Origin of the sequence: uncultured Fluviicola sp., assembly GCF_902168135.1 — a bacterium.
Taxonomy (GTDB): Bacteria; Bacteroidota; Bacteroidia; order Flavobacteriales_D; family Crocinitomicaceae; genus Fluviicola.
Genome location: NZ_CABHOL010000006.1, coordinates 1 through 57396, shown reverse-complemented (window position 1 = coordinate 57396; position 57396 = coordinate 1). Strand labels below are relative to the sequence as shown.

At 41.5% G+C, this 57396-nt stretch carries 60 protein-coding genes (1 of these 60 only partly in view); 24 read left to right on the top strand and 36 right to left on the bottom strand.

Annotated features, from left to right (window positions below):
* Positions 1-303, top strand: the 3' portion of a protein-coding gene (dnaK, locus tag QZT69_RS00775) for a molecular chaperone DnaK (protein WP_294669592.1). 1602 nt of this gene lie to the left of the window's left edge; 303 of the gene's 1905 nt are visible here — the last part of the coding sequence; its start codon lies off the left edge, out of view; the stop codon is at positions 301-303.
* 164 nt (positions 304-467) lie between these two features.
* Positions 468-914 carry a hypothetical protein gene (locus QZT69_RS00770; RefSeq protein ID WP_294669589.1) on the top strand — a complete coding sequence of 149 codons (447 nt, stop codon included), beginning with the start codon at positions 468-470 and terminating at the stop codon, positions 912-914.
* 174 nt (positions 915-1088) lie between these two features.
* Here the strand turns inward: QZT69_RS00770 and QZT69_RS00765 are convergent, their stop codons facing one another.
* Together QZT69_RS00765 and menA are read right to left on the bottom strand one after the other, a co-directional pair.
* Positions 1089-2123, bottom strand: a complete 1035-nt coding sequence (locus tag QZT69_RS00765) for an o-succinylbenzoate synthase (protein WP_294669586.1) — start codon at positions 2121-2123, stop codon at positions 1089-1091.
* Positions 2111-3025: a 1,4-dihydroxy-2-naphthoate octaprenyltransferase gene (menA, locus tag QZT69_RS00760; RefSeq protein ID WP_294669583.1), complete on the bottom strand. Its 915-nt coding sequence runs from the start codon at positions 3023-3025 to the stop codon at positions 2111-2113. Before menA ends, QZT69_RS00765 begins: the two co-directional genes overlap by 13 nt.
* A 101-nt stretch (positions 3026-3126) precedes the next feature.
* Between menA and QZT69_RS00755 the strand changes: the two genes are divergently transcribed.
* The 9 genes from QZT69_RS00755 (at position 3127) to QZT69_RS00715 (ending at position 8729) form a co-directional block, all read left to right on the top strand.
* Positions 3127-3807: a hypothetical protein gene (locus QZT69_RS00755; protein WP_294669581.1), complete on the top strand. Its 681-nt coding sequence runs from the start codon at positions 3127-3129 to the stop codon at positions 3805-3807.
* Positions 3808-3986: 179 nt separating this feature from the next.
* Positions 3987-4934, top strand: coding sequence for a nitronate monooxygenase family protein (locus QZT69_RS00750; RefSeq protein WP_294669578.1), 948 nt, complete (start codon positions 3987-3989; stop codon positions 4932-4934).
* Entirely contained in the window at positions 4931-5398 is a 468-nt protein-coding gene (locus tag QZT69_RS00745; protein WP_294669576.1) for a DUF4442 domain-containing protein, read from the top strand. The genes QZT69_RS00750 and QZT69_RS00745 overlap by 4 nt, the downstream gene beginning before the upstream one ends.
* A gap of 126 nt (positions 5399-5524) precedes the next feature.
* Positions 5525-5839, top strand: coding sequence for a rhodanese-like domain-containing protein (locus QZT69_RS00740; protein WP_294669574.1), 315 nt, complete (start codon positions 5525-5527; stop codon positions 5837-5839).
* A gap of 2 nt (positions 5840-5841) precedes the next feature.
* Positions 5842-6480, top strand: coding sequence for a VTT domain-containing protein (locus QZT69_RS00735; RefSeq protein ID WP_294669571.1), 639 nt, complete (start codon positions 5842-5844; stop codon positions 6478-6480).
* Positions 6473-7204, top strand: coding sequence for a shikimate dehydrogenase (locus tag QZT69_RS00730; protein ID WP_294669569.1), 732 nt, complete (start codon positions 6473-6475; stop codon positions 7202-7204). The genes QZT69_RS00735 and QZT69_RS00730 overlap by 8 nt, the downstream gene beginning before the upstream one ends.
* Positions 7205-7283: 79 nt before the next feature.
* Positions 7284-7916 carry an RNA-binding domain-containing protein gene (locus tag QZT69_RS00725; RefSeq protein WP_294669566.1) on the top strand — a complete coding sequence of 211 codons (633 nt, stop codon included), beginning with the start codon at positions 7284-7286 and terminating at the stop codon, positions 7914-7916.
* A 76-nt stretch (positions 7917-7992) separates the two neighbouring features.
* Positions 7993-8469: a hypothetical protein gene (locus QZT69_RS00720; protein WP_294669564.1), complete on the top strand. Its 477-nt coding sequence runs from the start codon at positions 7993-7995 to the stop codon at positions 8467-8469.
* Between the two features lie 65 nt (positions 8470-8534).
* Positions 8535-8729 (top strand): hypothetical protein, encoded by a 195-nt coding sequence (locus tag QZT69_RS00715; protein ID WP_124745017.1) that lies wholly within the window; start codon positions 8535-8537, stop codon positions 8727-8729.
* Positions 8730-8860: 131 nt separating this feature from the next.
* Here the strand turns inward: QZT69_RS00715 and QZT69_RS00710 are convergent, their stop codons facing one another.
* The 5 genes from QZT69_RS00710 to mutY form a co-directional block, all read right to left on the bottom strand.
* Positions 8861-11224 carry a M14 family zinc carboxypeptidase gene (locus QZT69_RS00710; RefSeq protein ID WP_294669563.1) on the bottom strand — a complete coding sequence of 788 codons (2364 nt, stop codon included), beginning with the start codon at positions 11222-11224 and terminating at the stop codon, positions 8861-8863.
* 95 nt (positions 11225-11319) lie between these two features.
* Entirely contained in the window at positions 11320-11907 is a 588-nt protein-coding gene (locus QZT69_RS00705; protein WP_294669560.1) for a hypothetical protein, read from the bottom strand.
* Positions 11900-13234 carry a gliding motility-associated protein GldE gene (gldE, locus tag QZT69_RS00700; RefSeq protein ID WP_294669558.1) on the bottom strand — a complete coding sequence of 445 codons (1335 nt, stop codon included), beginning with the start codon at positions 13232-13234 and terminating at the stop codon, positions 11900-11902. The genes QZT69_RS00705 and gldE overlap by 8 nt, the downstream gene beginning before the upstream one ends.
* A gap of 2 nt (positions 13235-13236) precedes the next feature.
* Positions 13237-13689: a single-stranded DNA-binding protein gene (locus tag QZT69_RS00695; protein WP_294669556.1), complete on the bottom strand. Its 453-nt coding sequence runs from the start codon at positions 13687-13689 to the stop codon at positions 13237-13239.
* 99 nt (positions 13690-13788) lie between these two features.
* The gene (gene mutY / locus QZT69_RS00690; protein WP_294669554.1) at positions 13789-14790 is read right to left on the bottom strand and encodes an A/G-specific adenine glycosylase; all 1002 of its coding nucleotides are present in this window, start codon (positions 14788-14790) and stop codon (positions 13789-13791) included.
* A 108-nt stretch (positions 14791-14898) separates the two neighbouring features.
* On the opposite strand from mutY, the gene QZT69_RS00685 reads away from it, so the two are divergent.
* From QZT69_RS00685 to QZT69_RS00675, 3 genes are all read left to right on the top strand, one after another.
* Positions 14899-15189, top strand: a complete 291-nt coding sequence (locus QZT69_RS00685; RefSeq protein ID WP_124745023.1) for an HU family DNA-binding protein — start codon at positions 14899-14901, stop codon at positions 15187-15189.
* 318 nt (positions 15190-15507) lie between these two features.
* A complete protein-coding gene (locus QZT69_RS00680; RefSeq protein WP_294669550.1) occupies positions 15508-17055 on the top strand; it encodes an Rne/Rng family ribonuclease in 1548 nt (515 codons plus the stop codon).
* Positions 17039-17602, top strand: coding sequence for a regulatory protein RecX (locus QZT69_RS00675; RefSeq protein ID WP_294669549.1), 564 nt, complete (start codon positions 17039-17041; stop codon positions 17600-17602). Before QZT69_RS00680 ends, QZT69_RS00675 begins: the two co-directional genes overlap by 17 nt.
* On the opposite strand, the gene QZT69_RS00670 is transcribed toward QZT69_RS00675, so the two are convergent.
* Together QZT69_RS00670 and QZT69_RS00665 are read right to left on the bottom strand one after the other, a co-directional pair.
* Positions 17603-18223, bottom strand: coding sequence for a hypothetical protein (locus tag QZT69_RS00670; RefSeq protein ID WP_294669548.1), 621 nt, complete (start codon positions 18221-18223; stop codon positions 17603-17605).
* Between the two features lie 21 nt (positions 18224-18244).
* Positions 18245-19555, bottom strand: coding sequence for a choice-of-anchor B family protein (locus tag QZT69_RS00665; protein ID WP_294669546.1), 1311 nt, complete (start codon positions 19553-19555; stop codon positions 18245-18247).
* 310 nt (positions 19556-19865) lie between these two features.
* On the opposite strand from QZT69_RS00665, the gene QZT69_RS00660 reads away from it, so the two are divergent.
* The 3 genes from QZT69_RS00660 to QZT69_RS00650 are packed head-to-tail and all read left to right on the top strand — an operon-like array spanning position 19866 to position 22263.
* On the top strand, positions 19866-20579 hold the full coding sequence (locus tag QZT69_RS00660; protein WP_294669543.1) for a polyprenol monophosphomannose synthase: 714 nt from the start codon (positions 19866-19868) through the stop codon (positions 20577-20579).
* Complete coding sequence (locus QZT69_RS00655) at positions 20579-21916, top strand: dihydroorotase (RefSeq protein WP_294669540.1); 1338 nt, start codon at positions 20579-20581, stop codon at positions 21914-21916. The genes QZT69_RS00660 and QZT69_RS00655 overlap by 1 nt, the downstream gene beginning before the upstream one ends.
* The gene (locus QZT69_RS00650; protein WP_294669537.1) at positions 21913-22263 is read left to right on the top strand and encodes a DUF4296 domain-containing protein; all 351 of its coding nucleotides are present in this window, start codon (positions 21913-21915) and stop codon (positions 22261-22263) included. Before QZT69_RS00655 ends, QZT69_RS00650 begins: the two co-directional genes overlap by 4 nt.
* Before the next feature lie 3 nt (positions 22264-22266).
* On the opposite strand, the gene QZT69_RS00645 is transcribed toward QZT69_RS00650, so the two are convergent.
* Both QZT69_RS00645 and ruvC read right to left on the bottom strand, forming a co-directional pair.
* The gene (locus tag QZT69_RS00645) at positions 22267-22977 is read right to left on the bottom strand and encodes a hypothetical protein (protein WP_294669535.1); all 711 of its coding nucleotides are present in this window, start codon (positions 22975-22977) and stop codon (positions 22267-22269) included.
* Positions 22974-23531, bottom strand: a complete 558-nt coding sequence (gene ruvC / locus QZT69_RS00640) for a crossover junction endodeoxyribonuclease RuvC (protein ID WP_294669532.1) — start codon at positions 23529-23531, stop codon at positions 22974-22976. Before ruvC ends, QZT69_RS00645 begins: the two co-directional genes overlap by 4 nt.
* On the opposite strand from ruvC, the gene QZT69_RS00635 reads away from it, so the two are divergent.
* The 3 genes from QZT69_RS00635 to QZT69_RS00625 all read left to right on the top strand — a co-directional run bounded on the left by QZT69_RS00635 (position 23530) and on the right by QZT69_RS00625 (position 28101).
* Entirely contained in the window at positions 23530-24453 is a 924-nt protein-coding gene (locus QZT69_RS00635) for a hypothetical protein (RefSeq protein WP_294669529.1), read from the top strand. The genes ruvC and QZT69_RS00635 overlap by 2 nt on opposite strands.
* A gap of 3 nt (positions 24454-24456) precedes the next feature.
* Entirely contained in the window at positions 24457-25530 is a 1074-nt protein-coding gene (locus QZT69_RS00630) for a glycosyltransferase (RefSeq protein WP_294669527.1), read from the top strand.
* 120 nt (positions 25531-25650) lie between these two features.
* Positions 25651-28101 carry a hybrid sensor histidine kinase/response regulator gene (locus QZT69_RS00625; RefSeq protein ID WP_294669526.1) on the top strand — a complete coding sequence of 817 codons (2451 nt, stop codon included), beginning with the start codon at positions 25651-25653 and terminating at the stop codon, positions 28099-28101.
* 205 nt (positions 28102-28306) lie between these two features.
* Here the strand turns inward: QZT69_RS00625 and QZT69_RS00620 are convergent, their stop codons facing one another.
* From QZT69_RS00620 to QZT69_RS00555, 14 genes are all read right to left on the bottom strand, one after another.
* On the bottom strand, positions 28307-29635 hold the full coding sequence (locus QZT69_RS00620) for a sigma-54 dependent transcriptional regulator (protein ID WP_294669523.1): 1329 nt from the start codon (positions 29633-29635) through the stop codon (positions 28307-28309).
* Positions 29636-29717: 82 nt separating this feature from the next.
* Positions 29718-30044, bottom strand: coding sequence for a hypothetical protein (locus tag QZT69_RS00615; RefSeq protein WP_294669521.1), 327 nt, complete (start codon positions 30042-30044; stop codon positions 29718-29720).
* A 220-nt stretch (positions 30045-30264) separates the two neighbouring features.
* The gene (locus tag QZT69_RS00610; RefSeq protein WP_294669519.1) at positions 30265-30726 is read right to left on the bottom strand and encodes a hypothetical protein; all 462 of its coding nucleotides are present in this window, start codon (positions 30724-30726) and stop codon (positions 30265-30267) included.
* Positions 30727-30793: 67 nt separating this feature from the next.
* The gene (locus tag QZT69_RS00605; protein WP_294669517.1) at positions 30794-31189 is read right to left on the bottom strand and encodes a DUF3127 domain-containing protein; all 396 of its coding nucleotides are present in this window, start codon (positions 31187-31189) and stop codon (positions 30794-30796) included.
* A gap of 22 nt (positions 31190-31211) precedes the next feature.
* Positions 31212-32105: a flavin reductase family protein gene (locus tag QZT69_RS00600; protein WP_294669514.1), complete on the bottom strand. Its 894-nt coding sequence runs from the start codon at positions 32103-32105 to the stop codon at positions 31212-31214.
* Between the two features lie 105 nt (positions 32106-32210).
* On the bottom strand, positions 32211-33236 hold the full coding sequence (locus tag QZT69_RS00595; protein ID WP_294669510.1) for a choice-of-anchor L domain-containing protein: 1026 nt from the start codon (positions 33234-33236) through the stop codon (positions 32211-32213).
* Between the two features lie 27 nt (positions 33237-33263).
* Positions 33264-34265, bottom strand: a complete 1002-nt coding sequence (locus tag QZT69_RS00590) for a choice-of-anchor L domain-containing protein (RefSeq protein WP_294669508.1) — start codon at positions 34263-34265, stop codon at positions 33264-33266.
* Positions 34266-34306: 41 nt separating this feature from the next.
* Entirely contained in the window at positions 34307-35926 is a 1620-nt protein-coding gene (locus QZT69_RS00585; protein ID WP_294669506.1) for a M1 family metallopeptidase, read from the bottom strand.
* Positions 35927-36089: 163 nt separating this feature from the next.
* Positions 36090-36461, bottom strand: coding sequence for a DUF1801 domain-containing protein (locus tag QZT69_RS00580; RefSeq protein ID WP_294669503.1), 372 nt, complete (start codon positions 36459-36461; stop codon positions 36090-36092).
* Positions 36462-36564: 103 nt separating this feature from the next.
* The gene (locus QZT69_RS00575) at positions 36565-36852 is read right to left on the bottom strand and encodes an RNA polymerase alpha subunit C-terminal domain-containing protein (protein ID WP_294669500.1); all 288 of its coding nucleotides are present in this window, start codon (positions 36850-36852) and stop codon (positions 36565-36567) included.
* Entirely contained in the window at positions 36824-37447 is a 624-nt protein-coding gene (locus QZT69_RS00570) for an HPP family protein (protein WP_294669498.1), read from the bottom strand. Before QZT69_RS00570 ends, QZT69_RS00575 begins: the two co-directional genes overlap by 29 nt.
* Complete coding sequence (locus QZT69_RS00565; RefSeq protein ID WP_294669496.1) at positions 37447-37680, bottom strand: DUF1272 domain-containing protein; 234 nt, start codon at positions 37678-37680, stop codon at positions 37447-37449. The genes QZT69_RS00570 and QZT69_RS00565 overlap by 1 nt, the downstream gene beginning before the upstream one ends.
* The gene (locus tag QZT69_RS00560; protein ID WP_294669493.1) at positions 37673-38143 is read right to left on the bottom strand and encodes an OsmC family protein; all 471 of its coding nucleotides are present in this window, start codon (positions 38141-38143) and stop codon (positions 37673-37675) included. The genes QZT69_RS00565 and QZT69_RS00560 overlap by 8 nt, the downstream gene beginning before the upstream one ends.
* A gap of 41 nt (positions 38144-38184) precedes the next feature.
* The gene (locus tag QZT69_RS00555) at positions 38185-38871 is read right to left on the bottom strand and encodes a class I SAM-dependent methyltransferase (RefSeq protein WP_294669488.1); all 687 of its coding nucleotides are present in this window, start codon (positions 38869-38871) and stop codon (positions 38185-38187) included.
* 134 nt (positions 38872-39005) lie between these two features.
* Between QZT69_RS00555 and QZT69_RS00550 the strand changes: the two genes are divergently transcribed.
* Positions 39006-39632 (top strand): MarC family NAAT transporter, encoded by a 627-nt coding sequence (locus QZT69_RS00550; RefSeq protein WP_294669485.1) that lies wholly within the window; start codon positions 39006-39008, stop codon positions 39630-39632.
* A gap of 65 nt (positions 39633-39697) precedes the next feature.
* Here QZT69_RS00550 and QZT69_RS00545 read toward each other — a convergent pair whose 3' ends face one another.
* The 3 genes from QZT69_RS00545 to QZT69_RS00535 all read right to left on the bottom strand — a co-directional run bounded on the left by QZT69_RS00545 (position 39698) and on the right by QZT69_RS00535 (position 43160).
* Complete coding sequence (locus QZT69_RS00545; RefSeq protein ID WP_294669482.1) at positions 39698-40936, bottom strand: histidine kinase dimerization/phosphoacceptor domain -containing protein; 1239 nt, start codon at positions 40934-40936, stop codon at positions 39698-39700.
* A 237-nt stretch (positions 40937-41173) separates the two neighbouring features.
* Positions 41174-42442 (bottom strand): aminotransferase class I/II-fold pyridoxal phosphate-dependent enzyme, encoded by a 1269-nt coding sequence (locus QZT69_RS00540; protein ID WP_294669479.1) that lies wholly within the window; start codon positions 42440-42442, stop codon positions 41174-41176.
* Between the two features lie 175 nt (positions 42443-42617).
* Positions 42618-43160 carry a DinB family protein gene (locus tag QZT69_RS00535; protein ID WP_294669477.1) on the bottom strand — a complete coding sequence of 181 codons (543 nt, stop codon included), beginning with the start codon at positions 43158-43160 and terminating at the stop codon, positions 42618-42620.
* A gap of 95 nt (positions 43161-43255) precedes the next feature.
* On the opposite strand from QZT69_RS00535, the gene QZT69_RS00530 reads away from it, so the two are divergent.
* Complete coding sequence (locus tag QZT69_RS00530) at positions 43256-44821, top strand: hypothetical protein (protein WP_294669474.1); 1566 nt, start codon at positions 43256-43258, stop codon at positions 44819-44821.
* On the opposite strand, the gene QZT69_RS00525 is transcribed toward QZT69_RS00530, so the two are convergent.
* On the bottom strand, positions 44822-46195 hold the full coding sequence (locus QZT69_RS00525; RefSeq protein WP_294669471.1) for a M20/M25/M40 family metallo-hydrolase: 1374 nt from the start codon (positions 46193-46195) through the stop codon (positions 44822-44824).
* A 225-nt stretch (positions 46196-46420) separates the two neighbouring features.
* Positions 46421-47206 carry a hypothetical protein gene (locus QZT69_RS00520; protein WP_294669468.1) on the bottom strand — a complete coding sequence of 262 codons (786 nt, stop codon included), beginning with the start codon at positions 47204-47206 and terminating at the stop codon, positions 46421-46423.
* A gap of 519 nt (positions 47207-47725) precedes the next feature.
* Here QZT69_RS00520 and QZT69_RS00515 point away from each other — a divergent pair.
* Both QZT69_RS00515 and ychF read left to right on the top strand, forming a co-directional pair.
* On the top strand, positions 47726-48373 hold the full coding sequence (locus QZT69_RS00515; protein WP_294669465.1) for a T9SS type A sorting domain-containing protein: 648 nt from the start codon (positions 47726-47728) through the stop codon (positions 48371-48373).
* A 76-nt stretch (positions 48374-48449) separates the two neighbouring features.
* The gene (gene ychF / locus QZT69_RS00510; RefSeq protein WP_294669650.1) at positions 48450-49541 is read left to right on the top strand and encodes a redox-regulated ATPase YchF; all 1092 of its coding nucleotides are present in this window, start codon (positions 48450-48452) and stop codon (positions 49539-49541) included.
* A gap of 150 nt (positions 49542-49691) precedes the next feature.
* Here ychF and QZT69_RS00505 read toward each other — a convergent pair whose 3' ends face one another.
* From QZT69_RS00505 to QZT69_RS00480, 6 genes are all read right to left on the bottom strand, one after another.
* Positions 49692-51134 (bottom strand): TolC family protein, encoded by a 1443-nt coding sequence (locus QZT69_RS00505; protein ID WP_294669462.1) that lies wholly within the window; start codon positions 51132-51134, stop codon positions 49692-49694.
* Positions 51124-54333 carry an efflux RND transporter permease subunit gene (locus QZT69_RS00500; protein ID WP_294669460.1) on the bottom strand — a complete coding sequence of 1070 codons (3210 nt, stop codon included), beginning with the start codon at positions 54331-54333 and terminating at the stop codon, positions 51124-51126. The genes QZT69_RS00505 and QZT69_RS00500 overlap by 11 nt, the downstream gene beginning before the upstream one ends.
* Positions 54334-54357: 24 nt before the next feature.
* The gene (locus QZT69_RS00495; RefSeq protein ID WP_294669457.1) at positions 54358-55440 is read right to left on the bottom strand and encodes an efflux RND transporter periplasmic adaptor subunit; all 1083 of its coding nucleotides are present in this window, start codon (positions 55438-55440) and stop codon (positions 54358-54360) included.
* A gap of 166 nt (positions 55441-55606) precedes the next feature.
* A complete protein-coding gene (locus tag QZT69_RS00490; RefSeq protein ID WP_294669455.1) occupies positions 55607-56023 on the bottom strand; it encodes a hypothetical protein in 417 nt (138 codons plus the stop codon).
* A 145-nt stretch (positions 56024-56168) separates the two neighbouring features.
* A complete protein-coding gene (locus QZT69_RS00485; RefSeq protein WP_124745056.1) occupies positions 56169-56390 on the bottom strand; it encodes a DUF2795 domain-containing protein in 222 nt (73 codons plus the stop codon).
* A 113-nt stretch (positions 56391-56503) separates the two neighbouring features.
* Positions 56504-57055 (bottom strand): cob(I)yrinic acid a,c-diamide adenosyltransferase, encoded by a 552-nt coding sequence (locus QZT69_RS00480; RefSeq protein ID WP_294669450.1) that lies wholly within the window; start codon positions 57053-57055, stop codon positions 56504-56506.
* Positions 57056-57396 lie beyond the last annotated feature (341 nt).

The following is a 57396-nucleotide window of genomic DNA, read 5'->3' as shown; positions in this document are numbered from 1 at the left end:
TCATTGATCTTCCAAACTGAGCGTCAGTTGAAAGAGTACGGAGATAAGATCCCTGCAGATAAAAAACAACCTATAGAAGATGCTTTAGCGGCATTGAAGACTGAGTTTGAAGCGAAGAACATGGCAAACCTTGATGCGGCAATGGAGCGTTTGAATACAGCTTTCCAGGCAGCTTCTCAGGAAATGTATAACGCAGCAAATGCTGGTGGTGCAGATCAGGGAGCTCAAGGCGGAAATGCCGGAGGAAACTCAGGTGATGAAGTAACTGATGTTGACTTCGAAGAAGTGAACGATAAGAAGTAACAAATAAATAGATTACAAAAAGAGGGCTTTTGCAGATGCAGAGGCCCTCTTTTTTTGGCCCGCGGATTCCGCGGATTTATTAAAAAATAGCAGGTATGCAATTATCGCGTTTCTGCTTTGTAATCTGTATTTTTAGACAGTAAAAAAACAACAATTGGAAAAATATGTTGACATTGGAAACGCTTATGAGTGATTATTCACTCGTAGGACCAGAAAACTCGAAGTCTTATATTAAGACACAAATGTTTGATGGATTGGGTGGGGAATGCGATGTCTATTTCGGTTCTGAAAAGGGAAAGGTGAAAGAGGAGCAAATTGCTACTTATAACTTTTTTAAGGATGGATATAAAAAATATATCACTGAAATCGATTTGTATATCCAGAGTTCATTCGACAAATCTGAACAAAAAAGAGCTGCAAAAATTAATGATACAGCATTAAGGTTTGATGTTATTGATATTCCTTTTGAAAATGAAAAATATGACTTGCTTTTGTTGTGTGGTAAGAGCTATAATGGCTTCCTCGGATTGAGAAACGAAATTTCGGTAAGAATAGAAATTAAATCAGGAAACATCACTTTAATTCAACGTGAGAAACAGAGATTGTTTTAAAGGATAACCACCATATAAAATCAGCGTTCCTCTGTGTTATCTTCGGGAATAATGACCTGACTGAGCTAGCGAAGTCCCTATACTATGCAGAATAAAAATCTGCGAGATCAGCGAGATCTGTGCGCAAATTAAAACAGCTTCGCTCGCGAAGAATTTGTGCCCTTGTTTTGAAAGTTATTTTAGATAAATCAAATTCCCTTCTGCAATCGTTAACGGAGCTTCAAAATTCGTTTCATACAATCCGCCTGTTCCCAGTCCCTGCGGTAAAACCGGGTTGTAATCCGCTGTAAACTGCGCTATCGCATTCAACCCGATATTGCTTTCCAAAGCTGAGGTAATCCACCACGGAATGTTGCGTTCGTCTGCCAGCTCAATCCATTCTTTTGACCCGCTGAATCCGCCGTGTAAACTTGGTTTTAGAATAATGTATTGAGGGTTGATCGTTTCAAGAAGTTCAATCTTTTTGTTTGTTTCATTAACTCCGATCAGCTCTTCGTCCAAAGCAATCGCCAGCGGTGTTTCTTCACAAAGCTTCTTCATGTTGTTCCAGGATCCGGCTTTGATCGGCTGTTCAATACTGTGGAGGTCCAATTGAGCTAACTCTTTTAGTTTCCAGGTTGAATCCTCCATGCTGAAAGCCCCGTTGGCATCTACACGCAATACAATTTTAGACGCGTCAAATCTGGCGCGGATTCCTTCTAAAAGTTTCAATTCTTGTTTGAAATCGATTGCTCCGACCTTCAGTTTGATGCAGTTGAATCCTGCATCCAGCTTTTCTTCGATCTGATCGCGCATGTAACCGGGATTCCCCATCCAGATCAACCCGTTAATCGGAATGCTGAACCCGGAACTTCTTTTTGCTGATTCGAAATAAACCCGTTTTCCACCGTTCAACAAATCGAAATAAGCGCTTTCTAAACCGAATAGGATAGAAGGGTAATCAATCAGAAGTGTTTTGTTTTTAGCAAACAGGAATGGATTTGAACAAACTTCAGTCAGTTTTTGCTCGTAGGCTTCATCAGTAGTGTAATCCGGCGATAATCCCGGAATGATGGAACATTCTCCCAATCCGGTAGTGCCTTCAGGATCCGTTAATAGCAGTTTCCAGCCTTTCTTTTGGGTCAGAACTCCGCGACTTGTCCCGCTCGGACGTTTGAAATCAAGTGTAAACGCCTCAAAGGTTGCCTTTGCTTGCTTTAGAGGATCCATTGGTTGATCGAAACACTGATTACGTAGAGCAGACTGATAAAAAAGGTGCCCAAAGCAACGATCTTTAATTGAGAGTCCAATTCTTTAGGGACTGTGTTCTTCGCTACAAATACCAAATGCTTCACAAATAATAATGCTGGAAGAAAGGAGATAAATCCGAGCCAGTTCTTAGTCAGTACCAGGAAAATTCCCCAGCTTACAAAAGCGCTGATAATTAGGAAGAAATGGTATTTTTTTGCATTTGAAGCTCCCAATTTTACAACCAAGGTCCGTTTTCCGACTTTTGAATCGTTTTCACGGTCACGCATGTTATTCAGGTTCAATACAGCTGTACTTAAAAAACCGATCGTGACAGCCGGAAAGACAAGTATCCAGGATAAGGTGTCCGAAAATAACGGGTAGACACCGATAACACTTACCAGGCCAAAAAAGATGAATACGAACAAATCACCCAAACCATTATAGCCATAAGCCTTTTTTCCAATGGTGTAAGTAATAGCAGCAAAAACCGATGCAACGGCCAAAGCAATGTAAATGTAAACACTTGTTGCAGAAAGGTTCTTTGTTCCGAAGTAAATCAACAGCCCTGCACTTAAAAAAGACAACAGGGAAGTAAGGATTACTGCATTTTTCATTGCCTTTTTCGAGATAGAACCGGATTGAACGGCACGCATCGGGCCCACCCTTTCCGAATTGTCGGCGCCTTTTAGAGAATCCCCCAAATCGTTTGCCAGGTTCGACAAGATTTGAAAAAGAAGGGTTGTAGACAAGGCTAAAGAGAAAATAACGGGGTTCCAGTAACCCTGGAAAACCGCAACAAAAGAACCAACGAGTATTCCCGAAATGGATAAAGGAAGTGTTCTTAACCGAAGAGCACTAATCCAGTCTGATGAATTTGCCATGCCCAAATTTCGGTATTTTATCTCTTCATTGTTCCAATTGGAATTTAAACTTTCCATTTGATTGAAAAAAAGGTTAATTTGGTAAGACTAAATCAAGGTATATGAAAAAATTACTTGGATGTATCATTCTATCAACTATTTCACTGGCAACCTGGTCACAAGACGAGGCAGAAGAAGACCGCTTTGGAAAGAATTTCGTCCTGAAATTTGCTCCCACACAGTTGGTTGCAGGAGAATTTAACTTCAGTTACGAGCAGCGGGTGGCACGTATTTTCAGCCTGGAGCTGGAAGTCGGTCCTACCATTTCTCAATTCGGACTGAACTTTGGAAACCAGCGTTTGTGGCGCAGCGATATTTGGGAATTTGATCCGATAAATATGGATGCTGATGCTAATATTGGATTTCATGCATCACTTGCTCCAAGATTTTACCCGCTTTCCGAAGATAATGAATTGAAGGGACTTTACCTTTCTCCGGTCTTTAAGTATCGAAGATACAATTATTTGATCCAGGATATAAGTGGAGTGCTCGATGACACAAAAGCTAGCTTAAGCCAATTGATATTCCGATTTAATATGGGATTCCAGTTTTGGCCGGGTGACGGAAATTTCAGCATCGACATGTATTTCGGAGTTGGACTGGGAACGTTCGATATTAATAACAAGTACATGGATAATTACGTAGACGACCAGGGCAATGTTCAGTCTCGCTGGGTTGGTACAAGCAATACGGGAGTCAGACTGAATGCGGCAACCGGAATCAAGTTCGGTTTCGGAATGTAAAAAGCCTTTAAAACATATTGAGAGCCTTTCTGAGAAATCGGGAGGGCTTTTTTAATGATCAATTATCAAGAATTCAAATTATCAAGTTCTGAACATTCTTGATAATTCCCGAAATTCATAATTGATAATTAATATATGCATGCATAATTATTTGTATATTTGGATGTAATCAATTGAAAATGGAAAAATTGGCTTTAAGCAACTTATTGAATATTGAGCATCCGATTATTATGGCGCCTATGTTTTTGGTTTCGAATGAAGAAATGATCATTGCGGGTACTGAAAATGGGATTGCGGCGGCTATTCCGGCTTTGAATTACCGTTCTACCGAACTATTGAGAGAAGGTCTGAGACGTATGAAAGCAAAAGCGAAAGGTCCGATCGGGATTAACCTGATCGTAAATGCTTCTAATATTTACATGGAAGAGCAATTAAAGATCTGTGTGGAAGAGGGCGTCGATTTTTTCATAACCTCTTTAGGATCTCCTAAAAAAGTCATTGATGCGGCTCATGGAAAGAATATAAAAGTTTTTTGTGATGTTACGGATGTTTCTTATGCGCAGAAAGTAGAAACCTTGGGAGCTGATGCTGTAATTGCCGTCAACAACAGGGCAGGTGGTCATGCAGGCCAAATAGATGCTCCGACACTGATCAAGAGCATTAAGAAAGCTATTTCAATTCCGGTTATTTCTGCCGGAGGTGTAGGAACAAAAAAAGAAATGGACGAATTGATCGAGGCAGGAGCTGACGGATTTTCTATCGGTTCGGTTTTCATTGCATCTGATGAAGCAGGCGTTTCGCAGGAATATAAGCAGGCATGTGTAGATTACGGTGCAAAGGATATTGTAATGACCTCCAAACTTTCAGGAACACCTTGTACAGTTATAAACACACCATATGTAAAGGAAATTGGAACTGAACAATCCTGGTTGGAACGCATTTTGAATAAAAACAAGCGTTTGAAGAAATGGGTAAAAGCACTGACATTTTATCGGGGGATGAAATCCCTGGAGAAAGCAGCTTTCAGCGCAACTTATAAAACCGTTTGGTGTGCGGGACCAAGTATTGAGCATGTGAAATCGATCCGACCGGTAAAAGAGATCATCGAAACCCTTACAAAGCCATGAGTAATCCGAATTTGAAGAAATATGGGATGATGCTTCGTCTAATGGGTATTTTTAAAATACCGATGATCGGGTATGTGCGTCCCAGGCTGGTTGAAATCAATGATACCGATGTTGTTGTAAAGATTCGATTGAGAAGAAGAACAAAGAATCATCTGAAAAGCATGTATTTCGGAGTATTGGCCGTAGGAGCTGATGTTACGGCAGGATTGCACGCATTTTATTTTTGTGATGAATTGAATGTTCGTCCTTCATTCGCTTTTAAAGCGATGAAATCGGAGTTCATAAAACGTGCTGAAACAGATGTTCTGTTTACCTGTAATGAAGGTGCTGCTGTGAGGGAGCAGGTACTAAAGGCAATTCAAACAAACGAAAGACAAAATCACTGGGTGAAGGTCACAGCTAAAGATCTGAACGGAGAGGTGGTTGCACTTTTCGAAATGGAGATATCTGTCAAAATCAAATAAATTATCAATTATGAATGACTGAACTATCAAGATATTTCAATACTTGATAATTTATAGAATTGATAATTGATAATTCTCTTTCACTTCTCAATTTCCAAATAAGTCTATCTTTGCCTCAAAAAAAGCATGAATCGTATTACCTCCGAAGCCTGTAAGCAGCTAATCCAGAATAATGAGGCAGAATTGATCGATATCCGCGAGCCGTGGGAAGTTGAAATTTGTTCCATTGGAGGGACACGAATTCCGATGCACAAAATTCCTGAAGTAGCAGAATCTATGGATAAGTCTAAGCATTATGTTATTGTATGCAAGACGGGAAGAAGGGCTGAATCGGTAGCAAACCTGATGGAATGTGCTCATGGATTTAAGCATGTGGCGATTTTGGAAGGAGGAATTACGAATTGGTTTGAAACATTCGAACCGAATTACGAAATGTACTAAGCATGATAGAGTTATTCAAACATTTATTCCACCTGGATTTTAACTGGGTGTTCGATCATTACCGCGATTCCATTTATGTGGTCCTTTTTGTAGTGATTTTCATTGAAACAGGGTTGATCATCATGCCTTTTCTTCCGGGAGATTCCTTGCTGTTTATGGCTGGAATGTTTGCTGCTAATGGTAAGCTGGATTTGGCTTTTATTCTTGGATCCCTTGCTTTTGCTGCTATTTTGGGAGATAATGTGAATTACTGGATCGGTCGTAAACTTGGATTAGGAGTTTTTGAATGGAAAATCAGAGGCCGTCAGTTGGTGAAACAATCTTACCTTACAAAAACAGAACAATTCTTTGAAAAAAGAGGTGTTGCGGCAATCATTATGGCACGCTTCGTTCCGATCGTCAGAACATTTACTCCGTTTGCAGCCGGGATCGGGAAAATGAAATACCGTACATTTTTGATTTACGATATCATCGGGGGAATTTTATGGATTACTTCCATGACACTTGCCGGATATTTCCTCGGAGAAATCGAATGGGTTCGTGAGAACAACGAAAAAGTAGTATTACTCATCATTTTGGTATCCGTTCTTCCGATGTTGATCAGTTTCCTGAAGTCAAAATTCAGTAAGAAAGATGCCTAAGTTCGGATTGGTCGGTAAGAGGTTGGGACATTCTTTTTCGAAGAGTTATTTCGAAGAGAAATTTCAAAGAGAAGGCCTCGATCATACATTTGAAAACTTTGAATTGCCCGCCATTGAAGACGTTAGGAAAGTTTTTAGTATTCCTGACCTAAAAGGTTTTTCAGTTACAATTCCCTACAAAGAACAAATTATACCCTTCCTGGATTCGATGAGTGAAGAAGCGGGTGAAATAGGCGCTGTGAATTGTGTGCGAATATCAGCGGATGGTCAAAAAACAGGTTATAATACGGATGCATTTGGTTTTCATCAGATGATCAAACCTTTTTTGACCAATGAGCATGAACGAGCAATAATTCTCGGAACGGGAGGGGCTTCGAAAGCGGTTGCCTACGTTTTGAAAAATATCGGACTGGATGTTATTTGGATTTCCCGGAATCCGAAAAATGAAAAGGAATTTCGGTATGAAGCAATGAATGAATACATGCTGCGTGCATGCAAAGTAGTGGTTAATTGCACGCCAGTTGGGACTTTTCCTAACATCGATGAATGCATTCCTTTTCCGTTTGAGTTTCTTACGGAATCACATTTATGTATTGATTTGATTTACAATCCGGAAGAGACCAGATTCCTGCGGGAGGCGCACGGGAGAGGGGCAACAACGCTAAATGGGCTTTCGATGCTTAAAGAGCAGGCAAATAAGGCCTGGGAGATCTGGAATAGCTAAGTAGTGCCGGAAGCCACGGTTTGCCATTTGGCAAACTGGCAAATTTGCCAAATGGACGTTTTCTTAGTAATTTTGTCGGATGCAGTCTGTAAAACAGTTGATCCGAGAAGGCGAACACCAGCAACAGGATTTTAAGTTCCGTATTGATGATTCCAAAAAGATTGCACGAACACTCGTTGCCTTCGCAAATACGGATGGTGGCAGGCTTTTGATCGGCGTGAAAGATAACGGAAAGATAACCGGAGTTGATCCTACAGAAGAAATCCACATGATTGAAGCTGCCGCAGAAATGTATTCCAAACCCAAATTAGAATTTAAATCACGTGTTTGGCAGGAAGACATGAAGCTGGTTCTTGAAATTTCCATTGAAAAAGCGGCTAATCGCCCGGTTTTGGCATTGGATGAAGAAGGGAAATGGAAAGCATTTGTCAGAAGAAAGGATCATACTCTTTTAGCCAATAAAATCCTGCTGAACGTTTGGAAACACGAGCGTTTTGACCAGAAGAAACCTGAAAAGATCGGGGAAGAAGAAACACAGCTGCTTGCAATGATATCCGGTAACCCGGGAATAACTCTGAGTAAAATTTACCGACTGTCAAATCTTCAGAAATCAACGATTGACCGCCTGATGGTATTATTTATCTGCTGGGATCTGGTTTCTATGGAAATGAATGAGAACGGTACTTTCTATCAGATTCGGGAAAATGAATAGCTTGCTATTTTAGTGATAATCAGTCTATTTTTTAGGAATTTCAAAATAAAGTCATATATTCGCGCCAAATTTGGGGATGAATAAAGCTTTTTACGTTTCAAGTTTGGTCCTTAGTGTACTATTCAGTGTTATCATAATCTACTACATTGATTTGGTTGCCTCTGCGAGATACCCCGATTCATTTTGGGATGCTCCGGATTTTTACAGTTTGGATCAGGGAGCAGTGAAGACGGAAGAGGGAGCATGGATTAGCTTATTATTCTTTTCTTTTTTTTGCGTAACATTTTTACTCGGATTAATTAAGATTAAACGAGTTACAAATAAAGTTTTGTCAATTATAGGCCTGTCTGTTTCGGCACTTTTTTTGCTGTGGGATTTAGGCATGCTGAGCTCACCGTCGAGTATTAGTTTTGACGAAGTTGGTGTAGCCTTCTTTCTTTTTACACCCATGGTTTTGGCTTTTTCCATTGTTGGAATTATCCAGTCCGACAGGTTTAAAAAACAAGGAGTCCTATACAAACAAAAAGTGGAATCAGATTTATTGGATTCCTAAAAAAATATAATTTTAATCGATGCGTTTAATGTATTATTATATTAGATGCAGAAAAACACAAACAAATGGGTAGACCTCCAACAAAACCAGCAAGATTGCGAGATGGTTTTTACATTGAAGTAAGAAATTCAGGATCACAAGGTATACGAATTAGAAGAGATACTAGAGAGCAAATGCTTCTTGCAGCTGAGGATTATTCACGTACAAAAGACGTAGTAATTCTAGGTGAAATGAAAGATGATAAATGGATTGATCAATAAAATCATTCTTCGCATAAATGTGAAAAAAAGGCTTTCCGGAATGGAAAGCCTTTTTTGCTGTAAAAATGTTTTTATTTAATTATTGTAGAAGGTGAGTCGCAACTCACCTCTACTGATTTATTTCGTTCTGCCTAATGAATCACCACCAATTTCACAGGAGATTTCTGTTCTGTAGAACCGATGTAGCGCACATAATAAACACCTGCCGGTAATTTATCCATTCGGACTTCAACCTTCGGACTTTCCACTGAATGAGTCGAAACCGTTTCTCCGCTCGTATTTACAATTTCGATAGAGCCGTTCTGAACCGTCTGGTCAAAAATAATATTTACATAAGAACTTGCCGGATTCGGTACCAGGTGGAATAATTCTTTGTCATTCTCTGCAAGACCGGTAACATCTATATTGTAAAGTACTTCAAAATCATCAAAGTAGAACCCGTCTCCTCTTGTTCCGCCGTCAGATTTTAGAATGAAACGCACTTTGATACTATCGCCGATATAATCACTCAGGTTGATTTCCTCCAATACCCAGTTTGCTTCCGTTCCTTCATAAACCGGTTGATTGTTTGGTTGGACAGAGCCATTAGCACTTGTTCCCGGAACAGTATAATTCCCGCATTGACCGATCCAACTTGTTCCGCCATCAGTGGAAACCTGGAATTGACAGTAATCGTAATCCGCTTCAATTTCCCATTTCGCATAGAACTTTACCATTGCTTCCGTTACATGGGTCAGGTCAATGGTGTTATTGAACTGGTAAATTCTTGTAACGTTGTTTGGATAATCTGCCCCCGGAGAATCAGTAAACGAATTACTTGGTGAAACATAAGTTGCATTAGTAGTAGCCCAGCTTCCGGTCCAGTTTACAGCACTATTCGCTTCGTCGATAAATTGAGAAGTAATACTTCCGAAAGTCTTTACAATAGTATCGTGTTTTGTCCAGCCGGTGTATTCCGTATTCAAAACATATTTGATCTCGTCACCGAATTGGATAGCCGGATTAAGAACATAAGAAATTGCTCCGTTTTGAGTTCCCATAATTGCAAGGTTGTGTATGCTTGAAGGGCCTACAGACTGTATTCCGGAAATAGGAGTGATGCTGACAGTTACCGGGCCGTTTTCAAGGCCAAGACGATATGCACTGTGATTGAAGTTGCCCGTTGTTGTTGCTACCATCGCAGGATCAACATCTTCCACCACCAAATACCGGTGTGTTAAATGAGATAAGATGAGGTTTGGGAAAACCATGTCCTGGCAGATTCCGGTAATTTCATTCGCTGCAGGCCAGAACCCACCGCTGGTATTACTTACTTCCGGTGTCATGGCGAAGATTTTTGGCTTTACAACAGTGTCCACTTTGTACATGTAATCGTCTGAATCTCCTGAAGCCGGATAAAGTGCAGATGATTTTTTGTTTTCATATCCGTTGTATTGTACCATGTGGTGCGTAAAAGCATCAAAATAATTATGGTCTACCGCAAACTCATTGGTGGTTGTTCCGATTGGGAAGAGGATGTCATTGGCATAAGTATGTGCATTAAAGGCGTATTGGAAATCACGGTTTTCGCAAAACCATTTGATGGCTTGTGTTTCGGGCTCAGAAAAGGGAGCTGTTCCGCAATAAGTATCATTCCCCTGGTTAGTGGATGTTCCGGTTGTTCCCCAGCCATAAGAGTAATTCCTGTTCAAATCGACCCCGTAACTTCCACCGCTGTTTGGTCTGCGGTTTTTTCGCCACATACCGCCTCCTGCGGGATCCGTGGTTTGATTGTAGATATATCCGTCAGGATTGATCATCGGAACGAAGTACATTTCGGTGTTATCGATCAGGTATTTGATCTCGTCGCTTGTATTGTAGTTTTCGAGCAGATACCACATGTAGAAGATTACTTCAGATAAGGAGTTAGGTTCTCTTGCGTGATGAATGGCAGTGTAAAGAACTTCCGGTTCCGGTTCATCAGAGTTCGGATTATCACTTAAACGCATCCAGTAAATAGGTCTGTTTTCAATACTCAAAAAGTTATTGATAGTGTCTTTTACGGAAATCAGGTTTGGGTATTGAGCCGCCATTGCATCTATCTCAGCAATGAATTCCTGGTAAGTGTAAAATCCGCCCATAGTTCCTAAATTGAAATTGGAAGGAACTTCCGGAATGAATGTACTTGAACCGGATGAAGGGGGGCAGGTAGTATTTTTTTCGACCGAAGTGGAATTCGGGTCTAAACCGATGTTTTGGTTTACATAATAAGCCTTTACGTCCGGAATAAGGATCTCAACTTCAAATCCGGCATCCCGAATTTGCTTTATTTCATTTTTGGAGAAGTCTGAAATAAAAAATGTTCCGCGCTTTATGACTCCATGGTCAATACCGATTCCAAGTTCCGCAAGGGTTTGGAGGCCATCGGAGTCGGTGAAAATTTTTGCCCGCGAATATTCCTGTGAAAATCCCCAACAGGAAAACAGGAGTGAAAATAATAGGAGAGTTGTTTTCATAATAGAGTATAGTTTCCCATAAAAATAATGATTCTTATAGACTATACTCCAATTAATTAGTCAGTAAGGGTGAAAAATTTTTCGCCCTTACTATATTATTTTTTCCACTCAAGCGTCTCAATCAAATGAAGAATGTCCGCTTTTAAATAATTCAATGACGGACGCAGGGAATCGTAATTCGGTCTGCAATTCATTAGGACTTCACCTCTAATGAAATTTGAAGTAGAATCAGTAAGATAGAATTGAAAATTCGTTGCCACATCTCCTTCGAACTCAAAGAGCGTTCCGTAAACTTTTTTATCCGGGAAGACGAAGTTCTGGTCTTTAATTCCGGTTGCCTTGATCTGGTGTTCGTCTACTTTGTCGTTGGATAAGTTAATGTATCGGACCAGCGTATCACGATTTGGGATTGGGTAGTAGTTCAGGTACAAAATCCCGTTTAGCGGACCCAGGTTAATTTCTTTATGATTGGTCACTTCTCCCTTGTAAGTCAGCGGTTTTGCAAAATACACTTTCGACAGTTCGAAAGAATAAGTGGTAGCATCATCAATCTTCACATATTCATGCTTGGGGAAGTTAGTGCGCAAATAAGTCGGTGGTTTTGGGATCAGTAGCTCATCGCCACCACAACTGCTTACCAAAAATGCAAGTATTAAACATAGTGAACCAATTATTCTAATCATTTTCCTGGATGGTTTTAATCATTTTTATTCTTCGCTTGTCGGAACTTTCAACGACCAGTTTGATATTTCCGCAGCGAATGTATTCGTTATTTCGCAGAATCCGGCCCGCCTGTTCGATAATAAACCCGCCGATTGTATCCGATTCTCCTTTGATATGGTCGAAATCCTTGCCGTCGATATCCAATACCTTGTAAAAATCAACCAATGATGTTCTGCCTTCAAACAAATAAGTTAGCTCGTCGATTTTCGTATAAATAAGGTCATCGTCGTCAAATTCATCCGTTATATCACCCACAATTTCTTCCAGTACGTCTTCCAGTGTTACCAATCCGTTTGCACCGCCATATTCGTCCACAACGATAGCCATATGCATTTTCATGTCCTGGAATTCTTTCAATAAATCATCAATTTTCTTGTTTTCAGGAATGAAATACGGCTTTCTCAAAAGCGTTTTCCAATCGAAGACTTCATTGTTGATGTATGGAAGCAAATCTTTGATGTACAATATTCCGGTTACATTATCGAAAGTACTTTCGTGGATCGGAATGCGGGAATATCCTGCATCCAGAACAACGTCAAGCACTTCCTGAAAACTCGCTTCATTGGAAATGGTTACAATATCGAGGCGTGATTTCATGATCTGTTTCACCTCCGTATTGCCGAATTTGATAATTCCTTCAAGGATCCGGTGTTCGTCTTCATTGTCCGAATCTTCTTTGGTAAGTGCCAAAGCATGTTCCAGGTCGTCGGAAGATAAATTGATTCCTCGTTTCTTAGCCCTGCGGTTAATCATATTTGTTCCGTTAACCAACAACCAGCGCAGCCAGGAAAATGGAGGGAGAATATTGATAAACGTAATTGGGCTTGACATGAAACGTGCTGTTGATAAGGTGTTCCGGGAAGCATAAAGTTTAGGGGCAACTTCTCCAAGCAAGAGCAGGAATGTGGTTATTCCTACAACTTCAATTAAAAAGCGCAGTGTATTGGGCTGATCGGAATCAGGAAAAAACTGATCAATGACTTCCGTGGAAAGAATAATGATACAGACATTGATAAAGTTGTTCGTGATCAGGATGGTCGCCAACAAGTCTTTTGGTTTGGAAAGAAGCTTCAAAATAGCCTGTGAACTTCTTGATTGGTCTTCCGCCAGGTCTTTTTTTTCAGCGGGTCCCAAAGCAAAGAAAGCAACTTCGGAAGCTGATACCAGGGCGGAACATGCAATCAAAATGAAAACAACAATCAGTGAAATAATGTTATCAGATAGAGTGAATCCTGCATGAATACTGACGGGAACAACATCTGAACTGAATCCGGCTATACTGTCCATGTTTAAAATGGTAAATCATCATTAGGACTAATGTCCAGGTTCATCGGGCTTGGATTTTGCGGCTCTTCAGTCGGGTATGGAGGAGTGTTTGATCCCATTGATCTGTTGTCCTGCTCGCTTCTTGGAGTAAGGATTGTCAGCTCGTCTGCGACAACTTCCGTAGTATAACGTGTTGCACCAGATTGATCTGTCCAGGAGCGTGTTTTTAATTTTCCTTCAATATATACTTTGATTCCTTTTCGGACGTATTTTTCAACCACTTCTGCCAAACCTCTCCAAACCACAATATTATGCCAGTCGGTATTGTCTTTGCGTTCTCCGGTTGTTCTGTCGACGTAAGTTTCAGAGGTTGCTATAGGGAAGCTTGCCACTACGGCTCCGTTTTCCAAACGTCTTACTTCCGGGTCTTTCCCCAGGTTTCCAATCAAAATCACCTTGTTTACACTACCTGACATAATTTGTGCTTGTTTATACAAACATAAAATTACGAATTTCGAATTACGAATTACGAATGAAATCATCAAAATTCGTAATTAGGCATTTGGAATTGGTAATTATCTTGACTCCAGGTATTTTTCCATCAACCGGTGAATCGGATAATCCTCCAGCTGGCTTTTCTCCACGAAACGAAATTCCAATCCTTCTATTTCAGGCCGGTCGGTTTTGTAGAAATAGGCGTAAATGTGCTGATGGCTCAGTATATGTTTGGTTTGATAGCATAGATCGGCGGAGTCTTTGAATTCGAAAGGGATATCCGCGCTTTCGCTTTCTATCATCGGAAATTCGTATAATTTCTCCCAAACATCTTTATTTGTGCGCTGATCCAATGCAATTTCGCCTTCTTTCTCTATGTGCAGGTAGTGAAAATAGCGTTTGCGAACTTTGGTTTTTCCTTTTTTGACAGGAAGCTTTTTTATAAGATCAGCATTAAATGCACTTGCACAGCTTTGATTTAGAACGCAGGAATTGCAGTCCGGGTTGTTGGGAGTGCACTGAATGGCTCCGAATTCCATGATTGCCTGGTTGAAAAGAGCCGGATCTGATTCCGGAATCAACGAATCAGCCAGGTTTTGGAAGGTTTTCTTTCCTTGTGTGGAGTCTATCGGTTCGTCAATCCCGAAATAACGACTAAGCACCCGGTAAACATTTCCGTCTACAACAGCATGAGGAAGATCAAATGCAAAAGATGAAATGGCAGCAGCTGTGTATGGGCCGATTCCTTTCAATTGGATGATCTCAGCGTAGGTTTTCGGGAATTCTCCGCCATATTCGTCCCTGACCTGTTGTGCTGTTTTATGTAAATTCCGTGCCCTGGAATAATACCCCAATCCCTGCCAAAGTTTTAAAACGGATGCTTCATCGGCGTCTGCAAGTTGATTCAAAACAGGATAATTTTCGATAAATTTCAGGTAATAATTCATGCCCTGGTCGACTCTTGTTTGCTGCAAAATGACCTCCGATAACCAGATGAAATACGGGTTTTTTGTGTTCCTCCAGGGGAGCTCACGCGCATTTAGTCTGTACCAATCGCTTATTAGTAGAACAAAATCAGCCATTTAGGGAAAAAATTGAAGTTTTTTAAAAATAAAGCAAAAATAAACGTTTAAGCTGACTACTTTTGCACCTGAAAATCACATTGTTGAAAAACTTTAATTTATAATAAGATGACAAAGGCAGATATCGTTGCTGAGATTGCAGAGGAAACAGGATTGGAAAGAAATGAAGCACAGAAAGCTGTTGAAGCTTTTATGACTTCTATTAAAACTTCTTTGACTAAAGGTCAGAACGTTTATTTAAGAGGTTTTGGTAGCTTCATTGTGAAAGAGAGAGCAGAGAAGACAGGGCGCAATATTTCAAAAAACACAACGATTATTATCCCGGCTCATAATATTCCTTCATTCAAACCTGCTAAAACATTCGTTGAAGAGGTGAAGAATAAGGTGATTGTGAAATAATTCCATCTTTTTTACTACAACTAGTTTGTGGGAAAACTTATTTTAATATCTTTGCACTCCTGTTTGACGCAGGAGTGCTTTTTTTAAAAGCTGTTGAAATTGAAATAATTGAATTAATAACCATAAAATAATATTGCTATGCCAAGCGGTAAGAAAAGAAAAAGACATAAAATGGCGACGCACAAGCGTAAGAAAAGACTAAGAAAAAATCGTCATAAAAAGAAGAAATAAGAATCTTCTTAAGATAGTTGGAAGAGCTTAGTAAGTGAATTTGCTTACTAAGTTTTTCTGTTTTAGTTACTTTCTAATTATACGTTCGTGAGTTTAGAACTAGTTGTAGACACCCGTGAAGGTGGTGTTTGGCTTGCTCTCTTGCGCGATGGGAAATTGATTGAACTGCATCAGGAACAAGGAAGTACCGATTTTGCTGTTGGTGATATATACCTCGGTAAAGTCAGAAAGGTAGTTCCAAGCTTGAATGCGGCTTTTGTGGATGTTGGATATGAGAAAGATGCATTCTTGCATTACCTCGATCTGGGCCCGCAATTCCAATCTTTGAATAAGTTTACCAAAGATACCCTGCAAGGGAAGCAGAATGTTGCTGATTTGCTTTATTTTAAGCCGGAAAAGGACATTCCAAAAGACGGGAAAATTACCGAAATTGTATCCACTTCATCACCCATATTGGTTCAGGTTGCCAAAGAGCCTATATCAAGCAAAGGACCTCGCTTAAGTGCAGAATTGACACTTGCAGGACGCTATTTGGTGTTGGTGCCATTTTCGGAAAAAGTTTCGATATCCCAAAAAATTAAGAGTCAGGAAGAGCGTGATCGTTTACGCAATCTGATGGATGATATCAAGCCTAAGAATTTTGGTGTCATTATTCGTACTGTTGCTGAAAACAAAAAAGTGGAAGCAATTGACCAGGACCTTAGAAACCTGATGGAGAAGTGGAAGAATATGCATGCAAACTTAAAGCAGGCAACTCCGCCTCGTCGTGTTCTGGGTGAAATTGACAAAACTTCATCGATCCTCCGGGATTTACTGAATGCTGATTTCTCAAATATTCATGTCAGCGATGAAAAGCTGATGTCCGAATTGAAAGAATATATCAGCGGAATTGCCCCCGGCCGTGAGAAAATCCTGAAATTGTACGACGGAAAACTCAATATTTTTGAGCGATTCGGGATCAATAAACAGATCAAAACGATGTTCGGTAAAAAAGTTCCCCTGCCTTCCGGAGGGTACCTGATTATCGAGCACACTGAAGCCATGCACGTGATTGATGTAAACAGCGGAAACCGCAAGGGTGCCGACGGACAGGAATCCAATGCATTGGCAACCAATGTGGAAGCTGCTGAAGAAATTGCACGCCTGCTTCAATTGCGTGATATGGGTGGAATCGTTTGTATCGATTTTATTGATATGCATGATAAGGAAAACAACAAGGACCTGTTTGAGAAGTTGAAAGAGTTTATGCGTTCCGACAGAGCGAAACATAATATTCTTCCTCCGTCCAAGTTTGGTGTTGTTGAGATTACCCGCCAAAGAGTAAGACCTGAAACGGATATTAATACTTCTGAAACTTGTCCTACTTGTAACGGAACAGGTGAAGTACAGGCATCCATCCTTTTTGCCGAGGAAATTGAAATGAACCTGAATTTCTTATTAGCCGATAAAAAAGAAAAAAAGGTGACTTTGCTGGTTCACCCGTACCTGGAAGCTTACTTCAAAAAAGGATTTATTTCCAAGCAGTGGAAATGGTTCTTTAAGTATAAAAAGTGGGTCGATGTACGTGGTATTACAGCATATCACTTATTGGAATACAATTTCCAGGATAAAGATAATAATGAAATTGCTCTCTGATATGGGGAGCAATTTTTCGTTAAAGTCTCCCCCTTTTGAGGGGGATGAAGGGGGAGGAAAGATGGATCAGAAAACGTCAAAGAAAATTTCTTTTTTAGAGGCAAAATCAAAGATAGAATCTTACTGTGCCTACCAGGACAGAAGCCATTTTGAGGTTAAGAATAAACTCTTTTCCTGGGGACAGAGTGCCGAACAGGTGGATCAGTTAACTGCATACCTGATCGAAAATAAGTTCCTCGATGAAGGACGTTTTGCAGAATCTTATGTCTCCGGTAAACTGCGTATCAAGCACTGGGGCAGGATCAAGATCAAGCAAGGGCTGAAACTAAAGCAAATTCCCGAAAAGATCATTCAGCTTGCTTTTAAGACCATCGACCCCGATGAATATTTCAAGATCCTGAAGCACGAGATCACCAAAAAACAAAGGGACCTTTCGAATGAAAAAGATCCCTGGAAAAAGAAAGCGAAACTGCTTCGCTATGTGCAGTCAAAAGGTTTTGAAAACGATTTGATCTATGAAGCGCTCTCTGAAATGGATGGAGAATAATTAGTTAAAAGTCGATTTCTTAAACAAGTCGAGCATTTTCTTTTTGTCGGCATCGTTGTTATAGGAAATCGTAACTGTCATGAATTTCCCTTTTACCAGAGCGTTCATCAGTAATTGTGTGGTGAAAACTTTTGCTTCTTTGTCGTTTAATGAAACCTCAAAGGTGTCGAATGTTACTCCGCTGACAGTCAGTTTTCCGGGAACAGTATCGGTATACATGTTGCGCTCCAGGTAATTGGTATAGATCATTACGTGATTATTGGCAATAACACGCTTGTATGCGGCTTCATCACCGGAGAAATCCTCCCAGCTCGACTGGAAATTGTTGTCAAAATTCTTCTGGAAAGCCAGTGTTCGTTTGATCCCCGACATGTTTGAGCTTGTATCATTTACGGAAGCTTTGCTGCGTTCATCCAATGACTCCAGGCTTGATTTGGATGTGATAATCCAGTTATCCGGAAATTCCATGGTCCAGCCCAATGCCTGGCTGGTGTATTTGTTCCCGTTGAAAGTACCTTCGTCCACTTCTTTCGAGTAATCTTTTTTAGCAGGGCTTCCACACGCACCGATTACAAAAAGTGCGATGGATAAAACGGGGATAATTGCGTGTCTTAGATTCATTTTATTGGATTTTGGTTAACACTAAATAACTACTATTTTTCGAATAATCTCTTTTGACCTGTAGGCGTCCTGGTGCAGCCGGATTCTGATTTGGTATGTTCCTGCAGAAAAATCTACCGGGATTTCTGTGTAGTTGAAATGCTCGCTAACACCACTTGACACCAGTTTACCGCTCAAATCATAAATATTCCATTCGGTTTTTTCGGTTTTAATGGGAATAGTCATGAAAATGGTTTCGGAACTGGAAACAGGGTTGGGGAAGAGTTCCATTTCATCAGTCAAAGGAAAGGACTCAAGCATTTTCTTTCGGTCAAAGTTCAGTAAAAACAAACCGTATTGTCTGTCTGAAACGATCAGTCTTTCGGATGGAAGGTCTGCAAAAACACCCCAGTTGCCATTCATTTTGTAAGGATGTTCATCCGGATAGGTGTCATAATGTGCCACTTCCAATGGAGCCGGATAACGCAGGTCAAATACCCGGATTCCCTCATTGTAATAAGCAACAAAAGCAAATTCATTCGTGGCCTTGATATTGTGAGGTACGGATCCGTTTTCATAATTCGTACCGAAATAACCGTTGATCGTAACCACCGAACCGTTAAAACTGCAGGTTTTGACACGTTTTCCATTTGTTTCATCGGCGAATATATACCTTGTCCCGTCAGGAGTGAGCCAGCCCTGGTGATTGTAACCCTGGTCGGTGTAAATGTTTTTGGAGTCTAAGTAAAGCGGGGTATTTGTATTGGTGAAGTCGTAAACTTTCAAACCATCATAGCCGCAATTCAGAATGGCTGTTCCGTTTCGTACATAAATGTCGTGTACTTCATTGACATCTCCTGGTCCGCTCCAAAGTTCCAGTAAATTCAACGGATCAGCCAGTGAAAAGATTTTCATGGGTTCGTCAATTGCTTGTGTATTGACCGTACTTCTGTGAGTGCAGGAATAGAATTTTTCCTGGACCGTATCTATAAAAATGTTGTGTACGCGGCCAAATTGCACGGTATCTTCTTTTGCCAGGTGAAGAGAATCCGGCAGGTACTGAAGGTCGATAATTTGCAGACTGCTTACACCTTCATCACAAACGGCATAGAGGTAATGTTTGAATACAGCATATTCCCGGTGCTGGACGAAAGTGGTGGAATAACGGCCTTTTATAAATCCTTTCGGAATGAGTTTGTCCTGGTCGTTGATCAAAAAAACATGTGTTCCTTCGGTTGAACCGATTACCGCATATTCGTTTCCGTTTTGAGTGAAGCCGAAACAATCCGAATAACGTACTTTCGAGGAGTTTGCGATCAGGCTGTCCTGGTGCCATTGATCCAAAAGTGTCATGTTGTGAAATGTTTGAGCAAATAATGCGTTATTCAGGCAAAAAGAAAATACGAAAAATGCTATTTGAGAAGTCCATTTCATCTATTCCAAAGATAGTTATTATTGAAAGTCTGAACCTTACTTTCCTTTAAATGTACCGAATATGATGTGAAATGTAACAGGTATTTAGTGTATTTTTCTGCGAGTAAAGATTTTTGATCCGTAAATAAGTTCTGTTCATTCGGAATTCATCAAAAATATGTCAGAAACTACTTAAATGCATTGAAGAAAGCGGAATTTGACTATTTTTATCACCTGAAATTGAACTCACGTGACGCGAGCAGTTGTAATTATCCCAACATATAACGAAAAAGAGAATGTTGAGCGTATGGCTCAGGCAGTAATGGGCTTACCCGTTCAGATTGATATTCTTTTTGTAGACGATAATTCTCCCGACGGAACGGCTGCTCTTATTCGAGGGTTGATGGAGCAATTTCCCAATCGGATATTCCTGGAAGAAAGAGCAGGTAAGTTAGGTTTGGGAACGGCTTACATTCATGGGTTCAAATGGTCCCTCAACCAAAATTACGACTACATTTTTGAGATGGACTGCGACTTTTCACACAATCCGCTGGATTTGCCGAGATTATTGGAAGCATGCACTCAAAAAGGAGCTGATGTAAGTATCGGTTCGCGCTACACAAAAGGGGGAAAGGTACAAAACTGGCCGATGGGACGTATCCTGATGTCCTATTTTGCATCGGTGTATGTTCGGATGATCCTCTTTATCGGAATTTCCGATACCACAGCCGGATTTATGTGTTATTCAAGCAAGGTGCTCAGAGCGATTGATCTGGATAACATCCATTTCAAAGGATATGCTTTCCAGATTGAAATGAAGTACGCCGCAAAAAGAAAGGGATTTAAAATTATTGAAGTTCCGATCACATTTATAGATCGTCAGTTCGGAGAATCCAAAATGTCTTCAAGTATATTTAAGGAAGCCTTCTTTGGGGTGTGGAAAATGAGAAATTTAAAGGTGTAATGGCAAAGATTTTACTGAAAGGCGCAACGCTTGTAAACGAAGGAAAGGAATTTGTTGCAGATGTGTTGATCGATGGGAAACGAATTTCAAAAATTGCGGCTTCGATTTCTGTTGATGGATCAGTGCAGGAAATCAATTGTGAAGGATTGCATTTACTTCCCGGTTGCATTGATGACCAGGTCCATTTCAGAGAGCCTGGATTGACGCATAAAGCCAATATCCAATCGGAATCAAGAGCTGCTGTTGCCGGTGGGATTACTTCTTTCATGGAAATGCCGAATACGGTTCCGAATACACTTAATCAAGAACTCCTCGAAGCAAAATACCAGCGTGCATCTGAAGTTTCTCCGGCGAACTACTCGTTTTTCATGGGAGCTTCGAATGATAACTATGATGAAGTGATGAAAACAAACGTCAAGGATGTTTGCGGAGTCAAAATATTCATGGGGTCATCTACCGGAAATATGCTGGTAGATAATACAAGTACTTTGGAGCATTTGTTCGCAAACGTACCAATGTTGATTGCGACTCATTGCGAGGATGAATCAACTATCAGAAAGAACCTGGAAGAATACAAGGAAAGATACGGAGAAGATATCCCCATGACTGCTCACCCTTTGATTAGAAGTGCGGAAGCATGTTATTTGTCATCTTCCAAAGCGGTTGAACTGGCTAAAAAGAACAATACAAGACTTCATATCTTACATATTTCTACCGGAATTGAAACGGAGTTATTCCGGAATGATATTCCTTTGGAACAAAAACGCATTACAGCTGAGGCTTGTATCCACCATTTGTGGTTCTCAGATGCAGATTACGAAAAGAAAGGCGCCTGGATCAAATGGAATCCTGCTGTGAAAACAGCTGCTGACAGAGATCAGATCTGGCAAGCATTGCTGGACAACCGGATCGATGTGATAGCTACAGACCATGCTCCGCATACGATTGAAGAAAAACAGCAGAAATATTTGCAGGCACCTTCGGGAGGCCCATTAGTACAACATGCATTGCTAGCTATGCTGGATGCTTCCGCAAATGGAAAAATTCCTTTGGTACGTGTGGTTGAAAAAATGGCACATGCGGTTGCTGTTTGTTTCAATATCAAGGAACGCGGATTCCTGAGAGAAGGTTATTTTGCAGATTTGGTATTGGTTGACCTGAACAAAAAATCCACTGTTACCAAAGAATCTCTCCTTTACCAATGCGGATGGTCTCCGTTTGAAGGAACTTCTTTCTCTTCGAGTATTGAGAAGACTTTTGTAAATGGAGAAGTGGTTTATGAAAACGGTCAATTGACCGGAAGTAAGCCGGGAGAACGCATGTTGTTCGACAGATGATAAAATGGGCTGTCATAGCGCTTTTAGTAGTTCTGCAATCCTGCAACAGTGAACTGCATGGCCTCAAAAAACCGAATAATCTGATCCCCAAAGACCAGATGATCGATTTGATGACGGATATGCTGATACTGGAAGGTCATATCCAGACGACCTATTCCACGGTAAACCGCTACTACAAAGTAATGACTGCATCAGGGCGTTATTACCTGAAAAGCAAACATGTTACCGAAAAGCAATACGAAGAATCGTTTGTTTACTATACCAGCACACACGAAGACTATAAGCAGATGCTGGATAAAGTGATGGAAAACCTGCAAAAGGAATCCATTGAGCTGCAAAAGAAATAATTCTTAATGGCATTCCAGTTGAACGGAAGTCATTAGTTTTTTGAATTCAATACGATATTGATCTTCGTCGAACCATACTTTTTGGTTTTCCAGTATGCAATTCCACCAGCCATAACGCAGAACTTCAATTCTTGCCCATAATTCCTGGTTAGGGGCATTCCAATGTTGTTCGAATGCTTTGTTTATCGGATCGGGATCCAGTGCACCGGCGACTTCTTTTTCGTGAATTTCTTTCCACAAACTGAGCAGGGTTTTTCCTCCTTTTTCCAATGCAGTGACATACCGGGAACATTCTTTGCAATAGGGAGTTCCCTTCAAAGCTTTAGGTTCATTTAAAGCGATGACCGCTTTTTCGCGAAGCAGACACTGCTCTCTCAGGTTTTCCAACCTCAATTTTTTGATAGTAGTCCAATATTCACCTTTCGGGTATTCCATTCCTTCCAATTCAGACAGGAAATTAGAACACTCAAACCGGATGTTTTTTGCACTTAAATAAGCGGTGTCTTTTGGCTGATAAGCCAGGAACGGCTGGCTTAATTCGGAAGCCTGAGCCAAGGTGTAATGCACATTTTGAACCTGCATGTAAGTGGCTTTCTCAGGATTTATCTGTGCTCTTGAAAGGCAATAACCTTCATACCATTCAAAAACCTCCTGTGCATGAATGGAAGACGCCAATGAAAGCAGAAAAATGGTAGTTAACAGGACGTTTTTCATCTGACTTTTCGTTCGGGGTTTTTACTCAAAAAACTGCTCCACCCGCCGCCTTTGCTTTTATTGTTCTCACCGATTCCCTTGGAGAAATGATGACATACAGCTGCTGCAAGTCCGTCTGTGGCATCCAAATATTTGGGAAGCTCTTCAAAGCGGAGCAGGGTTTGGAGCATTGCAGCAACTTGTTCTTTGGACGCATTTCCGTTTCCGGTGATGGCCTGTTTGATGCGTTTCGGGGTATATTCCTCGTAAGGAATATTTCTTCTCAGTGAGGCTGCAATGGCAACACCTTGTGCTCTTCCTAATTTTAACATGGATTGGACATTCTTTCCGAAGAAAGGTGCTTCAATGGCCATTTCGTCCGGTTTGTATTCTTCCATAAGCCCGTCAATGCGATCAAAAATGCGTTTCAGCTTATCCGGTTGATTGCCGAGTTTGTTCAACTGGATAATTCCGAAGTTGAGCATTTCAATTTTCGTGCCTTTAATATGAATTAATCCATATCCTAATACAGTTGTTCCGGGGTCAATCCCTAAAATTATTTTATCTTCGGCCATGCAAATGAAAGAGGAGGCTAAAGCTACTAAAAAACGAGCTGGTTTAATTACATTATTCAAATTATTGGTATTTGCTGCCGTAATCTGGACACTGTATTTCCAGTTGAGGAATGTGGATTGGGAGCGTGCCAAAGGACTCGATATAAAACACTGGTGGGCATTGGCATTGTCTTTCTTATTGCTCGTTCCCAATTTATGGATGGAATTCCTGAAGTGGAAGAAAATCACTGACCCTTTACACGTAGAACCCAAGCTCGTAACCAATGCTTTTTGGGCAGGAGTAGCTTCCGGTTTTATGTCACCCAACGGTTGGGGAAATTTCCTGGGAAGATTGATTTATTTCCAAAAAAGACAAACAATTTACATCATCTTCTCAACCGCACTGGCTAACCTGAGCCAGCTGATACCAACTTTGCTTTTCGGATTGTTTGCAGTGGTGCTGAAGTATGGTCATTCTAATTCCTTGTGGATTACAACCAGTTTGGGAGCTGCGGTAATTCTGCTTTTATACTTCTTCGGGGATTATTTACTGCCTCAAAGGAGAAGCCGGATTCCATTTGTCAGAAGGCTGCAAAGTATCCGGGGGCGCTACCAAAACCTGAAATGGCCTTTTCTCCTCTTTTCAACGATTCGATTTTTGGTCTTTAGTTTGCAATATGTTTTGCTATTTGTGACTTTCGGTTATGAAGACTTTTGGTTTTTGGTAACACAGATCTGGTTGATTTATCTCTTCACGTCCTTTATTCCTTCCTTGTGGTCCGGGAAAGTGCTGATCCGCGAAACAGCGGCTTTATTTGTTTTTGCAGGAACAGCTGTTTCCGTTCCTGATGTGATTGTTTCAAGTATTATTATTTATCTCATAAATATCGCTCTGCCGGCATTTATGAGTAGTTTTATCTGGCTTCCGAAAAGAAAAAAATAAGTTATGTGGTTGATTGGTTCATGGGTACTTCTTTACATCCTTTCGATATTGACACTTTTGTTTGGAGTGAATCGCCTTCGGGTAAGCCGTAACACTAAAAAAATGATGGCAATCGATGAAATTTCGGTTGTAATTCCTTTTCGGAATGAGGCACATAACCTCGAACAGTTTTTGGAATGCATTTATGCACAGCGCTACCAGCCGGCTCAATGGATCTTTGTGAACGACCATTCTTCGGATTCGTATATTGACTTGTTTAAGGAAATGGATGCTTTCCCGATCCGCTTACTGCATTTGCCGGAAGAACAAAGGGGGAAGAAGCGTGCAATCCGTTTTGGGATGGACCATGTTCGAACAGAATACTGCTTAACGATGGATGCTGATGTTTCTTTCGGTAAGGAATATATGAAATCGATGCTGATGCTTCCGGAAGCTGAGTTGATCATTCTTCCGGTAGAAATGACCGGTAAGCATTGGTGGCAGTCATTTTTTACGTTGGAATACCTCTTCACAACACTTTTGAATAAAGGAATTGCAGGTTGGGCAAGACCGGTTAACTGCAGCGGGGCTAATTTGCTGATTCATGTATCGAGTTTCGACCAGGTAGACGATATCGATGATCACGACCATATTTTAAGCGGTGATGATATTTATACCCTGAGAGCTTTCCGAGGATCCGGTAAACGAATTGAAATCGTAGAAAACGAAGCTTTGAAGGTCGAAACGGAAACACCGGAAACGATTTCCGAAGTGATGGAACAGCGCGTTAGATGGGTGGGAAAAACAAACCATGTTGCCGATTCATTGAACAATTTTTTAGGAATCTGGGCTGTAGGATTACATCTATACTATTTCTTATTGCTGATCATCACCTTTTTTGCCGGGGTTTACTGGCTCACTTTTTTGATCATTGCTTTTAAGTTCGGAATGGATTTCATGCTGGTGAAAATGGATAAAAAGAAACCTTCTTCCTTTGATTTGATGGGATTGGGTTTGTTTGAACTGTTTTACCCGGTTTACCTGTTTGCGCTATTGGCTTACCTGATGGTTTCCCAACCCGAATGGAAAGGGAGATAATTTAGGTCTTTTTAATATTTACCCGGTTTATTTCTGGCTATTTTAGACATGTTCAAAAGTTTAAATGTTCAAAGTTGTTTAAACACTTGAACGTTTTGAACCATTTTAACTTGTATAAGCTTGGAGCAATCTAAAAGATTTACGCAGACGACCCGTGGAAAACTGATCCTGGCTTTCGGTTTGGTGCTGTGTGTTTCATTGTTTACATGGATCGTTAACCGCAGCGCGTTTGACCGCATCAATACCGTTGTGGAAAACCTGGCCAAACCGAATAACCGGCTTGAAGCCCTGAACGACCTGCAAATAGAATTGAGCCGCCTGAATGACTTTTACCGGGCAGAAGCTTTACAGAATAAATACAACCCTTCATCGGAATATGACAACCGTGTTGCCCAAATCTCTGAAAAACTGACACAATTAAAGGATTCTTTTGCCGAAAACCCGATCCAGGTACAGCGATTAAATGAGATTGACTCTATTTTTATTAAGCGGAACAAGCTCTTTGAAAAATATTTGAAAACCCGTTACAATTATATCTATAGCGGTTTGGTAGACAGGCAGTTTGAAGAATTGGCAGACCAGGTTGATAAGGATAATCTGAAGATAGACACGAATGTGATAACTACTGAGAAACAGACCAAGACCTACACCTATTTCGACCAGGTAGTCAAAGAAGATGTTTCGGCAAAGAAAAGAAGGTTCCGCAGGAAAAAGCAGCCGGTTGTTGAAGCGAAACCGTATGTAGTTGTTGAAGAAAACACAAAAATTCACATTGATACACTGGCTGTTTCCCGGAAAAAGGACAGTATACTTGAAAATATCCGGATTTCTTTAGACCAGGTTGAGTCAGAGCGGAATTCGGGAAGGAGATTCCTTCAGAAACAGGAGTTGAGACTGATTAAAAGCAACGATATATTATTCAACCGCCTGCTGGAAATCATCGGAGAAGTGAAAAAGGAGGAAAACCTGGATACACAGGTGAATTCATCCGCTTCGATACAAATAGCGCGTGAAACGGTTGCTTTTACCAAGATATTGACAGTGATTTTTGTGTTAGCAGCTTTTGCATTGATCGGTTTTATTATCGGGGATATTTCCAAGTTCAATAAATACCGCAAACAACTTGAAGCATCCAGGGAAGAAGCAGAATTTCACAGTCAGGCAAAGCAGCGTTTCCTGTCCAATATGAGTCACGAGATCCGTTCTCCGCTCCAAACAATTGTGGGGTACTCGGAATTGATGATGAAAGAGCCGCAAACAGATAAATCCAAAGTAGAAGTGGTTTCAAAAGCTTCGGAGCATTTGTTACAGGTTGTAAATGAGATCCTGGATTATTCACGCATTATTTCTTCGAATTTTAAGATCGACGAAAAGCCTTTCGTTTTGAAAGAAATGATTGGTGAGGTTGCGGATCTGGCGTCTTTTCAGTGCGAACAGAAAGGAATACGCTGGAATTTTGATATCAATGAATTTGAACCGGAAAGATCACTCGTGGTTTCGGATGCTTTCCGTTTGAAGCAGATCCTGATCAATATTTTGAGCAATGCGGTGAAATTCACTGAAAAAGGATCGGTTTCGCTGGAAGTTCAGCTGGAAGACCAGGATCAGAAGCTTGGAGTGTTATTTAAAATCCTGGATACCGGTATCGGGATGAGTGCAAAAGACCTGAAAGTAGTTTTTCAACAGTTTGAACAGGCAAGAAATGCACCGATTCAATCGGGAACAGGGTTGGGGCTGAGCATTGTCAAAGAACTGGTGGAAGCGCTGAATGGTGAAATGAGTGTTTGGAGTTCATTGGGAAAAGGAACAACATTCGAACTGCGCTTTTCCTTTGAAAAGGCAGCAATGAACGATATAAAACAGGTTCCACAGGAGCAGAAATCCATCGAATTGGATGGAGTAGTGTGGGTGGTTGATGACGATCCTGCCATTTTGAAATTATGCGGACAATTGTTGAAACAAAAAGACCTGGAATTCAGGTTATTCAGCAGCCCCCAAGAACTGCTTGAAGCCGATTGGGATGAAGGTATCCGGTTGGTTTACGCGGATGTACGTATGCACGGGATCAGCGGTATTGAACTCTGCTCGCAGTTGAGAAAACGCGGACATACTGCTGTAAAGATTATCGCATTAACAGCCCAGGTGCTGCCGGAAGAGAAAGAACTGTTTCTTCAGAGCGGATTTGACGGAATTGTTTTAAAACCGTTCAAAAGCCAGGAGTTTTACGCACCTATTCGGGAGATCGCTAAAAAAGAAACGGAATTTGATTTTTCTGCCTTGAGAGAGATGATTTCAGATGAAACGGATTTCCGGGAAATCAAACTTCAATTTGTGTCTGATTCAAGGGCTGATCTTGCTGCGATGAGAAAAGCTTTGGAAGAAGAGAATCCGCAAAAGTTATTGCTGCTTGTGCACCGTTTGGCCGGAAGGTTCGGGCAAATGGGTTCTAAAACGTTAGCTCCAAAATTGAGAGAACTGGAGGTTCAATTGAAGAATACCGCGAAAGGAATTGCGCTTTACGAGGCAAAAGAGATTATTCCTGAGTTGGAAAAAGCAGTGAATAGTCTTTAGTTTTTGAAGGATTCAACCAGCTCAAAATGAAGGAGGAAGAAATGTCAATAGAAAAGTAGCATGTTATAATCGTGATATTATTAGAATATCTGTGGTTATCAGATGTCTGCTTTGCGCTCTTTGCTCCTTCGCTGAAGCTACAGCGCAAGCGTTCATTCTTTGCGGTAAATATTCTTTGTCATTTTAATCGCGGTTGAAGTAAGAGTCATTCCAACTGATATTTCTCCATCTTGCTATAGAGCGTTTTCCGGTCGATATTTAGTAATTGTGCTGCTTTCGTTTTGTTATAGCGCGTTTGAACCAATGCATTCAGGATGAGTTCACGTTCGTTTGTTTCCTGGACCAATTTCAGATCATTCGGATTGCTTGTCCGAGCACGTGAGATCATTTCTTCCGGAAGGAGTTCGATCCCGATTTCATCGTTTTTGCTCAACAAAACGGATCGTTTGATCACATTTCGAAGCTCACGCAGATTTCCGGGCCAATCGTATTTTTTGAATACCTGGATGATTTCCGGAGAAAGCCGTTTGACAGAACGGTCTAATTCCTGATTTGCCTGTTCCACAAAATATCGGATAAAAAGTTCCAGGTCAACTCCGCGTTCACGCAATGCCGGCATCTGTATCTTGAATTCATTGATCCGGTGATAAATATCTTCCCTGAAATTCCCGGATCCGATTTCCTGGAGCAGGTTTTCGTTTGTTGCGCTGATCAGCCGGATATCAATCGGAATGCTTTTACCGCTTCCAACCGGCTCAATAGTGCGTTCCTGAAGTGTGCGAAGTAATTTGACCTGTACGTCGTAGCCGAGATTCCCGATTTCATCCAGGAATAATGTTCCGCCATTCGCTTTTTCCATCACTCCGACTTTCTCCTGCAATGCGCCTGTAAAAGCACCTTTTGCATGACCGAATAATTCGCTGGCAGCAAGTTCTTTCGAAAGAACCCCGCAATCAACAGCTATAAAAGGCCCGGTGGAACGTCTGCTTTGATTGTGGATAGAACGCGCAATGTGTTCTTTTCCCGTTCCGCTTTCACCGATAATCATTACCGACATCTCAGTAGGAGCAACCAGGTCGACATATTCGTAAAGCTTTTTTGCAACGTCGCTTTCACCTTTGATAAATTGCTGAGCTGTTTTTGGTTTTTGTTCCTGTTTTTTATCCGGTTCTTTTTTATCCAATGCAGATTCGATCACCAGAAGGAGTTCATCCGGATTGATGGGTTTGATGATGTATTCAAAGGCACCTGATTGAATCGATTTTACGGCTGTTCGCACATCATCAAAACTGGTAATGATCACAATAGGTAATACCGGGAATTTAGTACCCATTTTAGCGATCAGTTCCAAACCGATTCCGTCGGGTAACCGGTAATCCAGGAGCAATAAATCAAACTTTTCCGACTGCAGCAGCTGCTCTCCGGCTTTCAGGTTTGAAGCAGAGTTGATCAAGTATCCTTTCTTGGTCAGAAAGGTAGTTACGATTTTTGCAAAAGTCGGATCGTCTTCAATTAACAGGATTTTGGTACCCAAAGCTAAAATTTTGTGATTCCTAATAAAAATAAGAAAGGTCTGGCAGAAGCGAGACCTTTCTTATGATTATTTAAGGAAAAGCTTATTTGATCACTGTTCCGTCTTCTCTGAATTTCACAACGTTCATTTCTGCTTTCGTGTTTGACAATTCTACTTCGTAATAGGGTTTTTCTGCTTTTACGATGTACGCTTGTTTAGCAGTCCATCCCTGGAATGAATCTTCCGTTAATGCTTTTCGGACCGCTGCCGGTAATTCTTCCAATTTGATTTTTACACGATCAGGATTGGTTGCATCTGCTGCTGCAACTTCTGTTGCTTTAGTTGTTTTATTTTCTGTTTGGGCCGGAGCCTGAGCGTTAGCGAATACTGTTGTTGTAATTGCGATTGCTGCGATGATCAACTTTTTCATGGTATTTAATTTTTAAATGATTTCTGCGGAAACACTAAGAAAAAGGATACCACAATTTGAATGATGAATTCAAAATGACAAATTCAAAAGCTGAAAGCCCTTATTTTTAAAGGAATTAAAGAAATGTGATTCCCTTTTGATCGAATGAAAGCAATTGTGCCAAGACCTGAAAAGTGGGGAAATAAGCTACAAATCGAGGAGTTCTGCTACATAATGACGCTTAAAATCCAATAGGAGCGTCCAGCTTTAATTGCCGGATAACTTTACTTTCAAGCGGAAAAAGAGATGTAAAATAGAGAATACCTATTCCTGCAAGCAGGAGAAAAAATGTATTTGTGGTAAGCACGTAACAAACAATAGCAAAAATAACAGATGCATCGACCAATCCCATTTGAATGATTCGGGTGTTTGTATAGGACTTTATAAGTTTCAACGGATTTGTTTCATTGTGGACTTTTGCTAGCATTGTCTTGCGCAGGAAAATACTGGTTGATACCGAGGTGACCATGAAAATAGGGGCAATTAGTTGGAACAGCTCATTCGTTTCGGTTTGCTGGCTTCCGGGAACAATGATCAGGCTCATAACCGTCAAAAAGCTAAGTATGCCGAACAGGAATGCTCCGAAAATAATTCGGATGAGGGTAATGTTGCCGTTTAATTTGCGCAGAATTTCAGGGTTCATAGATTTTAGATAAAACAGTAGGGGTGTCCCGTACATACGGGATTCACCCCTACTGTTTTTTAATTATTTAGAATGGTAAATCATCATCATCACTTGGTGCTGTAGAAGCACTCGGAGTAGCAATTGGATCTAAGTTCATTGCTGTTGGTCCTCCGGCAGGAATTCCACCTCCCATGGAAGCAGCTCCCACTTTTTCAATTCTCCATGCTTCCAGGGTATTAAAGTATTTCACTTCTCCCTGAGGGCTAGTCCATTCGCGTCCTCTTAAGTTGAAAGACACTTCAATTTGATCCTGAGTATTGAATCCATCAATCAAACTGCACTTATCCTGAGTTAACTGGAACAAGATGTCCTGAGGATACATACTTGCATTATCAGTTAAAACAAATTCTCTCTTTGAGAACTTCTCTGATACTTGAACTGTATCATTCTTCACCTTTAAGATTCCGGATATTTTAAACATATTTCTACGGGTATTTACTATTTTAATCGTTAAAAGAAAGCAGTGTCATCCATGCTCCTTCAATATCATTGTTGTTAATTAATTCTTTTGCACGTTCATGCAAAGCAAGCTCTAATTTTGCCGGCTCGTCTTCTAAAGTTAGGAATAAATCACTTAATTCCAATAATTTATATTCGTTTACATCCGTTTCATTGGGAAGTTCCGTAACACCTGCCAGTTGTGCCAGATCATTTCCCGATAAGACTGTGCTCACCCGGATATCTTCCGGAATCTGGTCGAATCCGATGCCGATTGTTGTAATTGGTTTGGTTACCTCAAACATGGATGCCTCATTGGCGTGGCAGTACCAGTTTCCACCCATTCGGGCCACCAGGTTGATCTTTTTCTGATCGATGGTGCTGTCTTCTGCCAGGATTTCTTCGTGGATGTGGATTTTGGTCACTTCACAGATCACCAGATTTCCTGCTCCGCCCTGATCGCCCAATTCTTTTACTTCAAGCACTTTGCATTCAAATTGAACAGGAGCTTCCAACACACGCATCGGTCTAACAGTATCTGATTTTACAGGTGTAAGACCTGATTTTACGAATTCATCGACTTCCGGTCCGTAAGGAGAACTGCTCAAACTCATTTGATGCAGGATATCCATATTCACAATGTTAATAACCACTTCCGGGATCTTTTTGACATTGTTGTAAGTGTCCTTTGTCGTATTCGTTCTTCCGTTCCTTGCCGGAGAAAAGATCAGGATAGGCGGTGCCGCCGAAAAGACATTGAAAAAACTGAACGGAGATAAGTTATTGACTCCGTTTTCATCGATTGTTGAAGCAAAAGCGATGGGACGAGGGCCAATAGCTCCAAGCAGGTATCCATGGAGTTTGGGTACGGGAAGTTCTTTCGGATCGAGCGTTAACATGCTTGTAAATTTCTACAAAAGTACCAAAATCAAAGCGGTCTTTTAAAGCCCGGAGCGAGAATTAATTAACAAAATGACTCTTTAAAGGAAAAAACGAATAACCGGTCAGCGAATTACTTTTTTAATAATTTGACCGTTGCTTCCGGTTACACGAATGAGGTACATTCCTGAAGTATAATTGCTTAGATCAACTGCTGTTGTTTCGGTTATTTTGGATTGCACCATGATTTTTCCGGATAGGTCGACAACCGAATAAGTTAGATTGCCCTGGTATTCTGTAACCTCGATAGTTGCCTGCTGGTTGGAAGAGTTGTAAACGATGCTTACAAAGTTGTCCAGTGTATTTTCGTCAATACTTGCTGTAATACTTCCTTCTTCCAGGAATACTCCCGAATCACGAACTGCATTTCCAGCATCTGCAATGACCAGGATGATGTGATAGGAAGAACCGGGTGTGAGATTGGGTGCGGAAGCTGTTAATGGAATGCTTAGACCGTTGTATTGCAGGTATTGATCAGAACCGTCGTAAGGTGCTTCAGAACCATTTCCATTGTAAACAAAGTATTGGCTGTTTGTCGAAGGATTAATTGTTCTGGTTGAAACGGGGCTGGTATTCGGTAAGCGGGCTATATTCTGTGTGCCAGTTATTCCGGGACCGGAAATGAAGATTCCGAAAGCATCGTTAAAGGCATAAGCCGGGGTAATATTCGGACCGGTATATTCCTCCGAAGCAAAGGTGTAATTGATGTGCAGAATGTTTCCACTCGGAACAAGATCAAATTCAATAACTGAAGCGTTGTAAGAAGTTGCATTAAAGAAGTTATTAAAAAGAGCAAGTCCCGGAGTTTGATTGTCAATACCAGCATTGATCGTATCATTTGGCCCCACAGCAAAATATTTTGATCCGGTAGTCATTAAAAAACCGGAATTGTAGGGCATATTTATCATATTATTGGATGAAAAATAGGCAATAGCATCCGGTGTACCGGTGTATTGAACATTGGAAATACTAACTCCTGACCCGGAAAGTGCGTGTGCGACCAAATCCTGTGGATCATTTCCGCCCAGGTTTAATTGTCCAAATGAAAAGAATGGCAAAAATGCCGGAAGAAGGTGGTAAAGATGTTTCATTTTCATAGTTGTTTTTAAGAATTAATTTCAGCGAATTACTTTCCTGGTAACCTGACCGTTGCTTCCTTCTACATGGATGAGGTACATTCCGGATGCATAATTGCTCAGGTCGATAGTGGTGCTTTCCGCTATGGTTGATTGAGTCATTGTTTTTCCGGACAAATCCAGAACCGAGTAAGTCAAGTTTCCGGGATAGTCAGTAACCTGGATGGTTGCCTGCTGGTTGGAGGAATTATACGTGATGTTTACAAAGTTATCCAGTGTATTTTCATCGATACTGGCAGTAACACTGCCTTCTTCTATAAAAACTCCGGAATCAAAAACTGCATCCCGGTCATCAGCAATTACCAGGATGATGTGGTAGGGGGAACCGGGAAAAAGATCATTTATCGAAGCTGTTAACGGAATGCTTAATTGATTGTATTGCAGATAGTTATCAGAAGTGTTGTAAGGAGCCTGGGTTCCATTTCCATTGTTTACAAGGTATTGGCTATTTGCTTTTAAATTGGATATAGTAATGGTATTTTGATTTGGTAAACGGGCTATATTCTGTGTTCCGCTTATTCCAGGTCCGGAAATAAAAATTCCGAAAGCATCGTTAATTGTTAAACCGCTATATCCAAATTCTTCTGATCCAAATATGTAATTGATTTTCAGAGTGCTTCCACTTGGCACTGCATCAAAAGTAATGACAGAGGCATCGTAAGAAATAATATTTAATGCGTTATCTGCAAGATTAAGACCCGCGGCATTGTTCTTTATACTTGCAAAGGCAGTGTCATTTGGCCCGACAGCACAAAATTTTGATCCAGTAGTCATTAAAAACCCCGACTGGAACGGCATATTATAGGTGTTAGCAGAGAAATATGCAATAGCATCCAGTGTTCCATTGTGTTGCACATTGGAAATAGTAACTCCCGAGCCACTCAAAATAGTTGAGATATCCTGAGGATCACTTCCGCCTAAAGTTAATTGACCGAAGGAAAGTACCGGTAAAAGGCAGATGATAAGGTGGTAAAAGTATTTCATGCTGTAAAAATGTAGCTACAAACTTACGCAATTTTACCGATTCACTTCTGTTCTTTTTTTAGAAGGTACAGGTTCGGATTCAAATTGAAGGGATGATCAGTTCCGATAACGTATGAGCTCCATTTAGCAGTGCATACCAACTTTTGGTTTCCATTCATGATCGGCATATTGAAACCTTCTACGCAATTTACCCAGCGGAATTTAACTTTCCTTTTGGAAACTTTTAATTGAAGTGTCGGTGGAGTTTTCGTGCGCAGGTATTGATCAAACACTTTTGAAAGATCCATTCCGAGTTCTTTTGACATGAATTGTTCTACTTGCTGTGTTGTAACGGTTTGATGATAGAAATCGGCATTCATTTTACGAAGCATCATCCGGAAAAGTGAGTCGTTGCCGTAAATTGTACGGATTGTATGAAGCATATTTGCTCCTTTGTAATACATGTCACCGCTTCCTTCGGTATTTACTCCGTACGGACCGATAATAGGCCGGTCATTCAGGATGTTTTTACGAAGGCCCCGGCAATATTTATCAGCATCTTCCTTTCCGAACCAGTAATCGGTAAAAAGGGTTTCGCTGTAACAGGTGAACCCTTCATGGATCCACATGTCTGCGATATCTTTAGAGGTGATATTATTCCCGTACCATTCGTGGCCGCTCTCATGGACAATGATGAAATCCCATTTCAGTCCGACACCGGTATTGCTCAGATCAGAACCCATATAACCATTTTTGAAACCATTTCCGTAGGCAACGGCACTTTGGTGTTCCATTCCAAGGTAAGGAGCTTCAACTAATTTATAACCATCTTCATAAAAAGGATAAGGCCCAAACCAGTATTCCAGTGCTTTCAGGGTTTTTGGCGCATCTCCGAATTGTTTTTTTGCTTTTTCTTCATTTCCTCTCAAAACCCAATAGTCGATTTCCAGGTTTCCTTTTTCTCCCGTGAAGTGTTCGTGCATGTTTACATAATCACCGATATACGGGATCATACAATAATTATTGATCGGATTGCTTACTTTCCAGGAATAGGTGGATTGCTTTAAGTTGTTGACTTCTTTCCCCAAAAAGGTCCCGTTACTGACACAGACCAATTCACCCGGACAAGTATAATGCATCACGACACCGTTATCAGGTTCATCGAATTGAGAATCTTTGCACGGAAACCAGACACTTGCTCCCTGTCCCTGGCAGGCAATAGAAACCCAGGGTGAGCCGTTGTGATCTTTTGCCCAAACGATTCCTCCGTCCCAGGGTGCATGTTTTGCTGCACGCGGTTTTCCGTGGAAGTAAACAGTGATCTCGTTGTTTTGTTCGCTGTTTACAACATTCGATATGTAGTAGGCATTTCCGTCTTTTCGAACAGGTAATTTTTTATGCTGCTTCCCTGAAAGTACGCTATCGAGTATCATGGGTTCCTGGAGATCAATCTGAAGCTCTTGCTTTCCTGTTTCAGGGAGTTCCGAAACTGCAAATTGAATGGTGTTTTTTCCACGGATTTCTTTTTGGTCTATATCAAAGGTTACACTCAGATCGTAATGCTTCAAATCCCACCAATTCCTGGAATCTCCATAAGTCCCGCGCAAAGAATCAGCATGGGTGAATTGACCGAATGATGTGGCTGCAAGCAGCAAAGAATAAAAGAAAAACAGGTGTTTCATAATCACTTGGTATTTACCGGCTGAGCCGGCTTGTATCTATCAGCTGCTGCTGATTTTCTTGTGTGAAATTAATGATTCCTTCTGAATGAGGAGCTTGTCTTTTCCTTCATGTAAAGCAGTTTGTGGCTACTGCCCGAAGTCTTTCCGCTGTGACGGACTAACGTTATTTCTTCCCTTTTCCGTACTTTGCCTGGTTTTCAGCCATGCGGAACAGAACGATCTCTTTGATCAACTTTGCGGGAAGCGGTTCATCCAAAGGGAATTGTACCGAGCCTTTTCCCTGTTTGTATTTGGAAAGCTCTTTTTCAAACGCCTGGTGACCTGTCGGCGTAGCATAAAAACCTATGTGTGATTTGTATCCGCCGAAATAAACCAATGGTTTTCCATTTGTTTTATAAGCCGGCATGCCATAGGAGATAGATTCCTGCGCTTGCGGGGCTGTTTCCAGGATGAGTTTCCGGGTAGCAATTAATCGTTCCCTGGTTTCTCCTTCAAAATCATTTATGTATTCATCTACGTTGGCGAAAGTTTTCATTTTAAAAAGACTAAAGATGTTAGACATAAGACCAAAGACAAATTCAAGTCTTATGTCTTGAGTCTTTTGCCTAATAGTCTTTCAATGATAAATATAATTCAAATTATGCCTTAAAAGAAAGTCCTCTCTCAGCCAAAAGATTTTTGAGAGCGGGGATGCTGGTTTTTCCGATCCCATGGAATTGAAGAATTTCTTTTTCCTTGTAATTGGCTAATTGTTCTAAGGTATTTATTCCATGACTTGCCATTGCTCTTCTTGCGGGAGCGGCAAGGACAGCAAAAATCCCGGCTTCTGCTTTTCGTTCTTCTTCGCAAACCGGGCAGGTCGGACAATCCGAACTTTTGAAATAGCGGTGTCCCCTTTTACAAATTCTTTCTGTTTTTTGTGACATCTCTTAAACGAATTTTACGGGGTTTGATATATTTTGTAAGCCTGCTGTTGGTCGGATAGCTTCTGTTCTTTGTAAGATTATTGGCTATGATTGCAACTAATAGCAGGATCATTACTCCAGAAAGTACAGGCGACAATACGTATACAAAACCAAGTGCTTTGACTTTCGGTGTTCCGATAACGGCTATCAATGCGGTTGCTCCACCCGGAGGATGAAGTGTTTTGGTCATCTGCATGGCAATGATTGAAATACTTACTGCAAGCGGTGCGGCTACCCATACCAGGTCCGGATTGGGTAACAATTTATAAACGCAAACACCGATAAATGCAGAAATAATATGTCCGCCGACGAGGTTTCTGGGCTGTGCCAGCGGACTCTGGATTGCACCGTAGATCAACACACTGCTCGCACCGAAAGATCCTATCAGGAAAACGTTTGATAAATGATCCAGTGAATGAGACTGTATAAAAGCGATCAGCCCGATACCGAAGAAGGATCCGATGAAGGTCCAGAGATGCTCTTTGAAATCAACCAGGGTTTCTTTGTAGAGTACATAGCGGACTTTTCTGATGGATTTGTATTTTTTCATTGGCATTAATCTCTTGGTTTGAAAAAAAAGTCAGTGCTCGCCGGAAATTTTTCGAGCAAATGTTTCGGCCTTATTGGTCTTTTTTGGAATTCTCCGCCACAATTTGGGCATTTTTTTTCGGGGTATTTTTCCACACAGCTAATGCAGAATGTACATTCGAAACTACAGATCATTGCTTCGGTACTTTCCGGAGGTAATTCTTTATAACATCTTTCACATGTTGGTCTCAACTCAAGCATTGTTCGAAGTACAAGTAGGTTCATGGGTAACCCTGAAGTTGCAGGAGTTTGCAATGAAGCATTGTTTATTGGCTTCGTGGTGCAGGCTGTTTGCCAGATTTATTTTAGAAGGATCTGTAATCACTACTTTCGGGCGCAATGTAACGGAAGTGAAGCGGCCTCCGTTCGGATCCTGGATCATTGTTCCAATCGGTTCGTCGGTATATTCGACAACCCGGATCCCAGCATCGGCACACAAGTGGAAATACCATAACATGTGGCAGCTGGAAAGTGATGCCAGGAAAAAATCTTCCGGGTTGTGTTTGGTTTTATCGCCCCGAAATGGTACATCCGCTGAACAGAGTAAATCCGGTTTGTTGGGGATTTGAAGGGTAAATTCTCTTCCGTATGCTGCATAGTCAGATGTTCCGGTTCCTTTGTTTCCTGTCCAGATAACAGTTGCTTCGTATGTGTGTTCTTTCATAAAGAAACGTTTAAAAGGTTTAAAAGTTCAAAGAGTTCAAATTACTTATGGTTTTTCAATACTAAGGTAGAGAATTGACGTGCTACTGATTCACCGGTTTTTGTAAGCACGACTTCTGTCTGTGCATCTTCCTTATGAAGGCTGAATGCACTTTGGTTCACCAGCTCCAGGACTTCATCGGGATTATACAGCGTAAAGCCGAAGGGAGTAAAAGGAAGCGTTTCCATAAAGCTCCGATGGGCGAATGTGAGTGAAAAAAGTGCCTGGGGTTTTAGAACCCGGGACAGTTCAGTCAGTAACTCCATTGGATTTTTCCAGAAATACAGCGTGTTTACAGTAAGTAACTTGTTGAATTCATTGTCTTTAAAAGGAATTTTTTCCCCGTCGTATAAGGTGAAAGAAGCTTTTTCAGAAGTTACGAAGGATTCGTTTAACAGCTGTGCCTCTCTGTTCATCAGGGTAGAGATCTCCAGGCCGGTATAGCGGATATTCTCGCATTGTGCAAATAGAAATTCTACGTGACCGGCATTTCCATGGCCTAATTCCAAAACGGAATCATTGGAGCTAAGATCCAGGTTTAGAATGGCATTTTTAGTCATACCGATATTGGTTTCATTCATCATTTGAGCTATTTCATTGCCTTTTTCTCCGGACGGATGGCTTAATTGAGAAGCGAGTTCTGCTAATTGATCTTTCTCCATGGGATGTGTTTTTACGAAAATAGTCATTCGAATTTCGAATTTGTCCCGGTAGGGGTGAAAAATTTTTCTCCCCTACCAGAGCCATGAATTACATTCGTAACCAACAATTAATATTCACCTAACGTCAAAGCCCCGGAATATGGGGAATTTTGCGCAAAAAAATGGAACTTTTTATCAGTGTTTTCGCCGCATTATTCTCAGTTTTAAACCCTTTGGGAACCGTTCCCGTTTTCGTTGGATTGACGAAAGACGATACCAAACACAACCGGGATAAAACGTCGCTTTGGACCTCTGTCAATGTGTGTATCATCTTATTGATCTCTTTTTTTGCCGGAAAATATGTGTTGAATTTTTTTGGGATCAGTATCAATTCCTTGCGTGTAGCTGGCGGATTGATTATTGCTACCTCGGGTTTTGCGTTGCTTACCGGGTCTTTTACCAAGCATAAGGGAATGAAAAAAGCGAGTGTTCAGGAAGATATGCAGACGCGTTCGGAAGTTTCACTGACTCCACTTGCGATTCCGATGCTCGCCGGTCCGGGATCTATCTCTTTACTGATTACTTATAATCAAACATTCGACAATAAAGAACAGCATTTGCTTTCGGTTTGCGCTATTATTGCTGTCTGCCTGGCAATCTATGTTATTTTAAGAACTTCGCATTTCATCGTAAAAGCCCTTGGAGCTTCCGGGATAAACGCCATTTCACGGATCATAGGTTTTATTGTCATTGCAATAGGAGTAGAGTACGTTTCTTCGGCGGTACAAGAAATTTTGAAAATCAAATAAATTATCAATTATTAATTGTCAAGAATGTGAATTCTCTTGATAATTCAGTCATTCATAATTGATAATTACTGGTCTTCCTGCGGACTGAACGTAATGTCGAAAATAGTTTCAGGATAGGTTTTCAAATCCATGGTCCCTTCCAATTGGTCCGTCAATGATTCGATGAGGTCTAAACCGAATGATCCTTGTCTGGATGGCGCTTTCCAGGTACCGCTGTCTTTGTAGATCAATTTGCATTTTTTTCCCTGGTAATGCATGAAAGAAATAGAGATCAGACAGTTTTCATAATCGTCAAAAGCGTATTTCAGGGAATTGGAGATAAGCTCGTTCAGGATCAATGCAAGCGGGACGATGGAACGTAACCCGATGGAATCGATATCGCATTCGATTTTCAGATTTACCGGATACCCGGATTGATAGGATGAGACCAGGTCGGAAGAGAGATCATGCAGGTATTCGCGTAAATGCAGCGTAGAAAGGTGATCGCTTTGGTACATTTTCTCATGGATCATGGACATGGCGATTACCCGGTGAGTTGCGTCTTTGAATTTGGCAATAGCTTCCGGGTTTTCCAATTCCCTGGATTGAAGCCGTAATAAACTTGTAATGATCTGGAGGTTGTTCTTCACACGGTGGTGAATTTCTTTCAACATGACTGTTTTCTCCTCGTTTTGTTTCGAGATGATGTTGTACTGGACCTGCAGCACATCCTGTGCTTCATTGAGCCTGTTTTTTCCTACTTCATTGGTACGGATATTTTCCCAACCCAGGTAACCGATAATAACAAAACATACACAGCTGTTTATGATCGTCGCAATTAATTGCTCGTGGGTAAGGTTCCGCATAATATCCATTTGCTCATCCAGGAAATAATAATAATAGACAGCCTGGCAGACAGCATGAAATAGCGTGAATGTCAATCCCCATCGAACTCCCAGAACAATGAACGCGAATAGGATATTAATGGTCATCCAAAATCCGTTCAGGAAATGAGGCTGGTTGTGAATAAAAAATAAGGGAACAGCACAGCAAACCGCACCGATTATACTAAAGATCAATGTTGGAATACGGAATCTGCCTGTTCTGTAAATGTAAATGGTAGCAATAAGTATCGAGAAAAAAGCCAGTAATGTAACGGATGCAATAGCCAGGCTGAAGTAGATGAAAAGAATAATGCTTAATGCGCCAATGGAAATAGATAAAAATAGAGACATCCTATAGGCCAGCATGAACCTTGTTTCATCTTCAAAATTGGTTTCATTGATGACTTTTGGAGATAACGCATTTTTAAGCTGCTTAAGCATAGTTTAGTTTTGGTAGAGTGAATATACTGATTCTTTAAATGTAAGTTTCGTTTCGGGGTTGAAATTTAGCAATTCACCTGGAAATTGGCAGAGAAATAAAGATGTCTTGAGTTAATAACCAGAGAAAGCAGGTTTAATTGAAGCCGTTCGGTAATAAGAGTATGCGGCAGGGGATATTAAAAAAGCCTGATCGTAATTGCAGGATCAGGCTTTCGTATATTTTTGAAGGAATAAATCTTACTTCTTTCTGTCTACTTCAACAGCTGCAAGCTCGTCAGCTTTGTAAGCACCGGAATCTAATTTTTCTTTCAATGTCTTGAATGTTTCAATCGTGTAGTTCACATCTTCCAAAGTATGTGCAGCAGTTGGAATAATGCGCAGCATGATTACATCTTTCGGAACTACCGGGTAAATAACGATTGAACAGAAAATATTGTAATTTTCACGAAGGTCGAATGTTAAATTCGTAGCCTCTGCCAGGTTTCCTTTCATGAAAACCGGGGTAACAGGAGAATTTGTTGCACCGATATCGAATCCTGCATTTTTGAATCCTGATTGAAGTGCGTCAGCGATCTCCCACAATTTATCTTTCAATTCAGGACGTGTACGCAATAACTCAAGGCGCTTACGTGCACCGATTGTAATGGTGATAGGCAATGCTTTTGCAAACATTTGAGAACGCATGTTGTAACGGAAGAATTCGATGATGGATTCTTTTGCACAGATAAATCCACCGATAGATGACATGGATTTTGCGAATGTTCCGAATAATACGTCGATCTCATCCTGAACCCCCTGAGCTTCACCGGCACCCTGGCCTGTTTTACCCAATGTTCCGAATCCGTGAGCGTCGTCAACGAACAAACGGAAGTCATATTTTCCGGATTTACGGAATTCAATGATCTCTTTCAATTTCCCCTGGTCACCGGCCATACCAAAAACTCCTTCTGTGATAACCAAAATACCACCACCTGTTTGTTCTGCCAAACGTGTAGCGTTTTTCATTTGCTTATCAAAGCTTTCCATATCGTTGTGTTGGAATACGAAACGCTTACCAGTGTGTAAACGCATTCCGTCAAGGATACAAGCATGTGCTTCTGAGTCATAAACAATGATATCACTGCGGTCAACCAAACAGTCGATTGCAGAAACCATTCCCTGGTATCCAAAGTTCAAAAGGATACAGTCTTCCATCCCCATGAATTCAGCTAACTCATTTTCCAATTTTTCGTGCTCACTTGTCTGACCTGTCATCATACGAGCTCCCATCGGGTAAGCCAATCCGTACTGCTCAGCTGCTTTAGCATCTGCTTCACGAACTTCCGGGTGGTTTGCCAATCCCAGGTAGTTGTTCAAAGACCAAACCAAACACTCTTTTCCGCGGAAAATCATTTTGTTACCTAATTCACCTTCTAACTTTGGAAAGGTAAAATAACCATGAACTCCTTTGGAATACTGTCCGATAGGACCACGGTTACGTTCAATTTTATCAAAAATATCTGCCATACTTGTTCATTTTCCATTAACCCATTGAATCTTTGGTTAACAGTTGAGTTTGCAAATTTAGAAGTATTCCAGCTATATTACCAATTTGTAATGAAAATTAATTAACCAAGAAATGAACAGGGGATTATTTGAAAACAGTAGGGGCGCGATTAATCGCGCCCCTACTGTTTTATGTTTAAAAATTTTCGTCTGCGTCCACCAGGTAACGTTCTTTGATAATATTGCAGTGATGAATCACATGTCCGACCATGATCCAGCCCACGTTGCGGGGAGTATTTGGTGTATTGTTTGCTGTTCCGATGGAGTCCAGCATGGCTCCGGTCATTCCTTTGAACAGTGAAATACTTGCTTTGCGCACATCCATGAATTCTGCTCTCAAATCTTCAAGGGAACGCTGATCGGTATTATTATGTCTTGCGTACCAGTCTTCATCGAATCCGTCCAATGCGGTTTTGTCTTTGCGTGAAAAACGAAGTGCCCGGTACTGGAAAATGCGTTCGGTTTCTATAAAATGAAGAATCACCCCTTTTAGTGTCCATTTTTCATCGGCATACTGAAAATCGGCTTTTTCTTCCGGAAGACCGGCAATGAAAGATTCCGTTTCATTCAGATTATTTTCCAGGGCAAGCAATAAGTCGTCCTGACCCAATGTACGGTCAAAATAGTATTTTGCATAAGCCGGAGCAAATTCCGGGTTCGGCCTTCCGATGAAACTCATAAGTTAAAGCTTTGATTTTACTCAAAGTTAAGGATTATTTGCAGCTTGTTAAACTGCATTTGGAACAAAGCAGTTAATTTTGGAAAAAAAACCAAATGAGTCGCATAACCATCTTTATCTTATTAATCAGTTCACCCTTTTCTTTCGGGCAACTTCTTCAATCACGTATCTCAGAATCCCGGGTATTGGATGAAACATTGAATCATGCGCTTCTTGGTGCTTTGGATGATCGCCTGTTCAGCATTTCCGAAGACAAAGAAGAAATGTACATGGATGTGTATGCACTCGAATCACTCAGCTTGATACATCATGAACAAATCCGGCTTATTGAAAAGGATAAATACGACCTGGAAATAGAAGGTGTTTATCGAGTGAGAGATGAATTTAAACTCGTTGCAACAGGATTTTCTACCGGTTCTAATCAATTTGCAATTTTCATCTATACGATCCTTGAGAACGGCAAGCTGGATGAACATTTTCAACGAACGCTTTTTACGGAGAGGTCACAAGCCAGTTATTCCGTTCTGACAGATGTGCAAACAAGCCCGGATAAGTCATCGTTAATGGTACATGTTGCTTTCGTATCCCAGTTTGGAGATCATGCAGACCATTATGTCCGTGTGTATGATCAAAAATTGGCCCCCATTTTTAAAACAGATTACGCTTCTTTCCCGAAATCCACCATGAAGCAAAAGCATCAATTGACCTATTACTTGGGCAATGAACATTTATACGAACTGCAGCAGGAAGTCAGTTACAACAAATCCGTCAAAAAGCATCAGGCTGGGTTGAGGTTCCGGAAATTCGGGTTTAAAGCGAATGATACAATCCATACACGAGCTCTCACGCTTCCGGATGGTTACCTGTTATCTGATATGCGTATGCAGGAAGCCAAGGACAATCTGCAATTATTTGCTTCCTATTTGGGAACTTCCAAAAAAACGATTATCGGCATCCGTGGTGTGTATACCGCAGAACTAAGCAGCGATTTGACTGTAAATTATTCAAAGTCCAAAGCTTTTTCAGCTGGCACGAAGGCGAAGAGCCTGAAAGGCTACGAAGAACCTGAATTACTCGATGTTCCGTTGCTTTATGGATTGAACAGCTGTATTAAGGATAGTAAAGGAAATACGTATATGCTTTATGAACGGGCTTCACAAACATCTTCCGGCGGATTGACCGAGTATTATTACGGATCAATCATTGCTGTAAAGATCACCCCGGAAGGAAATGTCGAATGGGACAATTTCATTGCTAAATCACAGTTTTTCAAAGAAAGAGGAATTCCGATCATTTTTGTGGCTCCCGGATTTTTAGTTGCTACTCCTTTTGCTATCCGCTTATCGAAAGACACCCGGCAATATTTGTCTTTCAAAACCATCATGAAGAATGACGAACTTTATTTTTTATATAATGATAATCCTGCAAACGAAGGCAGAACTGCCGGTCAGGGGAGGGAGAATATGATGAATGTGAGTCAAAGTGTGCCTTTTGTGATCCATCTTTCCCCGACTGGAGATGTGGATTACCAGGCATTAAAACACCTCAAAGTTGATTCGGATATCCAACGGATTATTTATTCGGTGCTAAATGGAACAAGTATGTTCACGCTTCGTGATTACGGAAAAAAAGAAGTGCTGCAGCGTATTGAATTTGAATAGTTACAGGTTTTTGTCCAGCAGGTAAACAAAAGCAGCCATGCTTGCACAGCCCAGTTCCAATTCCCGTTTGTTGACACTTTCGAAAACATCACTTGCTGCATGGTGAAAGTCGAAGTAGCGCTGAGAATCCGGAACGAAGCCGAATAAAGGAATTCCTTCATAGTGCTGTTTCAACGGAGAAATATCCACTCCGCCGTAACCAGCCTCGAAGTGATGCAGGTCGTAAGGTTTTAATAGCGGTGCAAATCCTTTGATCAACTGCACGTAGGATGCTTTTCCGTCGCACTCAAATCCATCCGGACTAAATCCGCCGCGGTCGCTTTCTACTGCTGCAATCTGTTTCTGGTTTTCCTGTTTCGCCCATTTCGCGTATGCATGTCCGCCTTTGTTCCCGTTCTCTTCGTTCATGAAGAAAACCACCCGGATGGTATGTTTCGGTTTGATACCTGTTGTTTTCAGAATGCGTAGAGCCTCCAGGCAGTGAACAATTCCTGCGCCGTCATCGTGTGCTCCTTCACCGGCATCCCAGGAATCCAGGTGTCCGCCGATGGTAATGATCTCATCGGGTTTTTCGCTTCCGGTCAATTCCCCGATCACATTGAACGAAGGTTCATCCGGGAAATCCCGGCAATCCATTTCCAGAATGAGGGTCACTTTTCCTTTTTCGAGTGCTTTTGAAAGTTCGTTGGAAGAAATGGTAGAAAGTGCTCCGGCCGGAATTTTAGGAACGCCGTCTTCGTAATACATGGACCCCGTGTGCGGGAAATGATCATCGGGCAAAGCCAGTGAGCGGATTACCACACCAACAGCACCCAGTTTTGCACCTTCGGCAGCACCTTGTCCGCGAATGCCGTAACAGCCGCCATACGCTGTAAAAGTTACAATATCAGCCGGGTTCATGGGCTGGTTCAGAAAAACAATTTTCCCCTGTACACTTGCTTTCGATGCTTTTTTCAGATCATCCAGCGACTTAAACTCGATCACTTCTGCTTTGAGCATTCCGTTTGTTCCGATAGAACCTCCCAATGCCAGGATGTCAAGCTGCGCCACTTCTCCGGAAGCCGTTTGGTACCACGCCACTTCTTTGGTTCCTCTTTCCCAATGCGGGACCATTACCGGCTGCAGGTAGATTTTTTCAAAGCCGTAAGCCTCCATTTTTCGTTTTCCCCATTCCACGGCCATTTGCGCCTGGGAAGAACCGGAAAGACGCGCACCGATCCCTTTGCACAAAGAACGCAGGTCTTCGTAAGATTTCCCCCGGATCAGGGCTTCGTCGAAGAACTTCCGGATGATTGTAGAATCAGCCCCGGAGCTGTTTTGGGAAAAGGAAAAACCTGACGCCAGGAAAAGCAGCACAAAGGAATAGTATTTCATAGTTGCGAAATAATCTTAGTTAAAGTAATGCTGCGAAAATAAGAAACGAATCGGCAAGCTGTTCCAGAAAAGACTTCATTTTGTTCTATAATATGACCACTTCTTTTTTGAACTGATTTATCCGGTCGTTTTCACGCTCAAAAGTTGCAGTTCCGTGTCTGCTGTTATGTACAGCTCTAAAAAAGAAGGAGGCTGTGTTTAGCAGCCTCCTTCAATGCGGTCTTTTTATGATTTCCCGATACTTAAACGAATAGCCTCTTCAAGAGGAGAATAGCCCGTATCAGAATCTGAAATAGACAATTCGCCTTTTAACAATAAAGGCGGTTGCGCCATAAATTTTGGAGTACTTCCTCTATGCGGTTGAGCTGAATGGACCAGGAACGGATGACATAGGTAAACGGTACCTGCTTTACCGGTAGCATATACTTTTTTTCTTTTTGGTAGTTCATCCAGCCTCCCTGCGAGTTCCATAAAGGAAAGACCTTCATCACCTTCTTGAGACAACAACTTTGCAACATCCAAATGAGAACCTTCATAAATGACCGTTGGAGCATCATTTAGGCTCACATCGGAATATAGAATCAACATCAATAATGCCCGTCCTTTCGATTTGATGTTGGCACGCCATTCGAAATAGTTATTCGGGTCGTTTCCGGGAAAACTTGTATCTACATGTTTACCGGTATCATTGGGTTGTTTAGCAGACGGGAACCTGACAGGAAATGTTCCTACATTACGGCAGGGAATCCATTTGTCTTTGCCAACCAACTGATCAAATGCATGATGTAACTTCGGAGTGTTTATGGAATTGATAAAAGGTTCATTGGTGTACATTCCCAAACGAATTACGGGTTCAGTCCAGGTTGATGGATTTGACCTGTCGCATGGAAGGTCATTCCATAGAATTTCTAAAGCAGCATCTGCAATTTCCTTGGAAAAAGAATGATCAAGGCGGACAAAGCCGTTATGAATAAAATGCTGTATTTCCTTTTTGCTTAGTATTTCTAACATAATTTTTTTGTTTAAAAACCAGCCAAACACATCAACAACTTCTGTCAACATGTGGACTTGGTTATTGGATTATCAATAAAAATGAATTAATATGAGGAAGGGGCGCTTTGTATAAGAAAGCGCATTGCTTAAGAATTAAGCTTGAAAAGGAGTATTATAACATTACAGTCATTCTCATACTGACAAAATTAAAAAAGAATTTCTAAACAATGAAACGAAGGGTGTGCTCGTGATTGTAAGCGTAATGCAGACTGATTTTAGTAAAGCTCGGTACAAGCATAAAGTAAAACGCTTTTAAGCCCGAACTCATTGATAAACAAAATGATTTAAATCAGAGACTATTTTATTACGTTGAAATTTTTGTTGGTCAGAAGTAGAGTTGAAAAACATCCGGCGGATATTCATAAGTAATTACTGCTTTTTCATAATACCTGTACAGGTACACGGATATACCTTTGTCTTAATAAAAAGGCAAAGCGGAAAAACCGAAGAGTTTCCTTCGCTAAAAACGAAAAGATTATGAAAACGAAATCCTTATTACTTGCAGTATTTACAACTATTGGCTTCTCTTGCACATGCATGGCTCAATCTGTTTCCTGCGCTGATTTCACGGTTCTGGGAATAAATCCGGATCCGTTTGATCCGAATGTGTACAACGTGAGCATTCAATTTTCTGCACCTTCAACGGATCATGTTAATTACCCTTATGTTTCTGCGGTGCTCGACTGTAATGGTGATACAGTGGCAACAGGCGGAATGTCTTTTTTTGCTCAGATCGGACAAACTACCAATGATTACGCCGTTACGCTAAGCGGATCTTTGGCCTGTGAACCATTAACTGCGGTTTTTGTTTATGGTGTAGACGCCTTCGATATGGACACGTGTTCACTAAGCTTCGGAACGACTGCCGGATTGTCCGATACATATGGAACAGCGAATGCATTTTCGTTATTTCCCAACCCTGTAAAAAGTCAGGTTACCATTCAAACCGGCATAGACGAATCGGGCACCAACTACTTCGCGTATGACCATACGGGAAAACTGATGTTGACAGGAAGGATAGATTCGGAAAACACAGCTGTGGATATGAGTCATTTATCGCGGGGCATTTATTTGTTTCGCTTTGGATCGGATTTAAAACAAACGTTTAAAGTGGTGAAGGAATAATATCTTGATGCAAACATACTTTCTGTGAAATCATTTGCAATTATAAATTACCTTTGCAAAAAATTTTTTTATGGCATTGAAATGCGGAATTGTTGGTTTGCCGAATGTGGGTAAGTCGACTTTGTTTAATTGTTTATCCAACGCTAAAGCGCAATCTGCGAATTTTCCTTTCTGTACGATCGAACCGAATGTAGGAACGATTTCTGTTCCTGATCCGCGTTTGGAGAAATTGGAATCGATGGTAAACCCGGAAAGAGTAGTTCCGACAACCATGGAAATCGTGGATATCGCCGGTTTGGTGAAAGGTGCTTCGAAAGGAGAAGGTTTGGGGAACCAATTCTTAGCAAATATCCGTGAAACAGATGCTATTCTGCACGTACTGCGCTGTTTTGAAGACGGGAACATTATCCACGTTGACGGACGTGTAGACCCGGTAAGTGACAAAGAGATTATCGATATCGAGTTGCAGCTGAAAGATTTGGAATCGATCGAAAAAAGAATCCAGTCTTTGGCCCGCATGTTGAAATCAGGAGATAAAGAAGTGGTTAAGGAAAATGACCTGGCACTTGCTATCAAAGCTACTTTGGAGCAGGGAAAATCTGTTCGCTCCATGAGTTTTGATGAAAAAGAAAGAGAGATTGTTCAGAAGTTCCAGTTGATTACTTCCAAGCCGGTGATGTATGTTTGTAACGTAGAGGAATCTGCTGTTAAAACAGGAAATGCACACGTTGAAGCAGTTCGTGAGGCGGTAAAAGATGAGAATGCACAGATCCTGATCGTTGGAGCAAAGATCGAAGCAGATATTTCCGAATTGGAAACTTATGAAGAACGCCAGATGTTCCTGGAAGAACTAGGTTTGGAAGAACCGGGTGTGAACCGTTTGATCCGCTCAGCTTATTCCTTGTTGAACCTTCAAACATACTTTACAGCCGGAGTGAAAGAAGTAAGAGCCTGGACGGTTCCTGTAGGTGCAACGGCTCCGCAGGCTGCAGGAGTAATCCACACGGATTTCGAGAAAGGATTTATCCGCGCAGAAGTGATGAAATACGACGACTACACGACTTTAGGTTCCGAAGCAGCAGTAAAAGAAGCCGGGAAATTTAAAGTAGAAGGAAAAGAATACATTGTGCAGGATGGCGACATCATGCATTTCAGATTTAATGTATAAATACTAAATCTTAAATAGTTGGAAGGCATTCGTTATTTAGCGGATGCCTTTTTTGTTCTCTTCTGGTAAATCTCTTCTAATAATCAAAAAGCACCAGTCAACCGACTGGTGCTTTCCACTTATCCATTTAAAGTTGACTTGCGGTGATTATTATCTCCATCCGCCTCCAAGGGCTTGATATACACTTACCATATTGTAAAGCTGTTCCTGTTTGATCTCGATCAGGTCAAACTTGGCTTCGATCGCATCCCGCTGTGTCATTAAGACTTCCATGTAATCTGCTTTAGCAGACTTAAACAAGTTGGTCGAGATTGTAATCGACTGATTCATGGCATCCACCTGTTTTTGCTTCAGGTCGTAACTGTTTTTCAGGTTCTGAACTTTCGTTACCCGGTTTGTTACTTCGATGTAAGCATTCAGGATAGTTTGTTCGTATTTGTAAACAGCCTGGAACTGCTTTGCATTTGCAGAAGCGTATTTTGCTTTCAGGGCATTTCTATTGATTAGCGGAGCAATCAAATCGCCCGCGATGTTATACAACAACGATTGCGGGGAAGTGATCAGGTACTTCACATTGAAAGCCTGGTAACCAACTCCGGCTGTAATGCGCAGGGAAGGGTAGAACTGTGCTCTTGCAACTTTCACATCCAGTTTGGAAGCTGCCAGGTCCAGTTCCGCCTGTCGGATATCCGGACGATTCTGCAATAATTGGGACGGAATTCCGCTGTAAATCGTATCCGGTACCATCTGCTGAAAGGCCGCAGAATTGCGCTGGACAGGCTGTGGAAAACGTCCGACCAGGAAATTGATCCTGTTTTCTGCTTCAACAATCTGCTGCTGGATGTAGAATAAATGACTTTGGTTTTTGTAAACCTCTGCTTCAAACTTTTTTACAGCTAATTCGGTGACTTCACCGGCAGTTTTTTGCAGTTTCACAATTTCAAGGGCATTTTTCTGGATCTCTAAGTTTTGCTTCAAAATCTCCAGCTTGTTGTCATAAGCCATCAATTCGTAATACGATTCGGAAATTTCAGCCACGAGGTTTGTGACCATGAAGTTTTTCCCTTCTACACTCGCCAGGTAACGGGATGCGGCTGCATCTCTTCCGTTTCGCAATTTACGCCAGATATCGATTTCCCAGGATGCATTCACACCGACCATCAAGTCTCCAAGAGGTTCCGGGAATGCTTTTCCGTCGTGGACCGGCAGGTTTTTCTCTACTGCACCATCTCGGGTGTATTCACCTACTTTTTCCACACCGGCGCCAACGCGGACACCGGCAGAAGGCAGAAATTCCCCTTTTTTGGCTCTTACTTCTGCTTTGGCAATATTGATTTCCTGCATCGTAATGTTCAATTCCTGGTTGTTTTTCAGTGCAGTATCGATCAGGGCAACCAAATTTTGGTCCTTGAAGAAATCTTTCCACTTGATCGCAGCTGTATTGGTGCTGTCCTTAGAGGCAGATCCCAGGTACGACTCAGGAGTTGTTTTATTTTCCGTCTTGAAAGCAATTTTCAGGTCTTTACAGGCTGTAACACTGACTGCCAGCGCTGTAATGATTAACCAGCTTCCTATTTTATGTTTAGTGCGCATTGTCTTCGGTTTCATCTGTTGTTGGAAAATTGTCTATTGCGTGAACGAAGTCTTCCGTTAAAGAGCTGTCATCCTCATTTTTGATCAGTTTACGGCCTTCCGCCAGTGTGCCGAAAATGTAGTACAAACCGGGAATAATAATCACTCCGAAAATAGTTCCGAAGAGCATTCCTCCGAGGGCGCAGGCACCGATCGTTCTGTTTCCGATAGCTCCCGGACCGGTAGCAATGACCAATGGAATCAATCCGGCGATGAAGGCGAACGAAGTCATCAAAATCGGGCGGAAACGCACTTTTGCACCTTCAATCGCAGCCTCAAGAACGGTTGCGCCTTCGTGGTGCTTCTGCATGGCAAATTCCACGATCAGGACGGCGTTCTTTCCTAAGAGACCAACGAGCATGACCAAACCTACCTGGGCGTAAATGTTGTTCTCCAGTCCCATCAGTTTGATCAACAGGAACGATCCGAACACTCCGGCAGGAAGAGACAGGATTACTGCCAGCGGAATGATGAAACTTTCATACTGCGCTGCCAATACGAAGTAAACGAAGATCAATACGACAATGAAAATGTATAAAGCTTCATTTCCACGCATTACTTCATCCTTGGAAAGTCCTCCCCAGTCGATGTCGTAACCTCTTGGCAATACTTGTTTGGCAACTTCCTGTGCGGCTTTAATAGCTTCGCCGGAACTGTATCCTTTTGCCGCAGAACCGCGAATGGATGCTGTGGTGTACATGTTGTAACGGTTGATCTCATTCGCTCCCTGTGATTTTACAATTTTCATAAAGGCTGAGAAGGGAACCATTTCGCCGCGGTCGTTTTTTACATAGAGCTTCATAATGTCTTCCGGTAGTCTTCTGTATTCGGGCGAGGCCTGAACGAATACTTTAAAGAAACGCTGATACTTGATGAAACCGAGTTCGTAGGTACTACCGATTAGAATGGAGAGGGTATTCATGGCATTTCCGATGGAAACTCCTTTCTGCATCGCCAAATCGTTGTTGATTTGAAGTTCGTATTGCGGATAGTTTGCGCTGTAGAAGGTAAATAAACCGGTGATCTCTTTGCGTTTTCGCAGGGCATTCATGAATTCGGTGTTCACGCGCTCCAGTTCCAAATAATCTCCGGTATTGGTTTTATCCAATAACTGAAGGGTAAAACCTCCCGCAGCACCATAACCGGGCACGGCAGGTGGATCAAAGAACTCAATCGTAGCTCCGGGAATCACTTTTGCTTTTTCTTCCAATTCGTAAATGATCTCCTGAACATTGTGCTTTCTTTCAGACCACGGTTCCAGGTTAATCAAGCACGTTCCGGCGTTGGAACCACGTCCTTCAGTCAATACTTCGTATCCGGCCAGCGCAGAAACGGATTTGATACCATCTACTTTTTCTGCGATTGCCTGAAGTTTGCGCGCAATGTCGTTTGTTCTTTCCAGGGTAGATCCCGGAGGTGTCTGGATAATGGCGTAGATCATTCCCTGGTCTTCACTGGGAATGAAACCGGAAGGAAGTTTTTCACTCAATCCGAAAATCCCCAGACCGAATGCAATCAGGATAACGGCTGTTACCAGTCTTCGATTCACGATTTTATTCAATAAACCGACATATCTTCCTGTCAATTTTTCAAACCCTCTGTTGAACCAGTCCAGGAAACGATTGATTGGGGTTTTCTTACGCGGTTTTCCATGGTTGTTTTTCAACAGCATGGCGCAAAGAACCGGTGTCAGTGTCAATGCAACTAATCCGGAAAGAACGATGGAGGTTGCCATGGTAATTGCGAACTGGCGGTAGAAAATTCCCACCGGACCGGTCATAAATGCTACCGGAACGAATACGGCTGTCATCAATAAGGTGATTGCAATTACGGCGCCGCTGATCTCTTTCAGTACTTTTTTGACCGCCTGGTAAGGGGAGAGGTGTTCTTCTTCCATCTTGGCATGGACGGCCTCGACGACGACTATGGCGTCATCCACAACAATACCGATTGCCAATACCAATGCGAAAAGGGTGATGAGGTTGATGGTTAGACCAAATAGCTGCATGAAGATGAATGCACCGATCAAAGAAACCGGAACAGCAATGGTTGGAATCAGCGTAGAGCGGAAGTCTCCCAGGAATAAGAATACCACCAATGCCACCAGGATAAATGCTTCCCCGAGTGTATGGATTACTTTTTCAACGGATGCGTCCAGGAAGTTCGAAACATCATAACTGATCTCGTATTCCATTCCCGGAGGGAAGGATGTTTTTTTCAATTCTTCCAGTTTTTCTTTCACCCGTTCGATCACTTCCGTTGCGTTACTTCCGTAAGTCTGCTTTAATACAATTGCAGCCGAAGGATATTCATCTTTGTTGGAGTAAATATCGTAGTACTCACTACCAAGTTCTACATTCGCTACGTCTTTCAGGCGCAGGATTTCTCCGTCCGGGTTCGAACGGATAATGACATTCTTATATTCGTCAGCTTCGTTGAAACGGCCCTTGTAAGTCAATACGTATTCCAATGCTTCTGCACGTTTACCATCACTTCGTCCGATACGTCCAGGAGATCCGATGACACTTTGTGTATTGAGCGCTTCCATGATCTCATCCGTGGAAATATTATAAGCCCGCATACGGTCCGGTTTTAACCAAATACGCATGGCGTACTGGCGGCTTCCCAGGATACTTGCCTGACCAATCCCGTTGATACGCTGTAATTCAGGGATCATATTTACACCGGCAACGTTGAAAATGAATTTCATGTCGGCTTTCGGGTCTTTACTGTACAGGTTGACATACATCAACATGCTCGGCATGATCCGGTTTACGATAACCCCTTCACGCTGTACCAATACAGGCAGACGGTTCAACACCTGTGCAATACGTGTATTTACCTGCACGAGCGCCTGGTCGGGGTCTGTCCCCAGGTTGAATACGATTTGGATGTTGGCTTCTCCGGCACTGGTTGCATCGGAGGTCATGTATTTCATTCCGGGAACACCATTTACAGCTTGTTCCAGCGGAATCAGAACGGATTCTGTAAGTACTTTCGCGCTCGCTCCCGGGTAGGAAGCTCTTACGATAACTGTGGGCGGTGCGATTTCCGGGAACTGGGAAGTGGATAGTCCGCTGATCGCAAGTACACCCATGAATATGATGACCAATGATAGCACGATCGCTAAAACAGGTCTGTGTATGAATTTATTAAACATAATCTGGTCGGATTAAAATGGGTATTACTCCGTGTAAACTTTCAGGTTGGAAATCACTGAATTCGGTTCCTGGTACTTGTAAGTGATCTTATCACCGTCTCTGACCTTGCGAATTCCTTCCAGGAGAATGCGTTCGTCTGTTTTCAATCCGCTTTTCAGAATGTACAGATCCGGGATTTCAGAACGGATAACGATCTCTCTTGAATGCACCACATTGTTTTTATCGACCACATATACGTATTTCTTTTCAAGCACTTCGTAAGTAGCTTTTTGAGGGATAATCAAGGCATGTTTTAACGGGACAACCATTTGGATACTTCCTGTTTCTCCGTGTCTGAGAAGTTTTTCCGGATTCGGGAATGTAGCCCGGAAAGCGATGTTACCTGTTTCGTTATTGAAATCGGCTTCGATGGTTTCTACCACCCCCGGGTATTCGTAGATTTCATTGTTTGCCATTAAGAGCTGTACATTTTTCATGTTGTCGCCCTGGTTAACTGTTTTGAAGTTCAGGTATTGTGCTTCCGGCACGTTGAAGTAAACCCAGAGCTTGCTGTTGTCGGAAAGAGTTGTCAGCAGATCGCCTTCATCCACCAAACTTCCCAAACGAACCTGGAAGCGGTCCATGATCCCGTCAAAGGGAGCTTTGATTTCCGTGAAGCCCAAACGTACTTGTGATAAGGATAGTTCAGCTTTCGCCTTATCGTATTTTGCTTTCACGAGTGCCAATTGATTTTTGGAAATAACATTGCTGTCAGCAAGCATTTTAGCATTCAGGTACTCTGTTTTTGCGAAATTTGCTTCTGCCTGTGCTTTCTGCATTTCTGCTTCGTACATCATCGGCATAATCTGGAACATCAACTGGCCTTTTTTCACCATTTGACCTTCATCTACGTATATTTTTTGGAGGTAACCTTTTTCCAGGGCTCTGATTTCAATATGCTGGATTGCATGGATTTGACAAACGTAATCCTGTACAATGGTGGTGTCTTTCAATAAAGGACTTGTCACCAATAGTTTACCGGTTTCTTCCTTTTCTTCGGTTTTAGGACCGCAGCTTGCAGCACTTACTGCAACGATCAGGCTCATGAGAATGAGAACTTTCTTCATAATAATCATGTTTTAACGATTTGAATCGTTTTGTTGTAAAATGTTTTTTGGATTTTTTGATCCGGAAATAGTTTCCTGAACTAATACGGGATTGTTTTAAGTAACATCCGATTAGTCTTTTAAGAAGATTATTTGTGGAGGCAATGAGTGGATTGCCGGCCGGATCCTATATTCTGAATACCTGGAAAACCACGTGTCTTTTATTTGCTGCAATAAAAGACAACTGTTCGCAGAACATAGCGCTGTTTTTGGTAGTTCCGTAGAGATAATCGAGCGATTGGTCTACCGGAACACCAGCAAAGAACAGATTATTATAAAGGTGTTTTTGGGATGAAAAGTCTTCCGTTTCTTCCTCAATACTTTCAAAGATCAATTCCGTATCTTCAGTAGGAATAGAAGTATTGGAATTGATTGCAGCACTTGATTTATGGTGTTTAACCACAAATTTGGAGTGTTCCGAATGATTTTGCTGAAACTTAAAGAGAGTGTTTGCTTCGTGGGAAGGATGAACATTCAGCTGATTTGCTCCAAAAACCTGGATAACGCACAAGAGCTGAAAAAATCCTATAAGCAAACTTTTCATGATGTAAAACTAATTCAGAGTTGAAAGACCGCCAAATTTTTCGCTGTTAAATAATGGTTAATGCTCGCAGCCATACGATGCATGGCATGTCTGCAATATAAAAAAGGCCCTCAGAAATGAGAGCCTTTGTAAAAGTGTTTATGAATTAATATTCATCTTCATTAAATAAGAAGTCATCCTTCGACGGGTAATCCGGCCAGATTTCTTCAATGCTTTCATATACGTCGCCCTCATCTTCTAAATCTTGCAGATTTTCTACTACTTCTAAGGGTGCACCTGCTCGAATCGCATAGTCAATTAACTCATCTTTTGTTGCAGGCCAAGGAGCGTCTTCTAAGTAGGATGCTAGTTCTAATGTCCAGTACATGTCTTAGTATATTGTTGTTTATTTGCGCAAAAATAACCTTATTCTAAAAAAATCCAAGTGTTTTATCAAGGATTAAAAAAAAACTTTTTAGTTTATTTGTAAAGTGCTAAAAATCAATTTGTTCTTGGTTTCCAAGGGGTTTCAACAGCATTTAGTTCATGAGCCAGTTTCCTGGAAAGCACAAATAAGTAGTCGCTTAAACGGTTCATGTACGCGCTGATCAATGGTTCAACGGTTTCTGTTTCGCTCAAATGAGAAACAAGTCTTTCCGCTCTTCTGCAAATACAGCGAGCAATATGACATTGAGATACAACAACATTTCCTCCCGGAAGCACGAAAAACTTCATCGGAGGCAGCTCATTATCCATTTCGTCGATCTGATTTTCGAGGTAAGTCACATCGCTTTCAAACAGTTCAGGCAAGGTCATTTTTGATTTAACGGGATCTGCCGCCAAATGTGATCCAATGGTAAACAAGCGGTCCTGGATTTCGATCAAAACGGCAGATTTGGATTCTTCGTTGATCAAATCGCGCAACAAACCGATGTAACTGTTTAATTCATCTACGGTCCCGTAGCTTTCAATCCGCACATGGTGCTTGGGAAGTCTCGTTCCGCCGATGAGCCCCGTTGTTCCCTTATCTCCCTTTTTCGTGTAAATTTTCATAATCTAAAATTAACGATATTTCATTTATTGATCGCTTGCGGGCTATTTACCATGGAAGATTTTTGTCTATATTTGGTTGAACGAAAACGATTTTTTTAATTAAGTGCATTCAAAGAATGCTTCTTAATCCATTTTAATAAAAGCTATTATGAAGAGAAACAGTTTATTAGCGGTTGTCGGAGTGGCAATCTTAGTTGCCTGCGGAACAGCGAAGAATTCAGGTACTGCGAAAGTGGAAGCATTGCCCACACAGGGAGATGTAGACCGCGTACAGGCCTGTCTCTTATACACATCTCCGAGCCCACGAGACCGTACTAGATCTCGTATGCCGTCTTCTGCTT

Coding starts and splice junctions, on each gene's coding strand:
- QZT69_RS00485 (WP_124745056.1), bottom strand. CDS start 56,390: ATGTACTGGACATTAGAACTAGCATCCTACTTAGAAGACGCTCCTTGG.
- QZT69_RS00575 (WP_294669500.1), bottom strand. CDS start 36,852: ATGTCACAAAAAACAGAAAGAATTTGTAAAAGGGGACACCGCTATTTC.
- QZT69_RS00545 (WP_294669482.1), bottom strand. CDS start 40,936: ATGCTTAAGCAGCTTAAAAATGCGTTATCTCCAAAAGTCATCAATGAA.
- QZT69_RS00535 (WP_294669477.1), bottom strand. CDS start 43,160: ATGAGTTTCATCGGAAGGCCGAACCCGGAATTTGCTCCGGCTTATGCA.
- QZT69_RS00540 (WP_294669479.1), bottom strand. CDS start 42,442: ATGGCAGATATTTTTGATAAAATTGAACGTAACCGTGGTCCTATCGGA.
- QZT69_RS00730 (WP_294669569.1), top strand. CDS start 6,473: ATGCCTAAGTTCGGATTGGTCGGTAAGAGGTTGGGACATTCTTTTTCG.
- QZT69_RS00705 (WP_294669560.1), bottom strand. CDS start 11,907: ATGATTAGAATAATTGGTTCACTATGTTTAATACTTGCATTTTTGGTA.
- QZT69_RS00610 (WP_294669519.1), bottom strand. CDS start 30,726: ATGAACCCTGAAATTCTGCGCAAATTAAACGGCAACATTACCCTCATC.
- QZT69_RS00670 (WP_294669548.1), bottom strand. CDS start 18,223: ATGAATCTAAGACACGCAATTATCCCCGTTTTATCCATCGCACTTTTT.
- QZT69_RS00550 (WP_294669485.1), top strand. CDS start 39,006: ATGGAACTTTTTATCAGTGTTTTCGCCGCATTATTCTCAGTTTTAAAC.
- QZT69_RS00520 (WP_294669468.1), bottom strand. CDS start 47,206: ATGTTAGAAATACTAAGCAAAAAGGAAATACAGCATTTTATTCATAAC.
- QZT69_RS00600 (WP_294669514.1), bottom strand. CDS start 32,105: ATGTTAACGCTCGATCCGAAAGAACTTCCCGTACCCAAACTCCATGGA.
- QZT69_RS00655 (WP_294669540.1), top strand. CDS start 20,579: ATGGCAAAGATTTTACTGAAAGGCGCAACGCTTGTAAACGAAGGAAAG.
- QZT69_RS00740 (WP_294669574.1), top strand. CDS start 5,525: ATGAATCGTATTACCTCCGAAGCCTGTAAGCAGCTAATCCAGAATAAT.
- QZT69_RS00570 (WP_294669498.1), bottom strand. CDS start 37,447: ATGCCAATGAAAAAATACAAATCCATCAGAAAAGTCCGCTATGTACTC.
- QZT69_RS00745 (WP_294669576.1), top strand. CDS start 4,931: ATGAGTAATCCGAATTTGAAGAAATATGGGATGATGCTTCGTCTAATG.
- QZT69_RS00480 (WP_294669450.1), bottom strand. CDS start 57,055: ATGAAAATTTACACGAAAAAGGGAGATAAGGGAACAACGGGGCTCATC.
- QZT69_RS00685 (WP_124745023.1), top strand. CDS start 14,899: ATGACAAAGGCAGATATCGTTGCTGAGATTGCAGAGGAAACAGGATTG.
- QZT69_RS00530 (WP_294669474.1), top strand. CDS start 43,256: ATGAGTCGCATAACCATCTTTATCTTATTAATCAGTTCACCCTTTTCT.
- QZT69_RS00720 (WP_294669564.1), top strand. CDS start 7,993: ATGAATAAAGCTTTTTACGTTTCAAGTTTGGTCCTTAGTGTACTATTC.
- QZT69_RS00565 (WP_294669496.1), bottom strand. CDS start 37,680: ATGCTTGAGTTGAGACCAACATGTGAAAGATGTTATAAAGAATTACCT.
- QZT69_RS00635 (WP_294669529.1), top strand. CDS start 23,530: ATGCAAATGAAAGAGGAGGCTAAAGCTACTAAAAAACGAGCTGGTTTA.
- QZT69_RS00525 (WP_294669471.1), bottom strand. CDS start 46,195: ATGAAATACTATTCCTTTGTGCTGCTTTTCCTGGCGTCAGGTTTTTCC.
- QZT69_RS00605 (WP_294669517.1), bottom strand. CDS start 31,189: ATGTTTAAAATATCCGGAATCTTAAAGGTGAAGAATGATACAGTTCAA.
- QZT69_RS00645 (WP_294669535.1), bottom strand. CDS start 22,977: ATGAAAAACGTCCTGTTAACTACCATTTTTCTGCTTTCATTGGCGTCT.
- mutY (WP_294669554.1), bottom strand. CDS start 14,790: ATGGCTGATTTTGTTCTACTAATAAGCGATTGGTACAGACTAAATGCG.
- QZT69_RS00725 (WP_294669566.1), top strand. CDS start 7,284: ATGCAGTCTGTAAAACAGTTGATCCGAGAAGGCGAACACCAGCAACAG.
- QZT69_RS00675 (WP_294669549.1), top strand. CDS start 17,039: ATGAAATTGCTCTCTGATATGGGGAGCAATTTTTCGTTAAAGTCTCCC.
- QZT69_RS00755 (WP_294669581.1), top strand. CDS start 3,127: ATGAAAAAATTACTTGGATGTATCATTCTATCAACTATTTCACTGGCA.
- QZT69_RS00710 (WP_294669563.1), bottom strand. CDS start 11,224: ATGAAAACAACTCTCCTATTATTTTCACTCCTGTTTTCCTGTTGGGGA.
- QZT69_RS00500 (WP_294669460.1), bottom strand. CDS start 54,333: ATGTTTAATAAATTCATACACAGACCTGTTTTAGCGATCGTGCTATCA.
- QZT69_RS00595 (WP_294669510.1), bottom strand. CDS start 33,236: ATGAAACATCTTTACCACCTTCTTCCGGCATTTTTGCCATTCTTTTCA.
- QZT69_RS00505 (WP_294669462.1), bottom strand. CDS start 51,134: ATGCGCACTAAACATAAAATAGGAAGCTGGTTAATCATTACAGCGCTG.
- QZT69_RS00735 (WP_294669571.1), top strand. CDS start 5,842: ATGATAGAGTTATTCAAACATTTATTCCACCTGGATTTTAACTGGGTG.
- QZT69_RS00585 (WP_294669506.1), bottom strand. CDS start 35,926: ATGAAACACCTGTTTTTCTTTTATTCTTTGCTGCTTGCAGCCACATCA.
- QZT69_RS00515 (WP_294669465.1), top strand. CDS start 47,726: ATGAAAACGAAATCCTTATTACTTGCAGTATTTACAACTATTGGCTTC.
- QZT69_RS00650 (WP_294669537.1), top strand. CDS start 21,913: ATGATAAAATGGGCTGTCATAGCGCTTTTAGTAGTTCTGCAATCCTGC.
- QZT69_RS00590 (WP_294669508.1), bottom strand. CDS start 34,265: ATGAAATACTTTTACCACCTTATCATCTGCCTTTTACCGGTACTTTCC.
- QZT69_RS00490 (WP_294669455.1), bottom strand. CDS start 56,023: ATGAAAAGTTTGCTTATAGGATTTTTTCAGCTCTTGTGCGTTATCCAG.
- QZT69_RS00770 (WP_294669589.1), top strand. CDS start 468: ATGTTGACATTGGAAACGCTTATGAGTGATTATTCACTCGTAGGACCA.
- QZT69_RS00750 (WP_294669578.1), top strand. CDS start 3,987: ATGGAAAAATTGGCTTTAAGCAACTTATTGAATATTGAGCATCCGATT.
- QZT69_RS00665 (WP_294669546.1), bottom strand. CDS start 19,555: ATGACACTTTTGGATCAATGGCACCAGGACAGCCTGATCGCAAACTCC.
- QZT69_RS00615 (WP_294669521.1), bottom strand. CDS start 30,044: ATGAAAAAGTTGATCATCGCAGCAATCGCAATTACAACAACAGTATTC.
- QZT69_RS00630 (WP_294669527.1), top strand. CDS start 24,457: ATGTGGTTGATTGGTTCATGGGTACTTCTTTACATCCTTTCGATATTG.
- QZT69_RS00555 (WP_294669488.1), bottom strand. CDS start 38,871: ATGACTATTTTCGTAAAAACACATCCCATGGAGAAAGATCAATTAGCA.
- gldE (WP_294669558.1), bottom strand. CDS start 13,234: ATGGACAGTATAGCCGGATTCAGTTCAGATGTTGTTCCCGTCAGTATT.
- QZT69_RS00560 (WP_294669493.1), bottom strand. CDS start 38,143: ATGAAAGAACACACATACGAAGCAACTGTTATCTGGACAGGAAACAAA.
- QZT69_RS00715 (WP_124745017.1), top strand. CDS start 8,535: ATGGGTAGACCTCCAACAAAACCAGCAAGATTGCGAGATGGTTTTTAC.
- ruvC (WP_294669532.1), bottom strand. CDS start 23,531: ATGGCCGAAGATAAAATAATTTTAGGGATTGACCCCGGAACAACTGTA.
- QZT69_RS00580 (WP_294669503.1), bottom strand. CDS start 36,461: ATGAAAACTTTCGCCAACGTAGATGAATACATAAATGATTTTGAAGGA.
- QZT69_RS00695 (WP_294669556.1), bottom strand. CDS start 13,689: ATGTCAGGTAGTGTAAACAAGGTGATTTTGATTGGAAACCTGGGGAAA.
- menA (WP_294669583.1), bottom strand. CDS start 3,025: ATGGCAAATTCATCAGACTGGATTAGTGCTCTTCGGTTAAGAACACTT.
- QZT69_RS00495 (WP_294669457.1), bottom strand. CDS start 55,440: ATGAAGAAAGTTCTCATTCTCATGAGCCTGATCGTTGCAGTAAGTGCT.
- QZT69_RS00765 (WP_294669586.1), bottom strand. CDS start 2,123: ATGGATCCTCTAAAGCAAGCAAAGGCAACCTTTGAGGCGTTTACACTT.